Genomic DNA, 50,889 nt, shown 5'->3' with positions numbered 1-50,889 from the left:
CCCCCCCCCCCCCCCCCCCCCCCCGCGCCCGCCCCCCCCCCCCCCCCCCCCCCCCCCCCCCCCCCCCCCCCCCCCCCGCCGCCCCCCCCCCCCCCCCCCCCCCCCCCCCCCCCCCCCCCCCGGGGCCGGGACGCCGTGCGGGGCCGGGACGCCGCGGGCCCGGTGGCTCGTCCCGCTGCTGGTGGCCCTGGCCGTCGTCGCGGTGACGGCCGGGGTGCTGGCGGCCCGCGTCCCGGGTGGCGCCGATGCCGCCGGCATCGGCGTGCCAGCCGGACCCACCCCGGCCGCGGAGCCGACCGGGCCGACCCCGGCACCCGGCGCGCCGGAGGTGCCGCAGCCGGTGACGCCGACCTGCTCGCCGCTGGGCCTGCTCGTCACCGCCGGCCCGGTCGACGCCGGGCTCGGCCACCGCGGCGTCGTCGTCACCGTGACCAACTGCGGGGACGCGCCGCGGGACGTCACCGGCTACGCCGGAGTCGAGGTGCTCGACGGGACCGGCCGGCCGATGCCGTTCACCGTGGCGCACGAGTCGAGCTACATGGTCATCGACCCCGGCCCGTCCCCGCTGGTGCTGCAGCCCGGGCAGAGCGCCGTCACCGGCGTCTCGTGGTCGGCCACGGTCACCGACGGCGGGCTCACCGAGGGGCAGGCGCTGCGCGTCGTCCCGGTGCAGGGTGGCCCGGGTCAGGTCCTGCCGGTGTGGGTCGACGCCGGCACCACCGGGGAGATCGCCGTCGCCGCCTGGGCGACGCAGCTCGCGCGGTAGCGCCTCACTCGCCGGTGACGCCGTCCACCGCCTCGCGCAGCAGGTCGGCGTGGCCGTTGTGCCGGGCGGTCTCCTCGACCAGGTGCAGCAGCATCCAGCGCAGGCTGAACCGGTTGCCGTTGCGCAGCGGCACCACCGACAGCGCGTCCAGCGACCCGGCCGCCGCGACCACCGCGTCGGTGCGCCGGCCGGCCTCCCGGTAGCGCTCGCGCAGCACCTCCGGCTCGAGGTCCACGGCGGCGTCGAACTCCCAGTCGGGGGTCGCGTCCCAGTCCACGCCGTCCCACGGCGTGTGCTCCGGCTCCCCGGCGAACCGCTCCACCGCCCAGGTCTCCTCGACCAGCGCGAGGTGGTACAGCAGCCCGGCCAGGGTGAGCGACGACGGCGGGTGCGCCCGGGCCAGCTGCTCGCGCGTGAGTCCCTCGGTCTTCAGCAGCAGCGTCTCGCGCTGGTAGGCGAGGTAGCCGGTCAGCGTGGTGGTCTCGTCGGCGGTCTCCGGCGGGTCGGTGCGCACCGGAGGACCCTCGCACGCCGGGGCGCGTCAGGCCGGGCCGACCAGCCCCGCGACGATCTCCGCCGACAGGGTGACCAGCGGCAGCCCGCCGCCCGGGTGCGACGAGCCGCCGACCAGGTACAGCCCGCGCACCGGGGCGGCGTTGCCCGGGCGCAGGAACGCCGCGCGGGCGCCGTTGCTCGAGGTGCCGTAGATCGAGCCGCCGACGCTGCCGGTCTCGCGGGCGAGGTCGGCCGGCGTGCGGGTCACCGACCAGCGCAGCCGGGACCGGACGTCGAGCCCGCGCGCGGCCATCACCTCCAGCACCCGGGTGGCGTAGCGGTCGGCGAGGCCCGGGGTGTCCCAGTCGACGCCGCACTCGGGGTCGTGCCGCGGCGCGTTGACCAGGACGAACCACGACTCGCTGTCGTCGTCGGGCCGGGTGGCGGGGTCGTCGGGAGCGCTGACGTAGACCGTCGGGTCGGGCACCGGGCAGGGCAGGCCGCGGTGCCGTCCGGTGCCGAAGACCGCGTCGAACTCGGCGTCGTAGTCGGCGGGGAAGGCGACGGTGTGGTGCGCCAGGCCCGGCGTGCGGCCGCGCAGCGCGAGCAGCAGCACGAAGCCCGACAGCGACGGCGTCGCCCGGGTCAGGCCGCGCCGCACCGCGCGGGTGCGCCGGTCCGGCGGCAGCAGCCCGGCGTACAGGGCGGTGGCGTCGGCGCCGGAGACGACGACGTCGGCGGTCACCTCGCCGCCCTCGGCGAGCTCCACCCCGGCCACCCGGCCGCCGTCGCGCAGCACCCGCCGGACCGGCGTGCCGGTGCGGACGTCGGCGCCGTGCTCGCGGGCCCGCTCGGCCACCGCCTCGGCCAGCCGGTGCAGCCCGCCGCGGACGTACCAGGAGCCGAACGCCTGCTCGACGTAGGGCACGGTGGCCAGCACGGCGGGCGCGCGCCGCGGGTCGGAGCCGGAGTAGGTGGCGTAGCGGTCGAGCAGCACCCGCAGCCGCGGGTCGCGCAGGTAGCGGGCGCCCAGGCCGCGCAGCGTCTGCCAGGGCGCGACGGCGGCGACGTCGGCCGGGTCGCGGGCCAGCCGGACCAGGGTGGCCGCGCCGCGCAGCGGCGAGCGGAGGAACGGCTGCTCGGTGATCGCCCACATCGCGCCGGCGCGCTCGAGCAGCGCCTGCCACTGCGTGCCGGCGTCGTCGCCGAGGGCGGCGTCGAGCGCGCCGGGGACCGCCTCGAGGTGCCCGGGGACGGCCAGCCGGGTGCCGTCGGCGAACCGGTAGTCGACGGCGGGGTCGAGCCGGACGAGGTCGACGGACTCCTCCAGCGGGCCGCCGGTGGCGTCGAACAGGTCGCGCAGCACCTGCGGCAACGTGACCAGGCTCGGGCCGGTGTCGAAGGCGTGGCCGTCGCGGGCGTACCAGCCGAGTTTGCCGCCGACGGCGCCGGACTGCTCCAGCACGGTCACCCGGTGCCCGAGCGCGCCGAGCCGCGCCGCGGCGGCGAGGCCGCCCAGCCCGGCGCCGACGACCACCACCCGTGCCACAGCGTCACCGTAGTGCCGCGGCTCACCGCCCGATCGGGTGATCACCCGGGGTGGCGGGGCCCGGCTCCCCGGCCCACGATCGGCACACCTGCGGAGCCGACGCGGGAGCACGACAGGAGGACGACCCGTGCGGACGGCGGTGTGCTCGACGGCGGTGCTGGTGGTGGTGCTGACCGGGTGCTCGGACGTGCACCTGCCCGACGTCGAGCAGGTGGCCGGGGACTTCGCGGCGGCCGATCCCGCCACCCGCTGCGACCTGCTCACCGACGCGGCGGTGCGGGCGCTGGAGCACGAGGAGCCGACCGGCTGCCCCGCGGCGCTCGAGGAGCTCCCGCTCGGCACCGGCGGCGTCGTCACCGCGCAGGTCTGGGGTCAGGAGGCCCAGGTGCGGCTCACCGACGACACGCTCTTCCTCTCCCGCGCGCCCGACGGCTGGGAGGTGGCCGCGGCCGGCTGCCGGCCCTCCGGCGAGGGGCGCTACGACTGCCTGGTGGAGGGCTCGTGAGATCCGTGCGCGGGGTGTTCCTGGCCTACCTGCTGGTCGTCTTCGGCGGCGTGGCCTACTGCCTGGTCCTCGCCCTGCTCGGGCGGTGAGCGGAGTGCGGCGGTTCGTCCGGGAGAACTCGCTGAGCCTGGGCTTCGGACTGCTGTTCCTGCTCAGCCTGGCCGGGCAGGCGGTGGCCGGGGCGGCCCAGACGAGCGAGGACCGCCAGGCCGAGGGCCTCGCCCCGGTCACCCTGGCGCACTACGTGACCTCGTCGTCGTTCGCCGTCGACGTCATGGAGAACTGGCAGTCGGAGTACCTGCAGTTCTTCCTCTACGTGTTCGCCACCGTCTGGCTGGTGCAGCGGGGGTCGCCGGAGTCCAAGGAGCTGGACGACGCCGGGACCGAGAGCGACGAGGACCAACTGACGGGCGCCCACGCCCGCGACGACTCGCCGGCGTGGGCGCGGCCGGGCGGCTGGCGCGGCGCGCTGTTCTCCCGGTCCCTGGGGCTGCTGTTCGCCGGGATCTTCCTGCTGACCTGGGCGGCGACCTCGGTCGCCGGCTGGGCGGCGTACAACACCGGGCAGCTGCAGTCGCACGCGGACCCGGTGAGCTGGGTGGCCTACCTCGGCCACGCCGACTTCTGGAACCGCAGCTTCCAGAACTGGCAGTCGGAGATGCTGGCAGTCGGCTCGATGGCGGTGTTCGCCGTCTACCTGCGCCAGCGGGGGTCGCCGGAGTCCAAGCCGGTCGGCGCGTCCCACTCCGACACCGGCGCCACGGGGTGAGGACCGCTCAGGCGAGCAGCCCGGCCAGCGCCGCGTCGGAGGCGGCCAGCGCCGTCCGGTCGTGCGTGCTGCCCGCGGCGACGAGCTCGGTCGCGCCCGTGCGCTCGGCCAGCTCCGCCAGCCGCGCGGCCACCTGCGAGGCGGTGCCGGCGACCGCCGTGGCCGCCGTCCGCTCCGCGTGCCGCCGCTGCACGGCCGTCATCGGCGCTGCCTCCACCGCGGCCACCGGCTCCAGCGGCGGGAAGACGCCGGTGGTGCGCGCCTGCGCCATCGCCCACGCCTCGGGCAGCAGCAGGTCGGCGGCCTCGGCCGCGGTGTCGGCGACGAGCACGTCCAGGCTGATCGCGACCTCCGGCTCCGGCGCCTGCTCCGAGGGCCGGTAGGCGCGGCGGTAGCGGGCCAGCGCCTGCAGCCCCGGCTCCGGGTCGCCGGCCACCCCCAGCAGCGGCCCGCCGACGACGACCGGCAGCCCGAGTGCCGCGGCGACCTCCAGGCCGCGCCCGGTGGCCAGGACCACCATGCGCACGTCCCCGGCGGGCTGCGGGTGCAGGGTGATCTCCGCGGTCCCGGTGAGGTGGGCCCGCACCTCGGCGAGGTCGGCGGCGAAGTCGCGCTCGGCCTCCCGCAGCGCCCGGCGCACGGGCGGGGTGAAGCCCGGCGAGCGGCCCAGGCCCAGGTCGACGCGGCCGGGCGCGAAGGCGGTGAGGGTGGCGAACTGCTCGGCGACGACGAGCGGCTGGTGGTGCGGCAGCATGACGCCGGCCGAGCCCAGCCGGATCGTCGTCGTCCGGCCGGCGACCGCGGCCAGCAGCACTGCGGGCGCGGCCCCGGCGATGCCGGGCACGCCGTGGTGCTCGGCGACCCAGACCCGCCCGTAGCCCAGCCGCTCGGCCGCCACGGCCCGCTCGACGGTGCCGCGCAGCGCCGCCGCGTCCGGCTCGCCGGCGCGGGTGCGCGAGCGGTCGAGCAGCGAGAGGCGCATCAGAACGCGTACCGCACGCGCAGCCAGGGCGCGTGGGAGGCGATGAGCTCCCGCAGCCGCTCGACGCCGGCCCGCTTCACGTCGTTGCGGTAGCGCACGTTCCACTGGCCGTTCTGGCTGCGCTTGGGCTGCTGCAGGTCCGGCCGCCACAGCAGGTCCTCGGCCTTCGGGTGCCAGCCGAGGTTGACCTCGTGCAGGTCCCGGTTGTGGGTCAGCATGATCACCTCGGCGGCCGCCTGGGCCTTGGCCGCGGGGGAGAGGGTGTCGTCGAGCTGCCGCAGCAGCTGCGCCCAGTCGGCCTCCCACCCGTCGCGCAGCACCACCGGCGAGAGGTTGAGGTGCACCTCGTACCCCGCCTCGACGAAGTCGTCGACGGCGGCGACGCGCTCGGCGATCCGGCTGGTCCGCACGTCGACGACCCTCGAGTCGGCGTCGGGCATGAGCGAGAAGCGGATGCGGGTGCGGCCCTGCGGGTCGAGGTGGAGCAGCTGCCGGTTGACGTACTTGGTGGCGAAGGACGCCTTGGCGGTGGGCAGCCCGCGGAAGGTGGCGACCAGGTCGGCGACGTTGTCGCTGACCAGCGCGTCGACCGAGCAGTCGCTGTTCTCGCCGATGTCGTAGACCCAGCTGACCGGGTCCACCTGGTCGGGCTCGGTCTTGAGCCCCTGCCGGGCGACGTGCCGGCGCAGGTAGCCGGTGATCTGCTCGATGTTGGTGAAGACGGTGATCGGGTTGGCGTAGCCCTTCTGCCGCGGCACGTAGCAGTAGGCGCAGGCCATCGCGCAGCCGTTCGCCGTCGAGGGGGCGATCCAGTCGGCCGAGCGGCCGTTCGGGCGGGCGGTGAGCGACTTCTTCACGCCGAGCACCAGCGTCTCGGTCTTCACCCGCACCCAGCGGTCCACGTTGCCCTCGTTACCGTGCAGCTCGGGGATGGCCCAGTGCGAGGGCACCTCGACGACCTCCGCGCCGGGGAAGCGGGCGAGCACCTCGCGGCCGCGGGCGGAGTCCAGGGCGGCCGGCTCGGCGTAGACGGTGCGGACGTCGAGCAGGCGGGTGGGGGAGGGGACGGGCGCGGCGGACGGCGGAGGCGCTGCGGGCACGCGGGGTGCAGCGCCCGCGCGCGGGCCCGGATTCCACCCCTGACCTGCGGGGACGGTCACACGGCGCGGATCAGCGGTGCCGGTCCGGGGCGAGCTCGCGGACGTCGAGGCGGCCCTGCTCGATGTCCTCGGCGACGTCCTCCACGGCGCGTCCGCCGGCGTAGGCCTCGGCGCGCAGCAGGTCCAGCGCGGTGGCCGGGTCGGTCTCCAGCGCCATCGCCGCCCGCCCCGCGGCCCGCACCACCGCGGCCCGCCGGCGCGCCTCGGGGCCGTGCAGCCAGTCGGGGCCGCGCTCGGCCGGCCAGTCCGACCAGACGGCGGCGTCGCTGAGCGCCGCGGTGACCAGCTCGCCGACGGCCATCGCCGTGAAGACGTCCAGGCCCGGCACGGCGGCCTCGTCGGTGAAATACAGGTCGAGCGCCCCGGCGCCGGCGAGGTCCTCGCGCAGCGGGAGGGCGACCACCGCGCGGAACGGCGTCTGCGCGGTGAGCAGGTCGGCGAAGGGCGTCCAGCGCCGCCGCAGGTCGGCCAGCAGCGCGAAGACCGGCTGCCGGGTCTCCTGGGCCTCCCAGCAGGGCCCCGCGCCGACGGTGAACTGCAGGCGCTCGGCGCAGGCGGCCTCGGTGGTGCTCGCCCCGATCGGGATGCGCACGCCGGACGCGTCGACGACCGACAGTCCCGCTGCGTCGACCCCGAGGGTGGTGACGCACGCCCGGGAGAGGCGGACCGGCAGCAGCTCGGCCGACTCGGGGCTCCGGGTGGCTTCCGCGTCCAGCGCCGCGGCGAACCGTGTGGCGATGGTCACACGTCATCCTCACCCGCTGCGGCCCCCGCGGCCATCCCGGTCACCCCGTCGCGTCCGGCCGGTGCGTGTACGCCGCCTCGCGGACCGCGTCGTCGTCCTCCAGGCCCGCGCCCAGCGCCCCGCCGACCGTCGCCAGCGAGCTGGTCAGCCAGGCCAGCTCCAGGTAGTCGCCGATCGCGGCCGGGTGGCCCAGCCCCTCGGCGAACAGCGCGGACGGCACCAGCAGCAGCGAGCCGACCAGCGCGAGGGTGAACAGCGCGGCGTAGAGGGTGAGCACCCCGATGACCACGGTCGCGACGGTGGCCAGGTTGAACAGCGCCACCTGCTTGCGCACCCGGCGCGACCGGGCCCGCTCCCACAGCCCCGCCCCGACGACCAGCGTCGCGCAGATGGCCACCACCGACCCCAGCCCGACGGTGGACAGCCGCAGCCAGCCGAACCGGTCGGCCAGCCGCCAGATGTCGGCGGTCACCAGGGCGAAGACGCCGGCCGCGACCGCCGCCGTCAGCGCGCGGGACAGCCGGATGGTCAGCCGCCACGGCCGGTTGGCGCGCACCATGCCGACCAGCAGCCGCAGGTTGCCCGACAGCACCCGGGCGGTGAACCGGACGCCCTCGGCGGTGTCGGCCGGGTCGGTGGCCAGCTCGCGCACCCGGCGGCGCAGCGCGGCCGGGTCGTCGTCGCCCTCGGCGTCACCGAGCAGCGTGCGGACCAGCCCGACCGTCGTCTGCAGCGCGCGGCGGCGCCGGCCGACCGCGCCCAGGGCCGGCAGGGAGAGCACCGCGACGCCGTGCACCGGGCTCGCGTGCGCGACGACGGTGCGCCGGTCGACCGCCAGCGGCAGGTCGGTGACGACGACGGCGAGGTCCCACTCCTCCGACAGGAGCCGGTCGCGCGCCGCGGCGACGATCTCCGCGTCGTCGGCCGGTGGCTGGACCAGCCCGTCCTCGACCACGCGGACGTCCCACGCGACGTCGGGGTGCCGCTCGCGCAGCGCGCCGGCCAGGTCGCCGGCCAGCTCGCCGGCCACCTCCACCGGCGCGCCGGGCGCGGCGACCAGCCCCACGACGACGTCGGCCGGGCCCGCCGCCTCGCCGGTCAGCGGGCCCTCCGGAGCCGTGCTCACAGCCTCAACTGCTCCTCACGTCCGGTCTGCCACTCGACCATGACGATGCTCGCGTCGTCCTGCAGCCGGCCGTCCTGGTGCTGCATGACGCTGCCCATGAGCCGGCGCATCGTCTCCGGCGGCGGGTCGCCGGCCAGCTCGGCGCGCACCACCAGGTCCGCGAGCCGGTCCTCGCCGAAGAACGCGCCCTCGGGCGAGCGCGCCTCGACGACCCCGTCGGTGTAGAGCAGGACGCGGTCCCCGGGGCGCAGCTGCATCCGGCACACCGCGGGCGCCGCCGCCAGCAGCCCCAGCGGGCGCGCCGGCGGGCAGGCCGGCGGCCGGATCAGGGCGCCGTCGCGCACGACGATCGGGTCGGGGTGCCCGCAGTTCACCCAGGTCACCAGTCCGGTGTCGAGGTCGAGCCGGGCGACGGCCGCGGTGGCGAACCGGCTGCCGGCGAACTGGCCGGCGACGACGGCGTCCATCGCGGCCGCGATCGCCGGGAGGTCGAGGCCCGTGCGCCGGGCGTGCCGGTAGGCACCGACGGCCGCGGTGGCCAGGAGGGCGGCGGGCAGGCCGTGGCCGACGGCGTCGAGCACGGCCAGGTCCACCAGCGCGCCGTTGACCGCGTAGTCGAAGGTGTCCCCGCCGATCTCGTAGCTGGGCTCGAGCGCGCCGGTGATGACGACGCGGTCGCTGGCGTAGGTCAGCGGCGGCAGGAGCTCCCACTGGATCTCCGCGGCCAGCGTGAGCTCCCGCCGCCGCCGCAGCCGGGCGAACAGGTCGCTGTAGGCGTCGCGCGTGACGACCAGCTCGGCGACCAGCGAGGCGAAGGACCGCGCGTCGTCCTCGAGCTCCGGCGTGGGGTCGCCGTCGAGGACGTACTCGACCACGCCGATCCGCTCGGCGCCGTCGAGCAGCGGCACCCACAGGCCGGCCGGGCCGTCGCCGGACGGCGCGTGGACCGGCTCGACCCGCCGGAACGCGCGCCCGGCCACCGACCCGTCGATGGTCAGCTCGTGCCGGAGGGGCACGCCCTCGCCGCCCAGCGGCAGCAGGACGTGCTGGGCGTAGTCGGCGAGGTAGACGACCGCCCCGCGGACGCCCAGCCGCCGCGCCTGCTCCGCGACCACGGCGCCGAGGTCGTCGGCGGACAGGTGGTGCGACGCACGGACGAGCGCCCGGACGGGGTCCCGGTCGGACGGGCGCGGATCGGTGGCCACGACGGGTCAGGATCGCATCCCGGCCCGCGGCGGGCGCGGGGAGCGGGTCGCGGGGATCAGCCCCGGGCGTCGAGGACGGCCCGGTAGACGCCGACCGTCTGCTGCGCGATCGCCGGCCAGCCGAACTCCGACAGCACCCGCTCCCGGCCCGCGGCGCCCATCGCCGCGGCCCGGGTCGGGTCGGCGAGCAGCTCGGCGATGCGCGCGGCCAGCCCGGCCTCGAAGGCGGCGACGTCGTCGGGGTCGTAGGGGACCAGCAGCCCGGTGACGCCGTCGGCCACGACCTCGGGGATCCCGCCGACGGCGCTGGCGACCACGGCCGTGCCGCAGGCGGCGGCCTCGAGGTTGACGATGCCCAGCGGCTCGTAGACCGAGGGGACGACGAACACCGTCGCCCCGGTGATCAGCGGCACCAGCTGCTCGCGCGGCAGCATCGCCTCGATCCAGACGACGCCCGGCCGGCGGGCCTGCAGCTCGGCCACGGCGTCGGCGACCTGCTGCCGCTCGGCCGGGGTGTCGGCGGCGCCGGCACACAGCACCAGGCCGGCGTCGGCCGGCAGCTGCTCGGCCGCCCGCAGCAGGTGGACGACGCCCTTCTGCCGGGTGATCCGGCCGACGAACAGCGCGTAGGGCCGGTCGAGGTCGACCCCGAGCGAGCGGACGACGTCGGGCGCGGGGGTGGGCCGGTAGGCCTCGGCGTCCACACCGTTGCCGACGACGTGCACCCGGGCCGGGTCGAGGTCGGGATAGGCGTCGAGGACGTCGGCGCGCATGCCGTGGCTCACCGCGATGACGGCGTCCGCGGCGAGGTAGGCGGTGCGCTCCACCCACGACGACAGCCGGTAGCCGCCGCCGAGCTGGTCGGCCTTCCACGGCCGCCGCGGCTCCAGCGAGTGCGCGGTCACCACGTGCGGCACCCCGTGCACCAGCCCGGCGAGCAGCCCGGCGCCGTTGGCGTACCAGGTGTGGCTGTGCACGAGGTCCACCCCGGCCAGGGCCGCGGCGATCTCGACGTCGGTGCCCAGCGCCTGCAGCGCGCCGTTGGCCTCGGCCAGGCCCGGCGGCACCGCCCAGCCGCGGGCGTCGGTCCGGGGGCCGCCGAAGGCGTGCACCTCCAGGTCCGGGCCCACGGGCAGCGAGCGCAGGGCCGCGACGAGGTGCTCGACGTGCACGCCGGCCCCGCCGTAGACGTCTGGGGGCCACTCACGGGTGACGATGCCGATCCGCACGGCGGTCACCCTAGGGGGCGGGGAGTGCGGAGGCGGGGCGACGGCGGACGCGTGGAGCGGCTAGGTTCCCTCCATGCGTGGCGGTCCTCGAGTTCTCGGCATCGTCCTGGCCGGTGGCGAGGGCAAGCGGCTCGCGCCCCTGACCCAGGACCGCGCCAAGCCGGCGGTGCCGTTCGGCGGCAACTACCGGCTCATCGACTTCGTGCTGTCCAACCTGGTGAACGCCGACATCCGGCAGATCGCCGTCCTCACCCAGTACAAGAGCCACAGCCTCGACCGGCACATCACCACGACGTGGCGGCTGTCGCAGATGCTCGGCAACTTCATCACCCCGGTGCCGGCGCAGCAGCGGCTCGGGCCGCGCTGGTACACCGGCAGCGCCGACGCGATCTTCCAGAGCCTCAACCTCATCTACGACGCGCGCCCCGACGTCGTCGTGGTGTTCGGCGCCGACCACGTCTACCGCATGGACCCGGCGCAGATGATCGACCAGCACGTGAGGACCGGCGCGGGGGTCACCATCGCGGGGCTGCGCGTGCCGCGGCGCGAGGCCACCGGGTTCGGCGTCATCGACGCCGGCGCCGACGGCAAGGTCCGCGGCTTCCTCGAGAAGCCGGCCGACCCGCCGGGCCTGCCCGACAGCCCGGAGGAGTCCTTCGCCTCCATGGGCAACTACGTCTTCACCACCGACGCGCTGCTCGAGGCGCTGCGCGCGGACGCCGAGGACGCCGACTCGGCGCACGACATGGGCGGCTCGATCATGCCGATGCTCGCCGAGACCGGGGACGCGTACGTCTACGACTTCTCCACCAACATCGTCCCCGGGGCCACCGAGCGCGACCACGGCTACTGGCGCGACGTCGGGACGATCGACTCGTACTTCGACGCCCACATGGACCTGGTGTCGGTCACCCCGGTCTTCAACCTGTACAACGACCGCTGGCCGATCCTCACCCTGCCCCCGCAGCAGCCGCCGGCGAAGTTCGTGCTCGGCGGGCGGGCCGAGGAGTCGATGGTCAGCGCCGGCGCGATCATCGGCGGCGGGTCGGTGCACAGCTCGGTCGTCTCGCCCGGCGTGCGGGTCGAGCGCGGCGCGCGGGTCGAGGACAGCGTGCTCATGGACGGCGTCCAGATCGGCGAGGGCGCCTACGTCCGGCGGGCGATCCTCGACAAGAACGTCGTCGTCCCGGCCTGGGCGCGGATCGGGGTGGACTCCGACGCCGACCGCGAGCACTACCACGTGAGTGCCGGCGGCGTGACCGTCCTCGGCAAGGGCGCCCGGGCGATCGTCTGACCCTCGTGCCCCCCACCCCTCGCTCCGCTCGGGTCGGGCCCCTGCACGAGGGCGGTTCCAGCACCTCACCACTGGTCGTCACGCTGCTGCTGGGGGCGGAGGCGCAGGCGCGGTTCGACCGGCTGCGCGCCGAGCACTTCCCGGCCGACCGCAACCACCTGGCCGCGCACGTCACGCTGTTCCACGCCCTCCCGGGCGACCGGCGCGACGACGTCGACGCCGCCCTGGCCGCGGCCGCCGCCCGGCCGCCGTTCGCCGTCGCGGTGACCGGGCTGCAGCTGCTCGGCCGCGGGGTCGCCTACCGGCTGGCGGCGCCGGAGCTGTCGGCCCTGCACGCGGGGCTGGCCGCGGAGTTCGACCCCTGGCTCACCCGGCAGGACCGCCAGCGGCTGTCGGCGCACGTCACCGTGCAGAACAAGGTGGAGCCCGCCGTCGCCCGGGCGCTGCGCGACCGGCTGGCCGCGGAGTTCGTCCCCGAGGAGGTGCCCGCCCGCGGGCTGGGGCTGTGGCGCTACCTCGGCGGCCCGTGGGAGCCGCTCGTGGAGCACCTCTTCCGCTGACCGGCCTCCCTGCAGGGGCCCGCCGCGAGCGTGCGAGCGGTGGGGGCAGGGAGGTCCTTCCCCTAGGGCCGGCGGGTCGCCACCAGCAGGCCCGCGCCGATCGGCAGGACGGCGGAGGTCAGCCCCTCGTCCTCGCGGACGTTGCGGGCGAGGTCGCGCCAGGCGACGGTGTCGGGGTCGCGGGCGGCGCGGTCGCCGATGCGGTCCCCCTCGAGCAGGCCGTGGCAGGCCAGCGTCCCGCCGGTGCGCACCAGCCCGAGCAGCGCGGCCAGGTGCGGGGCGTACTCGGTCGGCGGGCCGGCGCAGACCACCAGGTCGTAGGCCCCGGGGGACAGGCGGGGCAGCACCTCGGCCGGGGTGCCGAAGATCAGCCGGGTCCGGGACTGCGGCACGCCGGCCTCGGCGAACGCCCGCCGCGCGCCGCGCAGCTGCTCGGGGTCGGCGTCCAGGGCGGTGAGGACGCCGTCGGGCCGCATGCCGCGCAGCAGCCACAGGCCGACCACCCCGCCGCCGCTGCCGATCGACACGACCGCACGGGCGCCGGCCCCCGCCGCCAGCACGGCGAGCGTGGCGCCGGCGGCCGGGCCCGGCGGGGGCGGGCCGCCGAGCGCCACGGCCCGGGCGTGCGCCGCGGCCACGACGGGGTCCTCGGCGGCATAGCGGTCGGACCAGGCGGCAGCGCCGGTCCCGCCGGCGCGCGACGGTCCCTCGGCGCTCATCACCGGACGAGGGTAAGGGGACCGCGGCCCGCGTTCCGGGAGGCGTTCCTGTGAGGAACCTGGCAAGAACTGACGACGGGAACACGGAATGGCGTCAGGGCCGTTGGTCCGGACGTGACACCCGAGCGTGCCGCCGTCCCCGTCCATCCCGCGGGGGAGGTCGGCAGCGTGCGCGTCCGCGATACTGAGGACGTGCCCGAGGCCGCCGTCCCCCCTGCCGCCGACCAGCAGTCGGCCGCGTCCGGCGCCGGCGAGGTGTGGGTGGCGCCGACCTGGGATCAGGTCGTGCGGGACCACTCGGCGCGCGTCTACCGGCTGGCCTACCGCCTGTCGGGCAACGCCCAGGACGCCGAGGACCTCACCCAGGAGACGTTCGTCCGGGTCTTCCGCTCGCTGGCCGACTTCTCGCCGGGCACCTTCGAGGGCTGGCTGCACCGCATCACCACGAACCTGTTCCTCGACATGGTCCGCCGCCGCCAGCGGATCCGGTTCGACGCGCTGCCCGAGGACACCGAGCGGCTGCCCGGCACCGCGCCGAGCCCCGAGCAGGTCTACGCCGACACCCACCTCGACCCGCAGGTGCAGGCGGCGCTGGACGCGCTGCCGCCGGAGTTCCGCGTGGCCGTCGTCCTCTGCGACATCGAGGGCCTGACCTACGAGGAGATCGCGGCGACCCTCGGCATCAAGCTCGGCACCGTGCGCAGCCGCATCCACCGCGGCCGCGTGCAGCTGCGCCAGGCCCTCGCGCACCTCGCCCCGCGCAGCGTCCCGGCCCCGGGGGCTCCCGCATGAGCCTGCCGGAGAGCCACCTGGCGCAGGAGGCGATCGCCGCGCTGGTCGACGGCGAGCTGGCCAGCGTCCCGGCCGCGCGCGCCGCCCGGCACCTGGCCGGCTGCTCCGAGTGCCGGATGCTCGTGCAGGCCCAGCGGGAGGCGAAGGACGCGCTGCACGCCGCCGCCGACGTCGCCGTCCCCGGCGACCTGCTCTCCCGGCTGTGCGCCATCCCGTTCACCGCCGACGTCCCCGGCGGCGGCGGGCTCGGCACCGTCACCGCGTCGGCGGGGGAGCTGACCGTCACCGGGTCCTCCGGCCGCTGGACCGTGTCGCTCGACGACCCGCCGGCCCGTCCCGCGTCGCCGCACCACGCGCGCTGGCTGCGCCGCAGCGTCGCCGGCACGCTGGCCGGCCTGGGCCTCGGCGTCGCCGTCCTGGCGCTCAACCTGCCGGACCCGGAGGAGCGGGTGACCCGGACGCCGTCGTCGGTGGCCGGCCCCTCCTCGCCCGACGAGCGCACCGAGGTCGTGCCGCCGGTGGTCCGCACGCTGAGCGGCCCGTCGCCCGCGCCGGGCGCCACGCCGTGACGACCGGGCCCTGATCCCGGGGCCGTGACTCCGGGGGCCTGACCCCGGACCCCCGCGCCCGCGGGCGGGTACCGTCGCGCCGGCACCCGTAGTCCACGTCCGCCGCCAGGTCCGGGAGGACCCTGAACCCGTGACCGCACCCGACGACGCCCGCGAGACCGGTCCCTCGGAGCCCGCTCCCGGCGGTGCTCCCCGCGACGGCGAGCGCACGGTGGAGGCGGTCGTCCGCCCGCCGGTCGCCGCCGGCACGGGGGGCGACGACGCGGTCTTCGCCCGTCCCGCCGGGGCGACCGGCTCCTTCGCGCCGCCGGAGCGGCCACGCCCCGCCGCGGTGCCGGCGCAGCCGCCGACCAGTCCCGCCCAGGCCGCCGCGTTCGGCCGCCCGCCGGCCGTCCCGGGCAGCTTCGCCGGCGACCGCCCGACCCCGTCGCCGCGGCCGGTGGCCCCGCCGCCGCCGGAGGCCGTGCTGCGCGCCTTCCGCGCCCCGGCCGGGCAGGCCGGGCTGCAGGAGCCGCCCGGCGGCCGCCCCGGGCGCCGCCGCACCTCGGCCGGGCCGTGGTGGAAGCCCGACGCGAAGAGCGACCCCTGGCGCGACCCGCACGCCCCGGCCGGCCTCACCGGCCCGGCGGTGTTCGAGGAGGAGTCCGAGCAGGAGGGCCCGGTCGTCGTCGACCGGAAGGGCCGGAAGAAGCTGCGGCTGCGCGACCTGTCGGTGCGGGTGGCGTTCCTGGTCGTCCTCGTCGTGCTGCTCGCCGGCGCGCTCGGCGGCGGCGTGGGCTACCTGCTGACCCGCGAGGCCAGCGAGACCCCGCTGCTGGCGCCGGGCACCACGCTGTCGGAGACCGACGAGGGCATCAGCCGCGAGCCGGGGTCGGTGTCGGACATCGCCGGCCGGGTGGCGCCGGCGGTCGTGTCGATCGAGGTGCGCATCGGCGACGCCGGCGCGACCGGCTCCGGCGTCGTCATCGACGGCGAGGGCGGCTACATCGTCACCAACAACCACGTCATCTCCGGCGCCGACGGCGTGGACGGCGCGGAGATCCGGGCGGTGTTCAGCGACGGCAGCGGCTCGGCCGCGCGCATCGTCGGCCGCGACCCGGCGAGCGACATCGCCGTCGTCAAGGTGGAGAGGCCGGGGCTGGTCACCGCCTCGCTGGGCAACTCCGACGACGTCGTGGTCGGCGACCCGGTGGTGGCGATCGGCTCGCCGCTGGGCCTGGCCGGCACGGTCACCAGCGGCATCGTCTCCGCCCTCGACCGGCCGGTGCGGCTGGCGGGGGAGGGCAGCGACACCAACGCCGTGATCAGCGCGGTGCAGACCGACGCGCCGATCAACCCGGGCAACTCCGGCGGCGCGCTGGTCGACGCCACCGGCGCGGTCATCGGCATCAACACCGCGATCGCCTCGCTGGGCGGCGGCAGCGTGGGCCTGGGCTTCGCCATCCCCATCGACACCGCCCGCGACGTCGCCGAGCAGCTGATCGCCACCGGCAACGCGGTGCACGCGACCCTCGGGGTGAACACCCGGTCGGTCACCGACGGCACCCGCGACGGCGCGCTGGTCCTCAACGTGGAGCCGGGCAGCCCCGCGGCCCAAGCCGGGATCCGCGAGCAGGACGTCGTCATCGCCGTCGACGACCAGGCCGTGGGCAGCTCCGAGGAGCTCGTCGTCGCCGTCGACGCCCACGACCCCGGGGACGTGGTGACCATCGAGCTGGTCCGCAACGGGTCGTCGACGACGGTCCAGGCCACCCTCGCCGAGGCCTGACCCGGCCCGGGCACCGCATACCCTGGGACCCGCGGAGGAGGGAGCGGCGCGTGTTCGACTCGATCGGCTGGGGCGAGATCGTCGTCCTGGCGCTGGCCGCGCTGTTCATCTTCGGGCCCGAGCGACTGCCGACCCTGGCGCGGGACGCCGCGGCCGGGCTGAAGAAGGTCAAGCAGGCGATCACCGGGGTGCGCGCCCAGGTCGACGAGTCCCTCGGTGAGGACCTCACCGGCCTGCGTGACCTGGACCTGCGCAAGTACCACCCGAAGACGTTCATCCGCGCCCAGCTGTTCGAGGACGACGACGCCCCGCCGGTGCGCCGCGGCGCCGCCGCCGCGGGTGCGACCGCGGCGAGCCTGGTGAAACCCGCCAGGCGCCCGGCCGTCGTCGAGCACGACCGGAGCACCCCGCCGCCGTTCGACGTCGACGCGACCTAGCGGGTCCCGCCGCGGCGGCCGGTCGCGGCAGGACCCGCGGGGTGACCCGCGCCCCGGTCGCGCTCCACCGGGCCCACGGCGAGGCCGTGCACGGGCGCGGCGAGTGGCCGGACACGCGGGACCTGCTGCGCGCGGTCGGCCCGCCGGAGGCCCTGGCCGGGGCCGCGCACACGTCCGCCCACGACGACCTGGTGCGGGCCTCGCGTCGGCTGGGCGTCGAGCCGGTGGGCCCGCACGTCGGCACCCCGATCGTGGCCACGGGGTCCGCGACGCCGTCGGCCTGGTGGGGTCCCGTGCTCTCCCGCGTGCCCGTCGGCGAGGAGACGGGCCGGCTGTGGGACGGCGTCGTGCTCGTCGCCGGGACCGGCGGCTTCCACGAGCTCGAGGGGCGCCCGCACGAGCCGCCGCGCGGCTGAGACGCGCCGAGGCCCGGCCCCCGCGCGGGGGGGGTTCCACGTGGTCGTGGGGTGCCCGCCGGCGCCGCGGCGCGCCTGAGCCCCGCCCCGCCCCCCCCCCCGCGCGGGGCCCGGCCCTCGGTCCGAGCGGGTCCTAGCGGCGGACGGGGGTGAGCCCCAGCGACATGCCCGACAGCCCGCGCTGGCGGACGGCGAGGGAGTCGGCGACCTTCGTCAGCGCCTTGGCGGCCGGGGTCTCGGGGTCGGCGAGCACGATCGGCGCACCGGCGTCCCCGGCCTCCCGCAGCCGGGTGTCGAGCGGGACCTGGCCGAGCAGCGGCACGGTGGCGCCGAGCAGCCGGGTGAGCGCGTCGGAGACCGCCTGGCCGCCGCCGGAGCCGAAGACCTCCATGCGGGAGCCGTCGGGCAGCTCGAGCCACGACATGTTCTCGATGACGCCGACGACCTGCTGGTGGGTCTGGGTGGCGATCGCGCCGGCCCGCTCGGCCACCTCGGCGGCGGCCTGCTGCGGCGTGGTCACCACGAGGATCTCGGCGTTGGGCAGCAGCTGGGCGATGGAGATCGCGACGTCGCCGGTGCCGGGCGGCAGGTCGAGCAGCAGGACGTCGAGGTCGCCCCACCACACGTCGGCGAGGAACTGCTGCAGCGCGCGGTGCAGCATCGGGCCGCGCCACACGACCGGGGTGTTGCCCGGGGTGAACATGCCGATCGAGATGACCTTCACGCCCATGGACTGCGGCGGCATGATCATGTTGTCGACCTGGGTCGGCTTGTCGTCGACGCCCAGCATGCGCGGCACCGAGTGGCCGTAGATGTCGGCGTCCACGACGCCGACCGACAGGCCCCGCTTGGCCAGCGCCGCGGCGAGGTTGACGGTGACGCTGGACTTCCCGACGCCGCCCTTGCCGGACGCGACCGCGTAGACGCGGGTCAGCGAGCCCGGCTGGGCGAAGGGGATGACGGGGTCGGCCGCGTCGGTGCCGCGGACGGTGCGGCGCAGCTCGGCGCGCTGCTCGTCGCTCATCACGTCCAGGCCGACCTGCACCGACGTCACGCCGGGGACGGCGGAGACGGCGGCGGTCACCCGGTTGGTGATCGTCTCGCGCATCGGGCAGCCGGCCACGGTGAGGTAGACCTCGACGCGCACGGCGCCCGGGTCGCCGCCGACGCCGATCTGCACGTCCTTGACCATCCCGAGGTCGGTCAGCGGACGGTTGATCTCCGGGTCCTGGACGGTGGCCAGAGCGGCGTTGACGGCGTCGAGCGCCGGCGAGCCGGTCAGCGTGTCGGACATGGGGGGATGTGTCTCCTTCGACGGGGGACCCGGTCCGCGGCACCACACGTCGGCGACCTGCACTCCGGTCCACCTGCCACTGTACGGCGGCGGGCACCGGGTGCCGCCGGCTGCGGAGGTGATGTGCTGCGCACCCGGCCGGTGCCGTACCGGGCGGTCAGCCGCCCACGCGGACCCAGCGGCGGTGCTCCACGCCGGCGTCCCGCAGGAGCCGGTCCAGCCCGCGGCCGCCACCCCGCGAGTACGCGACGAGCGCGTCGAGGACGTCGGCGTCCGCGGCTCCGGTCACGCGCCCGGCCGTACGCAGCCGGGCCGTAGGCTGCGGCGACGTGTCCGCTCCCGCGCGTGCCGCCGTCCTCCGCGACGCGATCGGGCTCGGGGTGGCCGTCGGCCTCTACGGCGTCGCCTTCGGCGCGGCCGCCGACGCCGCCGGCCTGGACCCCTGGCAGGCGCTGACCATGTCGCTGCTGATGTTCACCGGCGCCTCGCAGTTCGCGCTGGTCGGCGTCCTCGGAGCCGGCGGCGGGGGCGCGGCCGCGATCGGCAGCGCGCTGCTGCTGGGCACCCGCAACACCGTCTACGGCGTCCGCCTGGCGCCGCTGCTGGCCCCGCGCGGGCTGCTGCGCCGGCTGGGCCTGGCGCACTGGGTGATCGACGAGACGACGGCGCTGGCCGTGGCCGCCCCCGACCGCGACCTGTCCCGGCTGGCCTTCCTCGCCGGCGGGGCGTCGATCTTCACGGTGTGGAACGCCACCACCCTGGCCGGCGCGCTCGGTGCCGGGGCGCTGGGGGAGACCGCCGAGGCGGCGCTGGACGCCGTCGTCCCGGCCGCCTTCCTGGCGCTGCTGTGGCCGCGGCTGCGCGCCGGCGCCGAGGAACCGGCCGTCGCCCGCCGGGTGGCGCTGGGCGGCGCGGCCGTGGCGCTGGCGCTGACCCCGTTCGTGCCGCCGGGCGTGCAGGTGGTCGCCGCCGTCGTCGCGGTGGTGCTGGCCGGCCGGCCGCGGGAGGAGGCGGCGTGAGCAGCGGGACGCTGTGGACGGTGGTCGTCGTCGGGTCGCTGGGCTGCTACCTGCTGAAGCTGGCCGGGCTGTCGGTGCCCGCGGCCTGGGTCGAGCGGCCGTGGGTGACCCGGCTGGTCACCTTCGTGCCCGCGGCGCTGCTGGCCGCCCTGGTCGCGGTGCAGGCGCTGACCTCCGGACAGGACCTCGTGGTGGACGGCCGGCTGGCCGGGGTCGCGGTCGCGGCGGTCGCCCTCGCGCTGCGCGCGCCGTTCATCGTGGTGCTCGTGCTGGCCGGCGCCACCGGTGCGCTGGTGCACGTCCTGACCGCGTGACGCCGCTGCGGGCCGCGCTGCTGGGGCTGCTGGCCGGGGTCGCCGCCAAGGCCGCCGACGAGTCGGGGGTCGCCTGGGCCGCCGCGCTGGGCAGCCAGCCGGCCGCGTGGGTGCTGGCCGTCGCCGCGCTCGGCCGCTGGGCGCCGTCGGCCCGGGCCGCCGCGGTCCGCGCGGCCGCGTTCTTCGCCGCCATGACGGTCGCCTACTACACCTGGGCCGCGGTCGTGCTCGGGTTCGCCTGGACGCCGGGGCTCCTCGCCGCCTGGCTGGTCCTGTCCGCCACCGCCGTCCCGGCGACCGCGGCCGCCGCGTGGCTGGGCACCCGCGCGGGCGGGCCGCTGCCCGGGGCGCTGGTGGCGGGGCTCGCGGGGATCGCGCTGGCCGGTGGGGACGCGCCCGCGCTGTGGCCGGGCGGGACGGACCCGCGCCCCGTGCAGGCGGCCGCCGACGTCGTCGCCGCGGTGCTGCTCACCGCCGTGCTGCCGCGCTGCCGGGGCACGCGGGCCTGGGCGCTCGCGCTGGTCGTCCCGGCGACGGCGGCGGCCGCCGCCGGGCTGCACGTGCTGCGCGCGGTGCTGGGCTGAGCCCCCGGCCGCCGGGCCCTCCGGCGCAGGCTCAGAACAGCCGGGCGTCCCGCTGCTCCAGGTCGAGCAGGAAGCGCTTGCGGGACAGCCCGCCGCCGAAACCGACCAGGCTGCCGTCGGCGCCGACCACCCGGTGGCACGGGACGACGATCGCCAGCGGGTTCCTCCCGCACGCCAGGCCGACGGCCTGCGCGCCGCCCGGCTCGCCGACGGCTCTCGCCACCGCCCCGTAGGTGGTCGTCCGGCCGTAGGGGATGCGGGTGAGCTGCTCCCAGACGGCCAGCTCGAAGTCGCTGCCGCGCGGGCGCAGCGGCAGGTCGAACGCCTCCCGCTCCCCGGCGAGGTACTCGCCGAGCTGGCCCGCCACGTCGGCGAGCGCGGCGTCGTCCCGCGCGCCCAGATCGGCCTGCGGGTCCGGTGGTGAGAGGTACAGCCGGACGAGCACGCCGTCGTCGGCGACGACGGTCAGCGGCCCGATGGGTGAGGCCACCACTGCGTGCGTGCGCATGCCCGGCAGTGTGCCGCGGGGGGACGACAGCCCGGGCGGCCCGGCGCGCTACGCCGTCGGGTCCGCGAGCGCCGGCTGGACGGGGTCCTTCTGCTTCTTCTTGACCTTCTTCTCCCGCTCCTCGGGCGAGCGGCTCTCGGCGAGGCGGCCCAGCTCGCCGCGGATGAAGTCGCGGGTGGCGAGCTCGCCGATGGCCACCCGCAGCGCGGCGAGCTCGCGGGCCAGGTACTCGGTGTCCGCGCGGGTCTGCGCGGCGCGGGCGCGGTCCTCCTCGGCCTGCACGCGGTCGCGGTCGGCCTGCCGGTTCTGCGCCAGCAGGATCAGCGGCGCGGCGTAGGCGGCCTGGGTGGAGAAGGCCAGGTTGAGCAGGATGAAGGGATAGGGGTCCCAGCGCAGCCGGACGGCGAAGACGTTGAGGGCGATCCAGAGCACCACGATCACCGTCTGGACGGCGAGGAAGCGCCCCGTGCCGAGGAAGCGGGCGATCCCCTCGGCGAACCGGCCGACCGCGTCGGGGTCCAGCCGCAGGTAGCCGGTGATCCCGCGGGACGAGCCGCGGGGGACGTCGAGCCGGCGGCCGTCAGCCACGGCGGGCCCGTTCGCGCCAGTCCTCCGGCAGCAGGTGGTCGAGGACGTCGTCGACGCTCACCGCGCCCACCAGCCGGCCCTGCTCGTCGACCACCGGCGCGGCCACCAGGTTGTAGGTGGCGAAGTACCGGGTGACCTCGGCCAGCGGCGCCTCCGGGCGCAGCGGGTCCAGGTCGTCGAGCACCCCGCTCACCAGGCCGGACGGCGGCTCGCGCAGCAGCCGCTGGATGTGCGCCAGGCCCAGGTAGCGCCCGGTCGGGGTGGCCGACGGCGGCCGGCAGACGTACACCTGGCTGGCCAGCGCCGGCGTCAGCTCGGGCTCGCGCACCCGGGCCAGCGCCTCGGCGATGGTCGCGTCCGGCGCGAGGATCACCGGCTCGCTGGTCATGATCCCGCCGGCGGTGTCCTCGGAGTACTGCAGGAGCTGGCGCACCGGCTCGGCCTCGTCGGGCTCCATCAGCTCGAGCAGCCGGTTGCGGTCGACGTTGGACAGCTCGGCGAGCACGTCGGCGGCGTCGTCGGGGTCCATGACCTCGAGCACGTCGGCGGCCCGGGACTCGTCCAGCGTGCCGAGGATGGTGACCTGCTCGGCCTCGGGCAGCTCGCCGAGCACGTCGGCCAGCCGCTCGTCGTCGAGGGCCTCGGCGACCTCGTGCCGCCGCTTGATCGGCAGGTCCTGCAGGGCGTGGGCGAGGTCGGCGGCGTTGAGCTCGCGGTAGGTGGCGATCAGCGTCTCGGCGCCCTGCCCGCTCTCCGGCAGCGCGAGCCCGGCGACCTCGTCCCACGCCAGCTGGTGCAGCTGCCCGCGGCGGCCGAGCCGGCCGGGCTCCTGCACGGCCAGGCGGGTGACCTGCCACTCGCCGGTGCGGGTCTGCTCGATCCCGGCGTCGACGACGGTGGCCCGCCGGCCCGACTCGCGGACGGTCACGGTCCGGTCCAGCAGCTCGCCGAGGACCAGCGTCTCGCCGCGCCGCTGCTCGAAGCGCTTGAGGTTGAGCGTGCCCGAGGCGAGCACGACCGCGCCCGGGTCGATGCTGGTCACCCGGCCCATCGGCACGAAGATGCGGCGGCGGGCCACGACCTCCACGACCAGGCCCAGCACCCGCGGGGAGGCGGTGTCCACGCGCAGCGCCACGACGACGTCGCGCAGCCGCCCGACCCGGTCCCCGTTGGGGTCGAAGACGGGCAGGCCGGCGAGCCGCGAGACGTACGCCCTGGTCACCGTGCTCACACTCGGTGAGGCTACCGTCGGGGTCGTGGCGAGCCCTGTGTCCGTCGGATCGGCGTCCGTCGAGTACGAGGTCGTCGACGTGTTCGCCCCCCGGGCGTTCGCGGGCAACCCGCTCGCGGTGGTGTTCGACGCCGACGCGCTGACCACCGGGCAGTGCCAGGCGCTGGCCAACGAGTTCGCGCTGTCGGAGACCTCGTTCCTCTGCGCGCCGACCGAGCCGGGCGCCTCCTACCGGGTGCGGATCTTCACCCCCTTCGCCGAGCTGCCGTTCGCCGGGCACCCGAGCGTCGGTGCCGCGCACACGCTGGTGCGCACCGGCCGGCTGGCCGCGGGCACGCTGCACCAGGAGTGCGGCGCCGGCGTCCTGCCGGTCGAGGTGACCGGCGACGGGGCGACGCTCACCGGCGGGCGGCCGACGCTGGAGGACGGCCCCGACCCGGCGGCGCTGGCCGCGGCGCTGGGACTGTCGGCGGCCGACGTCGTCGGGCTGCCCGCGCACGTCGCCGGCTGCGGCCTGCCCTTCGCCCTCCTCGCCGTGCACCCGGACGTCGTCGACCGCGCCGCCCCCGACCCCGCCGCGCTGGCCGCCTTCGGGGTGGGGGAGGGCGTCGCGGTGCTGTCGTGGGACGGCTCCACCGCGTACGCCCGCGTGTTCGCGAACGACCTGCGCTGGGGCGAGGACCCGGCCACCGGCTCGGCGGCGCTGGGCGCCGGCGTCTGGCTGGTCGCCACCGGACTGGTCGCCCCGGACGGGACGTCGTCGTACACGGTGCGGCAGGGTGAGGCGATGGGCCGGCCGTCGGTGCTGTCGTGCACGGTCACCGCCGACGGCGGCCGGGCGACGGCGGCCACGGTGTCCGGAGCGGTGGTGCCGGTGGCCTCCGGGCGCATGCGCGTGCCGTGAGCGCCGGCTCGACGGCGGCCGTCTCCCCGTGGGCGGTCCACCGGCCCGGCTCCCGCGACGTCGCGCTCATGGCGGTCGCCGTCGTCGGGGTCTCCTTCTCCGGCCCGCTGACCGCGCTGGTCGGCGCCTCGTTCCTGGCGCTGGCGTTCTGGCGCAACGCCGCCGGTGCCGCACTGCTGGTGCCGGTGCTGCTGGGCCGCGAGCGCGCCACCCTCACCGGGCTGCGGCCGCGGGACCTGGGCAGCTCGGTCGTGGCCGGGCTGTTCCTCGCCGCGCACTTCGCCGCGTGGCTGCCCAGCCTGTCGATGACCACGGTCGCCGCGTCGACGGCGCTGGTCACCACCACGCCGATCTGGACCGCGCTGGCCGCGCGGGTGTCCGGCGTGCGGCTGCCCGCGCAGGTGTGGACCGGGCTCGCGCTGGCCGTCGTCGGCGCCGCGCTGATCGCCGGGGTCGACGTGGCGGTCAGCCTCGAGGCGCTGGCCGGGGACGGGCTGGCGCTGCTCGGGGCGGTCTGCGCCGGCGGCTACATGCTCGCCGGGGCCCGCGCCCGCGCCCGCCTGGCGACGTCGGCGTACTCGGTCGTCTGCTACTCCACCTGCGCGGCCGTGCTCGCCGTCGCCGCGCTGGTCACCACCACCCCGCTCGCCGGGTTCCCCGCCCGCGACTGGTGGCTGATCCTGGCGATCACCGTGTGCGCGCAGATCCTCGGGCACACGCTGCTCAACCTGGTGCTGTCCAGCGTGGGGCCCACCGTCGTCGGGCTGGCGGTGCTGCTGGAGGTGCCCGGCGCGCTGCTGGTCGCGCTGGTGCTGCTCGGCCAGACCCCGCCGCTGCTCGCGCTGCCGGGGATGGTCGCCGTGGTCGCGGGGGTGGCGCTGGTGGTCCGGGCCGGCCGGCCGCAGGTGCCGGTCGAGCCGGTCACCTGACCGTCGTTACCCTCCGGTAGCCGAAGATCCCGATCACCAGCGGAGGCACCGTGGCCGAGCTCCGATCCCGTCGTTCCAACCTCGCCGTGCCGGGCAGCAACCCGCGCTTCCTGGAGAAGGCCAAGGGCCTGCCGGCCGACCAGGTGTTCCTGGACCTCGAGGACGCCTGCGCGCCGCTGGCCAAGCCGGGTGCCCGCAAGAACATCGTCGCGGCGCTCAACGAGGGCGGCTGGGGCGAGAAGATCCGCACGGTCCGGGTCAACGACTGGACGACGGAGTGGACCTACCGCGACGTCATCGAGGTGGTCGAGGGCGCCGGCGCGAACCTCGACTGCATCATGCTGCCGAAGGTCGTCGACGCCTCCCAGGTCGCGGCGCTGGACTTCCTGCTGACCCAGATCGAGAAGGCCAACGGCCTGGAGGTCGGGCGGATCGGCATCGAGGCGCAGATCGAGACCGCGCAGGGCCTGATCAACGTCAACGACATCGCGTTCGCCAGCCCGCGGATCGAGACGATCATCTTCGGCCCGGCCGACTTCATGGCCAGCATCAACATGAAGTCGCTGGTGGTGGGCGCCCTGCACCCCGACTACCCGGGCGACCCGTTCCACTACATCCTCATGCAGATCCTCATGGCCGCCCGCGCCCGCGGCGTGCAGGCCATCGACGGCCCCTTCCTGCAGGTCCGCGACGTCGACGCCTTCCGCGAGGTCGCCAAGCGCTCGGCCGTGCTCGGCTTCGACGGCAAGTGGGTGCTGCACCCCGGCCAGATCGACGCCGCCAATGAGATCTACGCGCCGTCGCAGGAGGACTACGACCACGCCGAGCTCATCCTCGACGCCTACGACTGGTACACCTCCGAGGCCGGCGGCAAGAAGGGCTCGGCGATGCTCGGCGACGAGATGATCGACGAGGCCAGCCGCAAGATGGCGCTGGTCATCGCGGGCAAGGGCCGCGCCGCGGGGATGTCCCGGACGTCGTCGTTCACCCCGCCCGACGCCTGATCCACCCCGACCCACAGGCGGCCCGTCCGGGACTCCCGGGCGGGCCGTCGTCGTTCCCGGGGCGACCGGGCCGGAGTGACCGGGGACACGGCGACCGGTGCGGGGAGGTCGCCCATACTCCCCGGTAGCAGACGGACACCGGAGTCCCGGAGGAGTGAGCGTGGCCCGACTGGCGCAGACCGCCGACCTGACCGACATCCAGCAGGAGATCCTGTCGACGGTCAGGAGCTTCGTGGACAAGGAGATCATCCCGCACGCGCAGGAGCTCGAGCACGCCGACGAGTACCCGCAGGAGATCGTCGACGGGCTCAAGGAGCTCGGCATCTTCGGGCTGATGATCCCCGAGGAGTACGGCGGCCTCGGGGAGTCGCTGCTGACCTACGCGCTGGTGGTCGAGGAGATCGCCCGCGGCTGGATGAGCGTCTCCGGCGTCATCAACACCCACTTCATCGTCGCCTACATGATCCGCCAGCACGGCACGCAGGAGCAGAAGGACCACTTCCTCCCGCGCATGGCCACCGGCGAGGTCCGCGGCGCCTTCTCGATGTCCGAGCCGGGCCTGGGCTCCGACGTCGCCGGCATCCGCACCAAGGCCGTCAGGGACGGCGACGAGTACGTCATCGACGGCCAGAAGATGTGGCTGACCAACGGCGGCTCGTCGACGCTGGTGGCGGCGCTGGTGCGCACCGACCTGGGGGCGGACAAGCCGCACCAGAACCTGACGACGTTCCTGGTCGAGAAGCCGGCCGGCTTCGGCACCGTGGCCCCGGGCCTGACCATCCCCGGCAAGATCGACAAGATGGGCTACAAGGGCGTCGACACCACCGAGCTGGTGTTCGACGGCTACCGCATCGGCGCGGACATGATCCTGGGCGGGGAGCCCGGCCGGGGCTTCGCGCAGATGATGGACGGCGTCGAGGTGGGCCGGGTGAACGTCGCCGCCCGCGCCTGCGGCATCTCCATCCGCGCGTTCGAGCTGGCCGTGGAGTACGCCCAGCAGCGGGAGACCTTCGGCAAGCCGATCGTGCAGCACCAGGCGATCGCGTTCCAGCTCGCCGAGATGGCCACCAAGGTCGAGGCCGCGCACCTGATGATGGTCAACGCCGCCCGGCTCAAGGACGCCGGCAAGCGCAACGACGTCGAGGCCGGCATGGCCAAGCTGATCGCCAGCGAGTACTGCGCCGAGGTGACCACGCAGTCCTTCCGCATCCACGGCGGCTACGGCTACTCCAAGGAGTACGAGATCGAGCGGCTCATGCGCGAGGCGCCGTTCCTGCTCATCGGCGAGGGCACCAGCGAGATCCAGAAGACGATCATCAGCCGCGGCCTGCTCAAGGAGTACGGCCTCAAGCGCTGACGGACCGCACGCGAGCGGCCCGGGACCGGCACGGGTCCCGGGCCGCTCGTGCGTTCAGCGGGCCGGGCGGCGTTCGTAGTTGCGCCGCGCCCAGAGGTACCCGGCCAGCGCGATCGCCGCGCACCACGCCGTCGCCACCCAGGCACTCGAGCCGATCGCGGTGCCGGTGAGCAGGCCGCGCAGCGTCTCGGTCAGCGGGGTGAACGGCTGGTGCTCGGCGAACTCCCGCAGCCCGGCCGGCATCGACCCCACCGGCACGAAGCTGCTGGCGAGGAAGGGCAGCAGCACCAGCGGCATCGGCAGGTTGCTCGCCCCCTCGACGGTCTTCGTCGCCAGGCCCATCGCGACCGCCAGCCAGGCCAGCGCGAACGCCGTCATGGCCAGGACGCCGACCGCGGCGAGCCACTCGGGCACGCCGGCGTCGGGCCGGAAGCCGACGAGCAGGGCGACCCCGACGACGACGGCCAGGCCCACCAGCGTCTGGACGACGGCGCCGAGGACGTGCCCGGTGAGCACCGACGCGCGGGCGATCGACATGGTCCGGAAGCGGGCGACGATGCCCTCGGTCACGTCCATGGCCATCGCGATCGCGGTGCCCTGCGCGCTGCCGGTGACCGCCAGGAGCAGGACGCCGGGCACCACGTAGGTGACGTACTCGGCGCGCCCGCCGGCCGGCCCGCCCAGCCCGGCGCCGAGCGTGCCGCCGAAGACGTAGACGAACAGCAGCAGGAACACGATCGGGACCGCGGCCACGATCAGGGTCAGCGACGGGTAGCGCACCGCGTGCCGCAGGTCGCGGCGCAGCATCGTGCGGCTGTCGGTCAGGGTGGTGGCGAGGCTCACGCCGGCACCTCCTCGGGGGTCGGGCGGCCGGTGAGGGCCAGGAAGACGTCGTCGAGACCGGGCGTCTCGACGGTCAGCCCGGCGACGTCGACGCGGGCGTCGTCGAGGCGGGCGAGCACCGACCGCAGCGCCGCGACGCTGCCGTCGGAGGGCACCTCCAGCTGCAGCCCCGCCGGGTCGGCCGTCCCGGCGCCCAGGGCGCGGGCGGCCCGGTCGAGCGCGGCGGCGTCGGCGAACCGCAGCCGCACCGACCCGCCCGGGACCAGCCGCTTGAGCTCGTCGGCGGTGCCCTCGGCGACCAGCCGGCCGCGGTCGAGCAAGCCGATCCGGTCGGCCAGCTGGTCGGCCTCCTCCAGGTACTGCGTGGTGAGCAGGACGGTGACGCCCTCGGCGACCAGCCCGCGGACGACGTCCCACGTCGCGCGGCGGCTGCGCGGGTCCAGGCCGGTGGTGGGCTCGTCGAGGAAGACCACCCGCGGGTCGCCCATCAGCCCCATCGCCAGGTCCAGCCGGCGGCGCATGCCGCCGGAGTACGTGGCCGGCAGCCGGTCGGCCGCCTCGACGAGGCCGAAGCGCTCGAGCAGGCCCGCGGCGCGGCGCTGCCCCTCGCGGCGGCCGAGGTGGTGCAGGTCGGCCATGAGCCGGAGGTTCTCCCGGCCGGTCAGCAGGCCGTCGACGGCGGAGAACTGGCCGGTCACCGCGATCGCGGCACGCACCCCGGCGGGGTCGGTGGCGAGGTCGCGCCCGGCGACGGTGACCTGCCCGGCGTCGGCGGGGGTCAGCGTGGACAGGACGTCGACGGTGGTCGTCTTGCCGGCCCCGTTCGGGCCGAGCAGCGCGTAGACGGTGCCCTCGGGCACGGTGAGGTCCAGGCCGTCGAGGACGACGGTGGCGCCGAAGGCCTTGCGCAGGCCGGCGACGGAGACGGCGGCGGTCACGGTCGGCTCCCCTCAGGCCCGGCGGACGAGGACGTCGCCGTACGCGGTGCGGGCGTGGATCTCCACGGTCTCCTCCGCGTCGCCGGGCCCCTCGGCCTCGCCGAGCAGGTTGCGGACGCGGCCGGAGCCCGACTGCACGTCGAGCCAGGCCGCCGTCCCCGCGCGCACCCCGGCCTCGACCTCGCCGTAGGCGGTCTCGAGCACCAGCGAGCCGCGCACCGCCTGGCCGACACGCACCCGTCCGTACCTGGTGGTGCCGGTGACCGAGCCGAGCGCGCGGTCGACGACGACGTCCCCGCACGCGGTCTCCAGCCGCGCCGTCCCGGTGACCGCGCCGACCCGGACGTCGCCGTAGGCGGTGTGCACCTCGGCCTCGCCGTCGAGGGCGGCGGCGGTGACGTCGCCGCTGGAGGTGCGGGCGCGCACGCTGCCGGCGCGGTCGAGCTCGAGGTCGCCGTGGCGGCTCTCGACGTCGACGGTCCCCAGCCGCCCGGTGCAGGTGATCGACCCGGCGGCGGCCCGGGCGACGAGGGAGGAGCCCTCGGGCAGGGCGACGTCGACGTCGACCTCCGGGCCGGAGCCGAAGAACAGCAGCCGGGACCGGCCGGTCGAGCGGACCAGCAGCTCGCCGGCGGTGAACTCGACGACGCAGTGCTCGGCGGCCGCGACGTCGGCGGAGCCGCGCGGCCGGACGGTGACCACCGTGTCGGGCCGCTCGGCGGCCCGGACGCGGACGGTGCCCGCCGCGATCTCGACGCGGGCGCTGATCGGGTGGGGTGTGTCGAACGTGGGCATGGTCTGCGCCCTCCTCGGGGCAGGGGGAATCGCCCCCGGACCGGTCGGCCGGGGTCGCGGTGCCGTGTCCAGGTGCGGGCGGTACCGGACAGGACGGGCTAGCGCGCCCAGCCCGTGTAGGAGGAGCCGCCGGTCCACCGGGACCGGCGGCCGTCGTCGGCGGGCCGGGGACGGTCGGCGCGCGCCACCGCGTCGCTGACGACCCGGACCAGCCACGTGTTGACCGACGAGCCGAGGCGGGCGGCCGCCTCCTCGACGCGGACCTTGAGCTGCTCGGGCAGCCGCAGGGTGATGCGGATGGTGCTGCCGTCGTCGCCGTCGGGGAGCGCGGCCTCCGGCGAGGGGGCGTCGTGCGGCTCGGCGGGGGCCGGCGGCGGGGTGACGACGAGACCGAGCTCGCTGCCGCGCAGCCGCACGTCGACGGCGCCGGGCGCGAGCTGGCCGGTGAGCTCCTCGGCCGCGGCCGACAGGGCGGACAGCAGGGCCAGTCGGACCGAGGCCTCCAGCGGCGCGGTGAGGCGCTCGGCCAGCTCCCGCGCCTCCTCGCCCCCGGGAGCGGCGGCGAGCACGAGCTCCCGGCGGAGCTGCTCGACGAACGGGGTCAGGTCCATGACGTCACGATGACACCACAGTGGTGTCACGTGCAACCCCCGTGGTGTCAGCGTGGTGTCGCGCGGGTCCCGACGAGCAGGAGCAGGAGGGCTGCGATGAGCAGCGCGGGCTCCAGCAGGAAGGCGGCGGTGAGCCCGTGCGCGTCGGCCAGGGCGCCGAGCAGGAAGGGGGCGGCGGCGGTGACCAGGCCGCCCAGCAGCTGGGTGCGGGCGTTGGCCCGGTCCTCGTGCCCCCGGGCGGTGCCCAGGGTGAGCGCCAGCGCGAGGGGGTAGAGGTTGGCGATGCCGACCCCGCAGACGAACAGGCCGAGGACGGCGACGACCGGGTCGCCGGTCAGCCAGAACGGCACGAAGCCGGCCGCGGTCACCGCCAGGGAGGCGTGCAGCAGCGGGACGGTGCGGCCGGGGCGCCGGGTGAGCGCCGCGCCGCCGAGGCGGCCGACGAGCAGGCCCAGGTAGTTGCTGCCGAGCGCCGTCGCGGCGGTGGTGGTCGACAGTCCCGTGCCGACGAGCACCTCGGTGCCGAAGTAGACCAGGCAGAACTCCACGGCCGTGGCGACGGCGGTCAGGGCGGCGAACAGCCAGGCGGCCGGCGGCAGCGGCCCGGGCCGCCCGGCGACCCGGCGGTCGGCCGGTGCGGGCAGCGGGCGGTGCCGGGACCACAGCCACAGCCCGGCGAGGACGAGCGCGGGGAGGGCGAACGCCGCCCGCCAGCCGGCCGGCCCGGCGGCGAGCGCACCGAGCACGAGGGGGGCGAGGACCGCGCACGCCCCGGCGCCGACGTTGGCCTCGGTGAGCGCCCGGTCGCGCCGGGCGCCGTGCCGGTCGGAGAGGACGGCCTGCGTCGCCGTCAGCAGCACCGTGCCGGCCGTGCCCATGACCGCGGCCCCGAGCAGGGTCGGCGCCAGGCCGCGGCCGAGGGTGAACAGCGCGGCGCCGGCGGCGGTGCCCAGGGCCGAGGACCACAGCAGCGCCGACCGCGACAGCCGGCGGGCCACGACCGCGAAGCCCGCGCCGGCCAGGGCCGCACCGCCCGACCACAGCACGGAGTAGACGCCCAGCAGCGTGTACGAGAAGTGCAGCTCCTCGCGCAGCAGGGACAGCGCCGGGCCGAAGGCGTAGAGCCAGCCGGTGAAGCACCCGAGCACCGCGTACGCCAGGACGGTCGGCGCGTCGCGGACGAAGCCGTCGTCCCTCCCCGCCCCGAGGGGGGTGCCGGCCTGCTCCCCGGCGTCTGTGTATCGATACACACCTAGACTGTACGGGTGGCCAGTCCCCCGGACCACCGGTCGCGCCGGCCGACGATGCGCGAGGTGGCCCGCGCCGCCGGCGTCTCGCCGATGACGGTGTCCTACGTCTACTCGCGGCCCGGCCGGGTCTCGGCCGAGGCGGCGGCGCGGGTGCGGGCGGCGGCCCGGGACCTCGGCTACCCCGGGCCGCACCCGGCCGCCCGGTCACTGCGGCGGGGGCGGGTCGGCAGCCTCGGCGTGGTGCTGGGCGAGCGGCTGGGCTACGCCTTCGACGACCCGCAGGCCGCGCGCTTCCTCGCCGGGGTCGCGGACGTCTGCGCGGCCGAGGGGGTCGGCCTCACGCTGGTCCCGACGACCGGGGCGCCCAGCGATCCCGAGCGGGTCGCGCGGGCGGTCGTCGACGGCTTCGTCGTCTGGACGACCAGCGACGACGACCCGGTGCTCGACGCGGTGGCCGACACCGGCCTGCCCGCCGTCGTCCACGCCGGGCCGCACCACCGGGGCCTGCCGGTGGTCGGCATCGACGACCGGGCCGCCGCCGCGGCGATCGGGCGGGTGGCGTTCGCCGGAGCCCGGCGCCCGGCGGTCCTCGGCTTCCCGCTCGACCGCGACCGCGCCCGCCGGCTGCTGCCCGCCCCGGAGGTGGGGGCGGTCCGGTTCCCGGTGACGCGGAACCGGTGGGAGGGCCTGCTCGGCGCCTGGACCGGGGCCGGGCACCCCGCGGCGGAGCTGCGGCTGGCGGTGTGCCCGGTCAACGACGCCGAGGAGGGGGAGGCGTTCGCCGCCGAGCTGCTCGCCGGCCCGGACCGGCCGGACGCAATCGCCGCGATGAGCGACGAACTCGCGCTCGGGGCGCTGCGGGCGGTGGCGGCCGCGGGCCTGGCGGTGCCCGGCGACGTGGCGGTCACCGGCTGGGACGACAGCGACGCCGCGGAGCCGGCCGGGCTGACCACCGTCGCCCAGTCGCTGCGCCGGCAGGGGGCCACCTGCGCCCTCGTCGCGCTCGGGCGCGCCCCGGAGGCCCCCCCGCCGGACGGGTGGCGCGTGGTGGAGCGGGCGAGCACCCGCTGAGCGCGCCCGAGGGCCCCAGGGGAGTCCCGGGGCCCTCGGGCACGGTCAGCCCGCCGGCCGGCTCAGGTCGTGGACGGTCACGCCGTCGACGGTCCGGGCGGTGTAGTTCTCCGCCACCCAGGCCGCGATCTCCGCCGACGCCGAGCTGCCGCCGTCGCCGGCCATCCCCGTCCCGCCGCCGATGAACCAGTGGACCTCGCCGTCGGCGACGTACTGCTGGAACTGCTCGAGGGTGGGCGAGGGGTCGCTGCCGTTGAACCCGCCGATCGCCATGACGGGCAGCCCGGTGGCCAGCTGGTAGCCGGCGGCGCTGTTGGAGCCGACCGTGGCCGCCGCCCAGGTGTAGCCGGCGGCGTCCTCGGTCAGCGCGGCGACCATCTCCTCGCCGACGTCGGCCGTGCCCAGCAGGCCGCCCGTTCCACCGCCCGCACCGCGGGTGACGTTGCCGGGGGTGGTGGCGCCGCCGGGAGCGGGCAGCGTGCCGGCCGCGGGTCCGCCCGCCGGCGGCCGGCCGCCGGGGAACCCGCCCCGGCCGCCGTCCCCGCCCGGGCCGCCGAAGCCGGCGCCGGTGACCGTCGGGCCGGCGCTCGGGATCGACCCGGTGTGCGCGGTGCCCGCGGTCTGCACCGCGTACGCGGCGGGCCCCGCGACGCCGGCCAGCAGGCCGACGGCGAGGACGGCGGCGGCCACGGCGCGGCCGAGCCGGCCGACGGCGAGCAGGGCGACCGCGGCGGCCAGGCCGGCGACCAGCACGACCCACCGCAGCCAGGGGAGGAACTCCGCCGAGCGGCCCAGCAGCACCCACGCCCACAGCACGGTGCCGGCGAGCGTCCCCGCGAGCACCAGCCGCGCCCACGCCCGGCCGCGCCGCTGCCACAGCAGCGCGCCGCCGATCGCGACCAGCGCGGCGACCGCCGGGGCCAGCGCCACCGTGTAGTACGCGTGGAAGATGCCGGCCATCAGGCTGAAGGTCAGCCCGGTGACGCCCAGCCAGGTGCCCCAGGTCAGCAGCGCGGCGCGGCGCGGGTCGGTGCGCGGTGCCCGGCCGACGGCGACCAGCCCGGCGACCAGCAGCGCCAGTGCCGCGGGCAGCAGCCAGGCGATCTGACCGCCGATCCCGGAGTCGAACAGCCTGGTCAGGCCGGTCTCACCCCAGCCGCCGCCGGCGCCGCCGCCGACGCTGCCGGTCTCCTCGCCGGTGAGCCGGCCCAGGCCGTTGTAGCCCCAGATCAGCTCCCAGACGGAGTTCGTCTGGGAGCCGCCGACGTAGGGCCGCCAGGACTCCGGCACCAGCTCCACGACGGCGACCCACCAGCCGCCCGCCACGACCATCGCGGCGCCGGCGCCGAGCAGCTGCAGGACCCGGCGGCGCAGCGTCGTGGGCGCGGCCACCAGCCACACGAGCGCGAAGCCGGGGACCACCAGCACCGCCTGCAGCGTCTTGGTGAGGAACGCGAACCCGACGAGCACGCCGACACCGACCAGGCCGCGGGTGGAGGCCCGCTCCAGCGACCGGGTGAGCACGTACGCGGCCGCGGTCATCAGCAGCACGAGCAGCGCGTCGGGGTTGTCGAAGCGGAACATCAGCGCCGCGACGGGGGTGAGCGCGAGCGCCGCGCCGGCGACCAGCCCGGCACCCGGGCCGCTCACCCGGCGCACCGCCAGGTACAGCAGCCCGACGGTGGCCACGCCCATGAGCGCCTGCGGCACCAGCAGCGACCACGGGTCCAGCCCGAACAGCCGCACCGACAGCGCCATCACCCACAGCGAGGCCGGCGGCTTGTCCACGGTGATCGAGTTGGCGGCGTCGGAGGAGCCGTAGAAGAACGCCTCCCAGCTCTGCGAGCCCGCCTGCGCGGCCGCGGCGTAGAAGGCGTTGGCCCAGCCCGACGCCGAGAGGTCCCACAGGTACAGCACGCCGGTGACGGCGAGCAGCCCGAGCAGCGCGGGGCGGACCCAGCGCGGGTCGGCGGGGCGGCCCCGCAGCAGGCGCGCGGCCCGCCCGGACCGGGCCGGGGCGGGGAGTGCGGCCCCGGGCGCGGCGGGCGCCGCCGGGGGCGTCGCGGTGGCGGTCATCGGGCGGTCTCCGTCTCGGGGGCGGTCACGGCCTCGGGAGCCGGCCGGGCAGGGGTGGGGGAGGTGCGGAAGACCCAGCCGCGCAGCAGCACGAAGCGCAGCAGCGTGGCGACGGCGTTGGCGCCGACCAGCACGGTGAGCTCGAGGCCGCGGGCCGGGGTGGGGTCGGCGAGGTGCAGCAGGCCCAGCGACCCGCTGGTCAGCGCCAGGGCGAGGCCGAACACGACCAGGCCCTGCAGCTGGTGGCGGCCGGCGCCCGGACCGCCGCGGATGCCGAAGGTGACCCGCCGGTTGGCCGCGGTGTTGGCCACCGCGGTCACCAGCAGGGCGAGCAGGTTCGCCGGCTGGGCGGCCACGACGCCGCGCAGCAGGACGAACAGCAGCAGGTACGCCAGCGTCGACAGCACGCCGACGACGGCGAAGCGCACGAGCTGGCCGGCCAGCGACGACGAGACACCGGGCAGCGGGTCGGGCAGCGGCTGCCGGCCGATGGTGGCGCGCAGCTGCGCCAGCGGCAGCCGCCCGGTGGCCAGCGCGCGCAGCATCCGCACGATGCCGGCGACGTCGGCGCGCGCCGTCCTCACGACGTCGACGCGGCTGTCGGGGTCGTCGACCCAGTCGACGGGCACCTCGTGGATGCGCAGCCCGGCGCGCTCGGCGAGCACCAGCAGCTCGGTGTCGAAGAACCAACCGGTGTCCTCGACCAGCGGGAGCAGCTGCGCGGCGACGTCGGCCCGGACGGCCTTGAAGCCGCACTGGGCGTCGGACAGCGAGGTGGCCAGCGTGCGGCGCAGCAGCAGGTTGTAGCCGCGGGAGACGACCTCGCGCTTGAGGCCGCGCACCACCCGCGAGGAGCGGGAGAGCCGGGTGCCGACGGCGAGGTCGGAGTGGCCGCTGATCAGCGGGGCGACCAGGGGCAGCAGGGCGTTGAGGTCGGTGGAGAGGTCGACGTCCGTGTAGACGAGGACCGGCGCGTCCGACCCCAGCCAGGCGGTGCGCAGCGCCCCGCCGCGGCCGGGCTCGGGGATCTGCAGCACCGTCACCCCGGGCAGCTCGGCGGCGACCCGGTGCGCGACCTCCAGGGTGCGGTCGGTGCTGGCGTTCTCCGCGACCGTGATGCGGAACGGGTAGGGCAGGGACTCGGTCAGGTGGGCGTGCAGACGGCGCAGGCACGGCTCGAGGTCGGTCTCCTCGTCGTGCACCGGGACGACCACGTCGAGGACGGGGTGCCCGCGGCCGGCGGCACCGGCGCGGTCGTGCGCGCCGAGCAGGAGCGGTGGCATGGGGAGGACGGTCCGGCCCGCTCCTGGGGTGCTCCGGTGCGGGCGCTGGAGACCGACTGTGAGTGGCAGGTCACTACATTCGGTCGCGTGCGAGCCGTGGGAGTGACCGAGTTCGGCGGGCCCGAGGCCCTCACCGTCGTCGACGTGCCCGACGAGCCGCTCGGGCCGGGGCAGGTGCGGCTGCGGGTGCGGGCCGCGGCGGTGAGCCCGACCGACACCCACCTGCGCGAGGGCGCCTACGCCGGCCGCGACCCGGTGAAGACCCCGCCGTGGGTGCCCGGCATGGACGCCGCCGGCGAGGTCGTCGAGGTGGGCGAGGGCGTCGACCGGGTGGCCGCCGGCGACGCGGTCATGGCGGTCGTCGTCCCCACCGGCGCGCACGGCGGCTACCGCGAGGACCTCGTGCTGCCCGCCGGATCGGTGGCCCCGGTGCCCGCGGGCGCCGACGCCGTCGCCGCCTGCACCCTGCCGATGAACGCGCTCACCGCCCGGCTGGCGCTGGACCAGATGGCCCTGCCGCCCGGCTCCGTGGTCGCGGTGACCGGCGCGGCCGGTGCCTTCGGCGGCTACGTCGTCCAGCTCGCGAAGGCCGACGGGCACACCGTCGTCGCCGACGCCTCCGAGGCCGACGAGCAGCTGGTGCGCGACCTCGGCGCCGACGTCGTCGTGCGGCGGGGCGACGACGTCGCCGAGCGGATCCGCGCGGAGTTCCCCGACGGCACCGACGGGCTGGCCGACGGCGCGGTGCAGGACGCGCTGGTGCTGCCCGCGGTCCGCGACGGCGGGAAGGTGGCCACCGTGCGCGGCTACCGCGGCGACGGGACCGGCCGGGTCGAGGTGCTGCCCACGATGGTGCGCCGCTACGCCGAGAACGGCGCCGCGCTCGACCGGCTGCGCGAGCAGGTGGAGTCGGGTGCGGCGACGCTGCGGGTGGCCCGCACCTTCGCGCCGGAGGAGGCGCCCGAGGCGCACCGGGTGCTGGCCGCCGGCGGCGTCCGCGGCCGGCTGGTGATCACCTTCTGAGGTCGCGCGCCCGGGCCCGTGTGCCAGGGTGGGGGAGCCCCCGGCAACGGTGCCCGGGGAGGAGCGCGGAGGAGCCGCAGATGGTGCACAGGCTGGTGGTCAGCTACGGGCAGCCGGAGGACCCGGCGGCGTTCGACGCCCACTACCGCGACACGCACGTCCCGCTGACCGTGCGGATGCCCGGCCTGGTCCGGTTCACCACCGGCAGCCCGCAGGCGCTCGACCCGCGCCAGCCCGCGCCGTACCTGGTCGCCCACCTCGACTTCGACTCCGAGCAGGCGATGGGGGCCGCGTTCGCCTCCGAGGCGGGCAGGGCCGGCGCCGCCGACCTCCGCAACTTCGCCAGCGGCGGCGTGACCATGGCCCACTACGAGGTGAACGAGGTGCACGTCTCCCGGTGAACGGCGCCCAGGCACTGATCCGCACGCTCGTCGACGCCGGGGTCGACGTCTGCTTCGCCAACCCCGGCACGTCCGAGATGCACTTCGTCGCCGCCCTCGACGACGTCCCCGAGATGCGCGGCGTCCTCACCCTGTTCGAGGGGGTGGCCACCGGCGCGGCGGACGGCTGGGCGCGGATGACCGGCCGGCCCGCCGCCACGCTGCTGCACCTCGGCCCGGGCCTGGGCAACGGGCTGGCCAACCTGCACAACGCCCGCCGCGGCCGGACGCCGCTGGTCAACGTCGTCGGCGACCACGGCCGCTCGCACAAGCGACTGGACGCGCCGCTGGAGTCCGACATCGACGCCCTCGCCGGCACGGTGTCCGGCTGGGTGCGCCGGTCGCTGGCCCCCGAGGACGTCGCCGCCGACGCCGCGGACGCCGTCGCGGCCGCCGCGCGGGGACAGGTCACCACGCTGGTGCTGCCGGCCGACGTGTCCTGGTCCGAGGGCGCGGCCGTCGCCGAGCCCCGGCCGGTGCGGCCGCGGCCGCAGGTGCCGCCGGCGGTGGTGGACGACACCGCCGCGGTGGTGCAGGCCGGGGAGGCCACCGTGCTGCTGCTCGGCGACGACGTCGTCGCCTCGGAGGCGGGGCTCGTGGCCGCGGCGCGGGTGGCCGCCGGCACCGGCGTCCGGCTGATGGCCGAGACGTTCCCGGCGCGGATGGTGCGCGGCGCAGGGCTGCCCGCCGTCGGCAAGCTGCCCTACCCGCCGGAGGTGGCGATCAAGGCGCTGGCCGGCACCCGGCACCTGGTGCTGGCCGGGGCGACCTCGCCGGTGCACTTCTTCGCCTACCCCGGCACGCCGGGCACGCCGGTGCCCGAGGACTGCACCGTGCACGTGCTGTCCGCGCCCGGTGAGGACGGCGTCGCGGCGCTCGAGGAGCTGGCCGCGAAGGTGGCCGCCGGCGCCGAGCCGGAGCTGCGCGAGGCCTCCCGCCCGGAGCTGCCGACCGGGCGCCTGACGCCGCGCGGGATCTCGGCGGTGGTCGGCGCGCTGCTGCCCGAGCGGGCGATCGTGGTCGACGAGGCGATCACCTCCGGGATCGGCGTCGTCGAGCAGACCGCCGGCGCACCGAAGCACGACTGGCTGGCCCTGACCGGCGGCGCGATCGGCGACGGCCTGCCGATGGCGGTCGGCGCGGCGGTGGCCTGCCCCGACCGGCCGGTCGTCGTCCTCCAGGCCGACGGCAGCGCGATGTACACGCTGCAGGCGCTGTGGACGATGGCCCGCGAGCAGCTCGACGTCACCGTCGTCCTGTACGACAACGCGTCCTACGCGATCCTCCAGGGGGAGCTGGCGCGGGTGGGGGCCGCCGGCGGCGGGGAGCGGGCCGGGCAGCTGCTCGACCTGGGCGGCCCCGCGCTGGACTTCGTCGCGCTGGCCACCGGGACGGGCGTGCCGGCCACCCGGGCCGAGACAGCGGAGGAGCTGGCCGAGCAGCTGGGCACGGCGCTGCGCGAGCCGGGTCCGCACCTGGTGCAGGCGGTGCTGCGGACCGGGGAGTAGGCGCGGGCTCACCCCTGCGGGGGAACGCCCTCCGGATCCGTTCCAGACAGTTCCGTTCCGGGTCGATGCAGGGCGCGTGAACTCGACCAGCGTGCGCACCGGCGCCGTCGGCGTGCCCCGGGCGGTCCTCCGCCGGGCCGCCGTCGCCGGAGCCGTCGGGCTGGTCGCGGTGCTGTTGTGGGCACAGGCCGCCCTGTCGGGCACCGTCGCCGGCACCGCCGTCTACTTCTCGGTCACCGGCCTGGCCGTCGTCGCCGCCTGGGAGGGCGTGCGGCGCGGGAGCCGCCGTGCCGCCGTCGTCTGGATCGCCGTCGGCGTCTCCCTGTCCGCGGTCGGCGACGTGCTGTGGCAGCTGCAGGTCGCCCTGACCGGGTCGGGCGCGGACGTCGGCCCGGCCGATGGCGTCTACCTCGCGAGCTACGTGGTGCTGGGCGTCGGGCTCTCGCTGCTGGCGCGCGTCCCCGGGCACGGCGAGGACCAGCGGCTGTCCGGCTGGATCGACGCGCTCGTCGTCTTCGTGGCCGCGCTGCTGGTGGTCTGGCAGGTGTCGATCGCCGCGACCGTGCACGACGAGGCACTCGGCCTGCCCACCCGGATCGTCCTCGCGCTCTACCCGGCCTTCGACGCCGCGCTGATCGCCCTCGTCGTGCGCCTGCTGGCCACCCGTGGGCAGGGGGAGTGGACCTCGCCGGTCGTGGCCGCCGCGTGCGCGTTCTGGCTGTTCTCCGACGTGGCCTACCTGCTCGACGCCGACGCCGACAGCTTCGGCTCGCTGCTGGACTCCGGCTGGCTGCTGGGCAGCCTGCTGCTCGCCCTCGCCACGTGGCCGCAGGGCGGGACGCCGGAGGGTTCCCCGGCCGTGCCGCAGCGGTCCGCGCCGGCGCGCCTGGCCGTCTGCCTGGGCGCGCTCCTCGTGCCGCCCACCACGGACCTGGTCCTCCACGTGAGCGGTGGCGCGGAGGGGTCGGCCGCGGTGTTGGTCAGCATGGTGGTGCTCACCGCGCTGTTGTTCGTGCGCTGCTCGCTGATGCTCCGCGGGGAGGCCGCGGCCCGGGCGCTGGTGCGCTCGCGGGAGCGGTTCGCCGCCAAGCTCACCGCGCACTCCTCCGACGCGGTCCTCGTCGTCTCCCGCGACGGGCGGCTGCTCAACGATCCGGCGCCGCTGGCCGCGCTGCTCGGGACCGTGGCCGGCGGTGTCACCTCCGCCGCGGACGCGGTCCGCCTGGCCGGGGTGGACCCCGAGCTGACCGGCGAGCTGTTCGCGAGGGCGCTGGCCGGCGGCGGTGTCGTCGACGCCGAGCTGCCCGCGCGCCACCGCGGCGGGGACCGCTGGATCGGCATCCGGCTGGTCGACCTCGGGGACGACCCCGACGTCGGCGGCGTCGTCGTCCACGTGACCGACGTGACCGGACGCCGCCGCGCCGAGGAGGCGCTGGCCCACTCGACGCTGCACGACGGGCTGACCGGCCTGGCCAACCGCGCGCTGTTCAGCGACCGCGTGGGGCAGGCGCTGCGCCGCACCGTGCGCGGCGGCGGCTCGGCCGCGGTGCTCTCCCTCGACCTCGACGGCTTCAAGGCCGTCAACGACTCCCTCGGCCACGCCGCCGGCGACGCGCTGCTGCGCGAGGTGGCGGCGCGGCTGCGCGGCGCCGTCCGCGCCGACGACACCGTGGCCCGCCTGGGCGGCGACGAGTTCGCCGTGCTGGTCGAGCAGGCCGGCGTCGGCGACGACGAGGCCCTGGTGACCGCCTCCCGCGTGCTCGAGGTGCTCTGCCGGCCGGTGGCGCTGCCCGGCGGCACGGTGACCGTGTCGGCCAGCATCGGCGTGGCCGTCGGCCGCGGGGCCGTGGCCGGTGACGCGCTGATCCGCGACGCCGACCTCGCGCTGTACGCGGCCGAGCTCGACGGGCGCAACCGCGTGCGGCGGTTCGAGCCCGGCATGCGCGCGGCGGCCCAGGCCGCCCGCGAGCTGGAGCAGGAGCTGCACGGCGCGGTGGCGCGCGGCGAGTTCCGGCTGGTCTACCAGCCGGTGGTCGCCCTGGCCGACCGCCGGGTGACCGGCTTCGAGGCCCTGCTGCGCTGGGACAGCCCGCGGCTGGGCCCGGTGGGCCCCGACCGGTTCGTGCCGGTGGCCGAGGCGGCGGGACTCATCGACGAGATCACCGGCTGGGTGCTGCGCGAGGCGTGCGCGACCGCGGCGGCCTGGCGGCGCCTCGGCGACACCACGATGGCGGTCAACGTGTCGGCCTTGCAGCTGACCTCGCCGGACCTGGTCGGCTGCGTCGCCGCGGCGCTGGCCGGGAGCGGGCTGCCGGCCGGTGCGCTGGTGCTCGAGGTGACCGAGACGGCGCTGGTGGGCGACCCGGAGCGGGCGGCCGCGTGCCTCGGCGCGCTGCGGGCGCTGGGTGTGCGGCTGGCGCTGGACGACTTCGGCACCGGCTACTCGTCGCTGGCCCACCTGCGGCAGTTCACCGTGGACGTGCTCAAGGTCGACCGCTCGTTCGTCGGCGCGATCGCCGAGGGCGAGCCGCTGCCGGCGATCGTGCGCGGCACCATCGACCTGGGCCGCACGCTGGGCCTGGAGGTCCTCGCCGAGGGCGTCGAGCACGAGCACCAGGCGCGGCTGCTGGCCGAGGGCCGCTGCGACACCGCGCAGGGCTACCTGTTCGCGAGGCCGCTGGAGCGCTGCGACGCCGAGGCGCTGCTCCTCGAGCGGGCCACGGCCCGCGGCGGGGTGCCCGCGATCGTGCCGCTGCCCCGCGCGCCGCGGGCGCTCACGTCCCCGGTCTGACGCCGGGGGAGGTCAGCCGGCCGCCCCGGGCGCGGGCTCGAAGGTGACCGTGACGTCGTCGACGCCGAGGGACCGGGCCAGCGTGGTGAGCATGTCGCGGGTGCCGTCCTCGGCGCGGTCGAGCAGATCGCTGTCCGCGGCGGCGGACTCCAGCCGGCGCTCGGCGAGCGCGAACAGCTCGCTCTCGTCGGTCGGGTCGTCGGCGAACGCGTCGCCCAGCCGCTCCACGAGGCCGCGGTCGCGGTCGAGCACCCGGCTCTCGTCCGGGTCGATCCGCGCCTCGCCCAACTGCGGGGCGGGGAGGGTGATGGTGGCCGCCGTGCCGTCGGGGGAGAGGTCGACGTTCTCCTCCCCGAGGGCGCCGAAGTCCACGTAGGCGTCGACGTCGCCGGTGGCGAGGAACTGCACCCGCTCGCCGCTGATCGCCGACGGCACCCAGGCGGTGTCGGTCTCCTGGTCGACGACGACCTGGAAGGTGCCGGTGGCGGCGTGGTACTCGTCGAGGTCGGCCATGGCCAGCAGCAGCGGCCTCGTGCTGCGGTCGACGGTCTCCTGCTCGAACGGCGCCGTCCAGTCACCCACCCTGTCGGCCACGACCACCCCGACCGGGACGACGACGGCGGCGGCGATGCCCGCCCTGAGCCATCCGCGGCGACGTCGGCGCACCGGCGCGGCGGAGGGAGCGGGGACACGGGACTGGAGCAGGACCGGCATGCGCGCGATCTCCTCGCGGTCGTGGGGGATGTGCCGTACAGCACCCCGTGCGCCGGTTCTGTTCCCGCCGAGCGGGTGCGCTCGCGCCGCACCCGGGGCGCCGGGACGCTGCGTCGGCGCACCCGCTCGCCGCGCGGCCGCCCGCGAGCCGACGGCGACGGTCCTCGGCGCCGGCGAGCCGGCCGACCCGGTCGAGCGGGTGCTGCGGCCGCGGTCCACCTGGACCGTCGTCACCGTGAACGGCCACCTGCCGGTTGTGACGACCGGCGGGTCGACGGCGACGCTTCCCTGGGTGTTCGCTGCGACGACGCTGGACACCTGCTGTGACACGGGTCACAGTCCTCGCGGGGTCAGGGGGAGGCTCTACAGGGCCCTGCGACGGTCACAAGATCAACCGTGAGGTTGACACCGCTCAGCGAGGAGCCCTCATGAACCGTTCAGCACGTCTCGGCCTCGTCGTGGTCGCCAGCGGGACGATGGCGCTCGTCGCGTCGCCGGCAGGGGCCCACTCCGGTGGACCGGCGCCGGACGACGGCGCCGGCTGGGTGCCGATCGAGGAGCTGCGCCCCGGCTACTACGACCCGGTCGACATCTCGGCCTGCGGAACGACGGTCACCATGGCCACCGGCGACCTCGCCGACGTGGAGGGCCGCGAGACCACGCTCCCGAACGGAGACCTGCTCTTCGAGACGCGGGGCGCGTGGACCGTCGACCTCACACGCCAGGACACGGGCGAGGTGATCGACGAGCTCGACGTCTCCGGCCCCGGGATCGAGGTGATCTCCGCCGACGGGACGCACATCACCGATCACGTGTACGGCCCCTCGATCCTCTTCCCCATCCCGGAGTACGGGCCGGTCGACGCCGCCGCCTTCGAGGCGGCCGGCCTGCCGGACCTGACGTACTACCGCGAGGGCGTCGTCACGTTCTCCGTCGTCCTCGACCCGGGGACCGGCGAGTTCATCTCCGAAGAGGCCGACGTCGACGCACGCGTCCACGACCTGTGCACGTGGTTCGACGGCGACCGCGGGCACGCCCACGCCCCCGCCCACGCACACCACGGGTAGGCCGCACCACCGGACCGACCGGCGCGCCGGCGGCCGGGGTCCCGCCGGCTCACCCGCCCGGGTGGGGGATCGCCTCACCCGGGCGGGTGGCCGGTGTCCGCGGCCGGGTCACGGGTTGTCCACAGATCGGCTGACCGGGCTCCCGTCCCGGGCCGGGGCCGACCTACGGTCGCTGCCGTTCTGCAACGGGATGTGACGGGGGTGCGGTGCCGACCGCGACGAGTGCCCTGGACGTCGTCGACGGCGAGGTGCGCGAGCTCATCCGGCGCCGTGGGCTCGACCCGTTCACCGATCCGGCGCCGGTCCGCGTGCTGGTGCGCGACGTCGTCGCGGACTACTCCGAGCGGTCGCTGACCTCGGCGCTGCCGCCGATCGGCGACCCCGAGTCGGTGGTCCGCGACGTGCTCGACCGGGTGGCCGGCTTCGGTCCCCTGCAGCGGCACCTGGACGACCCCGAGGTCGAGGAGATCTGGGTCAACGAGCCGGGCCGGGTGTTCGTCGCCCGCCGCGGCCGCAGCGAGCTGACGACGACCATCCTCGGCGCCGGCGAGCTGGCCGACCTGGTCGAGCGGATGCTGCGCAGCTCCGGGCGGCGCATCGACATGAGCCAGCCCTTCGTCGACGCGGTGCTGCCCGACGGCTCGCGGCTGCACGTGGTCATCCCGGACATCACCCGGCGGCACATGGCGGTCAACATCCGCAAGTTCGTGCTGCGCGCGCACGGCCTCGACGAGCTGGTCGCCACCGGGACGGTGACGACGCAGGCCGCCCGCTTCCTCGAGGCCGCCGTCGCCGCGGGCCTGAACGTCCTGGTCTCCGGCGGCACCCAGGCCGGCAAGACCACCCTGCTCAACTGCCTGTGCGCCGCGATCCCGGCGAGGGAACGGGTGATCACCTGCGAGGAGGTCTTCGAGCTCCGCGTGCCGCTGCCCGACGTCGTCGCGATGCAGACCCGCCAGCCCAACCTCGAGGGCGCCGGGGAGATCCCGCTGCGCCGGCTGGTCAAGGAGGCGCTGCGGATGCGGCCCTCGCGGATCGTCGTCGGCGAGGTGCGGCAGGAGGAGTGCCTGGACCTGCTCATCGCGCTGAACAGCGGGTTGCCCGGGATGTGCACGCTGCACGCCAACAGCGCCCGCGAGGCCGTGGTGAAGATGTGCACGCTGCCGCTGCTGGCCGGCGACAACATCGGGCACGCCTTCGTCGTCCCGACGGTCGCGGCCAGCGTCGACCTGGTGGTGCACGTGGCCACCGAGGCCTCCGGCCAGCGCCGGGTGCGGGAGGTCGTGGCGGTGCCCGGCCGCGCGGAGGACGGCGTCATCGAGCTGGCCGACGTCTTCACCACCCGGGACGGGCGGCTGGTCCGCGCCGAGGGCTTCCCGCCGCACGCCGAGCGCTTCGCCGCCGCCGGGTACGACCTGGCCACGCTCCTCGGGACGCCGGCGTGGAGCTGACCGGCGCGCTGCTCGGGCTGCTGCTCGGCGTCGGCCTGCTGCTCGTCTGGCGCAGCGGGCCGCGGGCGCCGCAGCGGCGCGCCGTCCCGCGCCGGCCCGGCCGCCGGACGCGGCTGCTGGCCGAGGCGGGCCTGACCGGGATCAACCCGGCGCAGCTGGTCGCGCTGCAGGCCGGCCTCGGGCTGCTGGCCCTCGTCGTCGTCCTGCTGACCACCGGCACGGTGACGGTCAGCCTCGCCTTCGGCGTGTTCGCCGCCGCCCTGCCGCCCGTGCAGGTGCGCCGGCTGGCCGCCCGTCGCCGGGCCGACCTGCGCGAGGTGTGGCCCGAGGTGGTCGACAACCTCGCCTCGGCCGTCCGCGCGGGGCTGTCGCTGCCGGAGTCGCTGGCCGCGCTGGCCACCCGCGGGCCGGAGGTGCTGCGCCCGCCGTTCGCCCGGTTCGCCGCCGACCACCGCTCCACCGGCCGCTTCGGCGAGAGCCTCGACCGGCTCAAGGCCGACCTCGCCGACCCGGTGGGGGACCGGATCGTCGAGACGCTGCGGGTGGCCCGGGAGGTCGGCGGCAGCGACCTCGGCCGGGTCCTGCGCACACTGGCCGGCTTCCTCCGCGAGGACGCCCGCGCCCGCGCCGAGCTGGAGACGCGGCAGGGCTGGGTCGTGCAGGCCGCGCGGCTCGCCGTCGCCGCGCCGTGGGCGGTGCTCCTGCTGCTGGCCACCCAGTCGACGACACTGGCCGCCTACGACTCGCCGCTGGGCACCGCGCTGCTCCTCGGCGGAGGCGTGGTCTGTCTCGTGGCCTACCGGCTGATGGTGCGGATCGGGCGGCTGCCGCAGGACGTGCGGGTGCTCCAGTGAGCGAGCACCACGGCGAGCGCCGGCGAGCGAGGAGCGGAGCGGACGGGCCGCGGAGCGGCGGGGTGTCGCGGTGATGCTGCTCGGGATGCTGCTGGGCGGTGCGGCCGCGGCCGGTCTGCTGCTCGTCGTCGCGTTCGCGCCGCCGTTCCGCTCGGTGCGGCTGGTCGACCGGCTGGCGCCCTACGTGCACGACACCCCGCCGCCGTCGCGGCTGCTCGGGACGGCGACCGAGCCGGGCCTGCTCACCGCCGCGCGCCGGGTGTTCGGCCCGGTCGTGACCGACGGCGCCCGCTTCGTCGACCGCGTGCTCGGGGGGCGCTCCGCCGTCCGGCGCCGGCTCGACGCGCTCGGCAGCGACCAGACGGTGGAGGACCTGCGCGTCGAGCAGGTCGTCTGGGGCGGGCTCGGCCTGCTCGGTGCGGCGCTGCTCGCGGCACTCGGTGCGCTGCTGGCCGGCAGCGTCAACGTGCTGTCGGTGGCGCTGCTGTGCCTGGCCGGCCTGCTGGGCGGGGTGCTCGGCCGCGACTGGTGGCTGACCCAGCAGGTGCGCCGCCGCGAGGACCTGCTGCTCGCGGAGTTCCCCGTCGTCGCCGAGCTGCTCGCGCTGGCCGTGACGGCGGGGGAGGGGCCCGCCGCGGCGATCGCCCGGGTCACCCGGCTCTCGGGCGGCGAGCTGGCCCGCGAGCTCGGCGGCGCGCTCGGGCGGGCGCGGGCCGGCGTCCCGCTGACGGCGGCGCTGCAGCAGGTGGCCGACCGGACCTCGGTGGACGCGCTCGCCCGCTTCGTCGACGGCCTGCTGGTGGCCATCGAGCGCGGCACCCCGCTCGCCGAGGTGTTGCGCGCGCAGGCGGCCGACGTCCGCGAGGCCGGCAAGCGCCGGCTGCTCGAGGCCGGCGGCCGCAAGGAGATCGCCATGATGGTGCCGGTCGTCTTCCTGGTGCTTCCGGTCACCGTCCTGTTCGCCCTGTTCCCGGGGCTGATCAGCATCGTCTCGCTGGCGCGGTGAGCGCCGGTGCACAACGGAGGAGGACGACGGATGCGGGCGCTGGCCTGGCTGCTCACCCTGACCACGGCCCTGAGCAGGGCGGCTGCCGCGCGGTTGCGGGACGAGGATCCCGAGCGGGGCGACGTCCCCGGCTGGGTGATGATCACCGTGATGACGGCGGCCCTCGTGCTGGCGATCCTCGTGCCGTTCCGCGAGGCGATCGTGTCGGCGGTGCAGAACGCGCTGGCCTCCGTCACGAATGGCGGCTGAACCGGTCGACGGGGAGCGGGGCAGCGCCGTCGTCGACTTCGTGCTGGTGTCGGTGCTCGTCGTCGTGCTGCTGCTGGCGGTGCTGCAGGTGGCCGTCTACGTGCACGTCCGCAACGTGGTGACGGCGAGCGCGCAGGAGGGCGCCCGGTACGCGGCCAACGCCGACGTGCCCGCCGACGCGGCGACCGGCCGGGCGCTGGAGGCGGTGGCGCGGGCGACGACGGCCGGCACCGCCGAGGGGCTGGTGTGCACCGCGGCCGAGGAGGTCGACGACACCGGGCTGGCGCTGGTGAGCGTGCGCTGCAGCGGCGCGGTGCCGACGCTGCTGGCCGGTCTCGGCGACCTGCTGCCGCTGGACGTCACCGGCCGCGCGGTGGAGGAGGCCGCGTGAGGTGGCTGCGCGCCCGGCTGGGGTCGGGGGAGCGCGGGTCGGCGGTCGTGGAGTTCGTCTTCGTCGCGCTGGTGGTGTTCGTGCCGCTGGTCTACGTCGTCGCCGGGTTCTCCGCCGTGCAGCGCGGGGTGTTCGCCGCGACCGCCGCCGCGCGGGAGGCCGGCCGCGCGCTGGCCACCGCTCCCGATGTCGGCACCGGGCTGGCGCGGGCGGAGCGGGCGGCGCGGCTGGCGGTGGAGGACCAGTCGGTCGACGCCACCGACGTGCGGCTGTCCTTCGCCCCCGCGGGCGCCGAGTGCGGGACGGCGGCGTACGCGCCCACCCTCGCGCCGGGGGAGGAGTTCTCCGTCTGCGCCACGGTGACCGTGCGGATCCCGCTGCTGCCGGAGTTCGTCGACGCCAACACCGCCACCGGCCGGTTCGTCGTCGAGACCGACCGCTACGTCGACCGCTGAGGACCGGCCCCGGTCGTCCCGACGGCGGGCAGGTCAGCCGATCGCCTTCCGGCCGTCGATCGACTCCCGCAGGACGTCGGCGTGGCCGGCGTGCTGTGCGGTCCCGCACCTCCTCGTGACCCGCCGGCACGCTCCCCGCGGTCGGGGTGCGGTGGGTCGGCCCGCTCGTGCGTGAGGGTGGTCGGTCACGGGACCGCCGTCCGTCGTCCTCCGGTGGGTCGGTGGCGACGCCGGTGAGGAAGGGGTGCCGGACGGGACGGATCGGCATCCGCCGGCGTCCTCTGGGCAACGGAACCGTCACACCCGCGGCCTAACGTGCAGCTCACAGGCACGGATCGCGGAGGTCGTGATGAGCCCGTCCATCACCAGCATCGACCAACTCGACTACGACATCTCGGTCGCCTACATCGCGCTCGGCGTCGCCCGCACCTCGTGGGACCGGTGCCCCAGCGGGGAGAACGCCCGCGCCGTCGACGAGGCGGAGGCCTGCGTGAACCGTCTGCTGGAGGAGCGGTTCGCGGCCCAGCAGTGACCCGCCGCGAGGGGCGCCTCGCCCGACGAGGGCGGCGCGGGCCCCGCGGACCGAGACCTCCGGCTCGCCGTCGGGTGTCCACTCGTGCGCAGGGACTGCCGTCCGGCCGAGGGGGGCCCGTGGCGATCGTCCGGTCCACGGATCGGGACCGTCAGGACACGGCCGGCGCCCGCGAGGAGCGCCGCGTGCTGGACGAGCTGACCGGGAAGCACACGGTGTACCGAGAGGCCGACCGAGACCGGGAGCCGTCGACGGAGGGACGACTGCGGATCCTCGACGGCGAGCTCAGGATCGACCCGTCACGCCGCACGAGGGCGGAGGGCGAGGAGCGGTGACCACGACGCGCGGCGCCGTCCGCCTGGGCGCCGTCGCCCTCGGCGCCGTCCTCCTCTACGTCCTCGGCGTCGTCGTCCCGTACGTCGCCAACGGCCTGCACCACCTGCCGCTCGCCGAGGTGGCCTCCGGATCCCACGACCCGGAGGACCTGTGGCCGGCGACGATCCCGCACCTCGGCGGGTGGCTCCGCCTGGCCGCGGTGCTGTCCATCGCCCTCGCGCCGCTGACGCTGGTGTTCGTGCTCGTGGCGTGTGGCTTCAGCGTCGGGCGGACGCTCCGCCCGGCTCCGCGCGCGGCGCTCGCGTACGCCGCCGTCGCCGTGGCGTGCGTCCTGGTCCTGGCGTGGTTCCTCGGACCGACGTCCCAGGCGCTGATCGGCTGGCAGATGGACTGACCGGCCTAGGGCAGGGGCTCGTAGCAGTCGAAGGTCTCGTGGTCGACGACGCGGCCGTCCCGGACGGTGAGCAGCGCAGCGACGTGCGCGAGGAGCTCCTGGCCGGCGCGGTAGAGGCCGGCGTCGACGCCGACGGTGCCGCGCCAGGTGGCCCGGACGGCGGCGCGGTCGCCGGAGGTGAGCACCTCGTGGACCTCGAACGACTGCTCGCCCAGCAGTGCCTTCCCGGCGCGGAACCCGGCGAGCGTCCCCGGGAGGTCGCGGGTGGCGCCGCGCGGCGTCACGGCGTTGGGGTGCTCCACCACCCGCAGCCGCGCGTCGAGCAGCGGGCGCAGGTCGTCCTCGCTCGCGGCGAGGTCGGCGACGGTGGCGTAGTAGCGGCGGACGACCGTGGCGACGTCCGTGTCCGGTGTCGTGGTTGTCATGGATGCAAAGTTGCACAACCATGGTTGTGTGTCCAGGCCTCCGGAGCTCGACCTCGCCTCCGTCCTCTCGCTGCTCGGCACGGCCGTCGACGACGCCGTCCTGCAGGCGCTCGACGGCACCGGGCTGCGCCGCGGGCACGGCTACCTCGTGCAGCGCCTGCTGGCCGGGCCGGCCACCGCGACGGCGATCGCCGTCGAGCTCGGCGTCAGCCAGCAGGCGGTGTCGAAGGCGCTCGGGGAGCTGGCCGACCTCGGCTACGTCGGGCCGGCCGGCGACGCCGACGACCGGCGGCGGCGCCCGGTGGCGCTCACGGCGGCCGGGCGGCGGGTGGTGCAGGTGGCCCGGGACGCCCGCGCCGACGTCGACGCGCGGGTGCGCGCCGCGGTCGGCGACGAGCGGTTCGAGGCGTGCCGGGACGTGCTGCTCGACGCGCTCGAGGTCCTCGGCCTGGGCGAGCAGGTGCGCCGGCGGGCGGTGCGGCCGCCCGACGGCGCGCTGTCGGGGTGAGGGCGGTCAGCCGTTCCAGGGCACGTAGGTCGTGCCGCCACCCAGCGCGGTGAGCACGATCATCCCGGCGAAGGCGAGCAGGATGAAGGTGACCACGATCGCGAACAGCAGCCAGCCGCGTTCCTCGATGCCGCGCTTCTCCGGGGTGAGCGGGGTGGCCGCGTCGTCGGCGGGCCGCTGGGACTGCTCGGCCGCGGCCGGCGGTCCGGCGACGGCGGGCTGCTCGACCGCGGTGGGCGGCCGTTCGGTGGAGGTGGTCATGGCGACTCCCCGGGGTGGCGCCTCGGGCGCCGCGTGATCGGCGTCCGGGGCCGACGCTAGGACCGCCGCGCGACGCCGCGGAGGGTCGAAGGGCCCTGCCGGGCCGGGGCTCCCGGCGAGGGCGTCGTCGCTCCGCGCCGGTGACGGAGCGCCCCCGAGGCGGCCGCGAGGGTCACGCCACGCACGGGCCCGCCCCGGCCGCGCGGAGCCGGCGGGAACGGGTCCCGGCCGCGGCGGCGGGCGGGCCTACGGTCCGCCTCCTCGGGTCGCCTCCGAGGCGGACGGCGGGCACCGGGGCCGGGCGACGGGGGGCGGGGATGGAACTCGCGCCAGGGGACGTCTTCGCGGGGTACCGCGTCATCCGGCCGCTCGGGTCGGGCGGCATGGGGTCGGTCCTGCTCGTGCAGCACCCACGGCTGCCGCGGCAGGACGCCATGAAGGTCATCCACGCCCACCTCTCCGCCGACCCGTCCTTCGCCGCGCGCTTCGAGCGCGAGGCCGAGCTGGCCTGCCGGCTCGACCACCCGGCGCTCGTGCGGGTCCACGACCGCGGCTGCGACGAGGGCCGGCTGTGGCTGACCATGCAGTTCGTCGACGGCCCCGACCTCGACGCGGTGCTGCGGCAGGAGGGCCCGCTGGCGCCGCAACGCGTGGTCCGGGTCCTCGAGGCCGTGGGCAGCGGCCTGGACCACGCCCACGAGATGGGGCTGGTGCACCGGGACGTCAAGCCCGCCAACATCCTGCTGGCCCAGGGCGGCACCGGCGGGGAGCGGGCGATCCTCACCGACTTCGGCATCGC

58 protein-coding genes (1 of these 58 running past the window's edge) are annotated in these 50,889 nt (G+C 76.6%); 34 read left to right on the top strand and 24 right to left on the bottom strand.

All coding sequences use genetic code 11. From position 1 onward, the window contains the following. The first annotated feature begins 181 nt into the window (after positions 1 to 181). Positions 182 to 766, top strand: a complete 585-nt coding sequence (locus ACI8AB_RS16690) for a DUF4232 domain-containing protein (protein WP_456951024.1) — start codon at positions 182 to 184, stop codon at positions 764 to 766. Positions 767 to 770: 4 nt separating this feature from the next. Here ACI8AB_RS16690 and ACI8AB_RS16685 read toward each other — a convergent pair whose 3' ends face one another. Next, on the bottom strand, positions 771 to 1,280 hold the full coding sequence (locus ACI8AB_RS16685; RefSeq protein WP_456951023.1) for a DinB family protein: 510 nt from the start codon (positions 1,278 to 1,280) through the stop codon (positions 771 to 773). 27 nt (positions 1,281 to 1,307) lie between these two features. Continuing rightward, positions 1,308 to 2,810 (bottom strand): phytoene desaturase family protein, encoded by a 1,503-nt coding sequence (locus tag ACI8AB_RS16680; protein ID WP_456951022.1) that lies wholly within the window; start codon positions 2,808 to 2,810, stop codon positions 1,308 to 1,310. Positions 2,811 to 2,937: 127 nt separating this feature from the next. Here ACI8AB_RS16680 and ACI8AB_RS16675 point away from each other — a divergent pair, with 127 nt between their 5' ends. Together ACI8AB_RS16675 and ACI8AB_RS16670 are read left to right on the top strand one after the other, a co-directional pair. Further along, positions 2,938 to 3,315, top strand: coding sequence for a hypothetical protein (locus ACI8AB_RS16675; protein WP_456951021.1), 378 nt, complete (start codon positions 2,938 to 2,940; stop codon positions 3,313 to 3,315). Positions 3,316 to 3,400: 85 nt separating this feature from the next. Continuing rightward, a complete protein-coding gene (locus ACI8AB_RS16670) occupies positions 3,401 to 4,084 on the top strand; it encodes a DUF6766 family protein (RefSeq protein ID WP_456902325.1) in 684 nt (227 codons plus the stop codon). 7 nt (positions 4,085 to 4,091) lie between these two features. On the opposite strand, the gene ACI8AB_RS16665 is transcribed toward ACI8AB_RS16670, so the two are convergent. The 6 genes from ACI8AB_RS16665 to glgA form a co-directional block, all read right to left on the bottom strand. Continuing rightward, positions 4,092 to 5,066, bottom strand: coding sequence for an MsnO8 family LLM class oxidoreductase (locus ACI8AB_RS16665; protein WP_456951020.1), 975 nt, complete (start codon positions 5,064 to 5,066; stop codon positions 4,092 to 4,094). Next, the gene (locus ACI8AB_RS16660; protein WP_456951019.1) at positions 5,066 to 6,166 is read right to left on the bottom strand and encodes a spore photoproduct lyase family protein; all 1,101 of its coding nucleotides are present in this window, start codon (positions 6,164 to 6,166) and stop codon (positions 5,066 to 5,068) included. Before ACI8AB_RS16660 ends, ACI8AB_RS16665 begins: the two co-directional genes overlap by 1 nt. 70 nt (positions 6,167 to 6,236) lie before the next feature. Then, entirely contained in the window at positions 6,237 to 6,971 is a 735-nt protein-coding gene (locus tag ACI8AB_RS16655) for a GAF domain-containing protein (protein WP_456951018.1), read from the bottom strand. A 40-nt stretch (positions 6,972 to 7,011) separates the two neighbouring features. Continuing rightward, on the bottom strand, positions 7,012 to 8,097 hold the full coding sequence (locus tag ACI8AB_RS16650; protein WP_456951017.1) for a hypothetical protein: 1,086 nt from the start codon (positions 8,095 to 8,097) through the stop codon (positions 7,012 to 7,014). Beyond that, the gene (locus ACI8AB_RS16645; protein ID WP_456951016.1) at positions 8,094 to 9,302 is read right to left on the bottom strand and encodes a PP2C family protein-serine/threonine phosphatase; all 1,209 of its coding nucleotides are present in this window, start codon (positions 9,300 to 9,302) and stop codon (positions 8,094 to 8,096) included. Before ACI8AB_RS16645 ends, ACI8AB_RS16650 begins: the two co-directional genes overlap by 4 nt. Positions 9,303 to 9,358: 56 nt before the next feature. Next, positions 9,359 to 10,531, bottom strand: coding sequence for a glycogen synthase (gene glgA / locus ACI8AB_RS16640; protein WP_456951015.1), 1,173 nt, complete (start codon positions 10,529 to 10,531; stop codon positions 9,359 to 9,361). A 73-nt stretch (positions 10,532 to 10,604) separates the two neighbouring features. Between glgA and glgC the strand changes: the two genes are divergently transcribed. Beyond that, positions 10,605 to 11,825, top strand: a complete 1,221-nt coding sequence (glgC, locus tag ACI8AB_RS16635) for a glucose-1-phosphate adenylyltransferase (RefSeq protein ID WP_456951014.1) — start codon at positions 10,605 to 10,607, stop codon at positions 11,823 to 11,825. 5 nt (positions 11,826 to 11,830) lie between these two features. Further along, entirely contained in the window at positions 11,831 to 12,385 is a 555-nt protein-coding gene (locus tag ACI8AB_RS16630) for a 2'-5' RNA ligase family protein (RefSeq protein ID WP_456951013.1), read from the top strand. 62 nt (positions 12,386 to 12,447) lie between these two features. On the opposite strand, the gene ACI8AB_RS16625 is transcribed toward ACI8AB_RS16630, so the two are convergent. After that, positions 12,448 to 13,104 (bottom strand): O-methyltransferase, encoded by a 657-nt coding sequence (locus ACI8AB_RS16625; RefSeq protein WP_456951012.1) that lies wholly within the window; start codon positions 13,102 to 13,104, stop codon positions 12,448 to 12,450. Positions 13,105 to 13,296: 192 nt separating this feature from the next. On the opposite strand from ACI8AB_RS16625, the gene sigE reads away from it, so the two are divergent. From sigE to ACI8AB_RS16600, 5 genes are all read left to right on the top strand, one after another. Next, positions 13,297 to 13,896, top strand: a complete 600-nt coding sequence (gene sigE, locus ACI8AB_RS16620) for an RNA polymerase sigma factor SigE (RefSeq protein ID WP_456951011.1) — start codon at positions 13,297 to 13,299, stop codon at positions 13,894 to 13,896. Continuing rightward, complete coding sequence (locus ACI8AB_RS16615) at positions 13,893 to 14,465, top strand: zf-HC2 domain-containing protein (protein WP_456951010.1); 573 nt, start codon at positions 13,893 to 13,895, stop codon at positions 14,463 to 14,465. Before sigE ends, ACI8AB_RS16615 begins: the two co-directional genes overlap by 4 nt. Positions 14,466 to 14,595: 130 nt before the next feature. Next, a complete protein-coding gene (locus ACI8AB_RS16610; protein WP_456951009.1) occupies positions 14,596 to 16,233 on the top strand; it encodes a trypsin-like peptidase domain-containing protein in 1,638 nt (545 codons plus the stop codon). Between the two features lie 50 nt (positions 16,234 to 16,283). Beyond that, complete coding sequence (locus tag ACI8AB_RS16605; RefSeq protein ID WP_456951008.1) at positions 16,284 to 16,670, top strand: twin-arginine translocase TatA/TatE family subunit; 387 nt, start codon at positions 16,284 to 16,286, stop codon at positions 16,668 to 16,670. Between the two features lie 41 nt (positions 16,671 to 16,711). Continuing rightward, positions 16,712 to 17,086, top strand: coding sequence for a mycothiol-dependent nitroreductase Rv2466c family protein (locus ACI8AB_RS16600; RefSeq protein ID WP_456951007.1), 375 nt, complete (start codon positions 16,712 to 16,714; stop codon positions 17,084 to 17,086). 133 nt (positions 17,087 to 17,219) lie between these two features. Here ACI8AB_RS16600 and ACI8AB_RS16595 read toward each other — a convergent pair whose 3' ends face one another. Further along, complete coding sequence (locus ACI8AB_RS16595) at positions 17,220 to 18,380, bottom strand: Mrp/NBP35 family ATP-binding protein (RefSeq protein ID WP_387986181.1); 1,161 nt, start codon at positions 18,378 to 18,380, stop codon at positions 17,220 to 17,222. Between the two features lie 157 nt (positions 18,381 to 18,537). After that, entirely contained in the window at positions 18,538 to 18,669 is a 132-nt protein-coding gene (locus ACI8AB_RS16590; RefSeq protein WP_456951006.1) for a hypothetical protein, read from the bottom strand. A 40-nt stretch (positions 18,670 to 18,709) separates the two neighbouring features. Between ACI8AB_RS16590 and ACI8AB_RS16585 the strand changes: the two genes are divergently transcribed. Genes ACI8AB_RS16585 through ACI8AB_RS16575 form a run of 3 tightly spaced genes read left to right on the top strand, consistent with a single transcriptional unit; the run spans position 18,710 to position 20,297 of the window. After that, entirely contained in the window at positions 18,710 to 19,399 is a 690-nt protein-coding gene (locus ACI8AB_RS16585) for an AzlC family ABC transporter permease (protein WP_456951005.1), read from the top strand. After that, positions 19,396 to 19,713, top strand: coding sequence for an AzlD domain-containing protein (locus ACI8AB_RS16580; protein ID WP_456951004.1), 318 nt, complete (start codon positions 19,396 to 19,398; stop codon positions 19,711 to 19,713). The genes ACI8AB_RS16585 and ACI8AB_RS16580 overlap by 4 nt, the downstream gene beginning before the upstream one ends. Further along, a complete protein-coding gene (locus ACI8AB_RS16575; protein WP_456951003.1) occupies positions 19,710 to 20,297 on the top strand; it encodes a hypothetical protein in 588 nt (195 codons plus the stop codon). The genes ACI8AB_RS16580 and ACI8AB_RS16575 overlap by 4 nt, the downstream gene beginning before the upstream one ends. A gap of 31 nt (positions 20,298 to 20,328) precedes the next feature. Here the strand turns inward: ACI8AB_RS16575 and ACI8AB_RS16570 are convergent, their stop codons facing one another. From ACI8AB_RS16570 to ACI8AB_RS16560, 3 genes are read right to left on the bottom strand one after another with little or no spacing between them, the layout of a single operon-like run. Further along, positions 20,329 to 20,805 (bottom strand): methylated-DNA--[protein]-cysteine S-methyltransferase, encoded by a 477-nt coding sequence (locus ACI8AB_RS16570; RefSeq protein ID WP_456951002.1) that lies wholly within the window; start codon positions 20,803 to 20,805, stop codon positions 20,329 to 20,331. 48 nt (positions 20,806 to 20,853) lie between these two features. Then, on the bottom strand, positions 20,854 to 21,393 hold the full coding sequence (locus tag ACI8AB_RS16565) for a DUF1003 domain-containing protein (protein WP_456951001.1): 540 nt from the start codon (positions 21,391 to 21,393) through the stop codon (positions 20,854 to 20,856). Then, positions 21,386 to 22,624: a magnesium transporter MgtE N-terminal domain-containing protein gene (locus ACI8AB_RS16560; RefSeq protein WP_456951000.1), complete on the bottom strand. Its 1,239-nt coding sequence runs from the start codon at positions 22,622 to 22,624 to the stop codon at positions 21,386 to 21,388. The genes ACI8AB_RS16565 and ACI8AB_RS16560 overlap by 8 nt, the downstream gene beginning before the upstream one ends. Positions 22,625 to 22,649: 25 nt before the next feature. Between ACI8AB_RS16560 and ACI8AB_RS16555 the strand changes: the two genes are divergently transcribed. From ACI8AB_RS16555 to ACI8AB_RS16540, 4 genes are all read left to right on the top strand, one after another. After that, a complete protein-coding gene (locus ACI8AB_RS16555; RefSeq protein ID WP_456950999.1) occupies positions 22,650 to 23,528 on the top strand; it encodes a PhzF family phenazine biosynthesis protein in 879 nt (292 codons plus the stop codon). Beyond that, positions 23,525 to 24,457 (top strand): DMT family transporter, encoded by a 933-nt coding sequence (locus ACI8AB_RS16550; RefSeq protein WP_456950998.1) that lies wholly within the window; start codon positions 23,525 to 23,527, stop codon positions 24,455 to 24,457. The genes ACI8AB_RS16555 and ACI8AB_RS16550 overlap by 4 nt, the downstream gene beginning before the upstream one ends. A 50-nt stretch (positions 24,458 to 24,507) precedes the next feature. Further along, positions 24,508 to 25,461 carry an HpcH/HpaI aldolase/citrate lyase family protein gene (locus ACI8AB_RS16545; protein WP_387986164.1) on the top strand — a complete coding sequence of 318 codons (954 nt, stop codon included), beginning with the start codon at positions 24,508 to 24,510 and terminating at the stop codon, positions 25,459 to 25,461. A 160-nt stretch (positions 25,462 to 25,621) separates the two neighbouring features. After that, the gene (locus tag ACI8AB_RS16540) at positions 25,622 to 26,818 is read left to right on the top strand and encodes an acyl-CoA dehydrogenase family protein (RefSeq protein ID WP_387986161.1); all 1,197 of its coding nucleotides are present in this window, start codon (positions 25,622 to 25,624) and stop codon (positions 26,816 to 26,818) included. 54 nt (positions 26,819 to 26,872) lie between these two features. Here the strand turns inward: ACI8AB_RS16540 and ACI8AB_RS16535 are convergent, their stop codons facing one another. The 5 genes from ACI8AB_RS16535 to ACI8AB_RS16515 all read right to left on the bottom strand — a co-directional run bounded on the left by ACI8AB_RS16535 (position 26,873) and on the right by ACI8AB_RS16515 (position 31,255). After that, a complete protein-coding gene (locus ACI8AB_RS16535; protein WP_456950997.1) occupies positions 26,873 to 27,661 on the bottom strand; it encodes an ABC transporter permease in 789 nt (262 codons plus the stop codon). Further along, entirely contained in the window at positions 27,658 to 28,599 is a 942-nt protein-coding gene (locus tag ACI8AB_RS16530) for an ATP-binding cassette domain-containing protein (RefSeq protein WP_456950996.1), read from the bottom strand. Before ACI8AB_RS16530 ends, ACI8AB_RS16535 begins: the two co-directional genes overlap by 4 nt. A 12-nt stretch (positions 28,600 to 28,611) precedes the next feature. Continuing rightward, positions 28,612 to 29,394 (bottom strand): DUF4097 family beta strand repeat-containing protein, encoded by a 783-nt coding sequence (locus ACI8AB_RS16525; RefSeq protein ID WP_456950995.1) that lies wholly within the window; start codon positions 29,392 to 29,394, stop codon positions 28,612 to 28,614. Positions 29,395 to 29,492: 98 nt separating this feature from the next. Then, positions 29,493 to 30,005 carry a hypothetical protein gene (locus ACI8AB_RS16520; protein ID WP_456950994.1) on the bottom strand — a complete coding sequence of 171 codons (513 nt, stop codon included), beginning with the start codon at positions 30,003 to 30,005 and terminating at the stop codon, positions 29,493 to 29,495. A gap of 47 nt (positions 30,006 to 30,052) precedes the next feature. Then, on the bottom strand, positions 30,053 to 31,255 hold the full coding sequence (locus ACI8AB_RS16515; RefSeq protein WP_456950993.1) for an MFS transporter: 1,203 nt from the start codon (positions 31,253 to 31,255) through the stop codon (positions 30,053 to 30,055). A 15-nt stretch (positions 31,256 to 31,270) separates the two neighbouring features. On the opposite strand from ACI8AB_RS16515, the gene ACI8AB_RS16510 reads away from it, so the two are divergent. Next, positions 31,271 to 32,326 carry a LacI family DNA-binding transcriptional regulator gene (locus ACI8AB_RS16510; protein ID WP_456950992.1) on the top strand — a complete coding sequence of 352 codons (1,056 nt, stop codon included), beginning with the start codon at positions 31,271 to 31,273 and terminating at the stop codon, positions 32,324 to 32,326. 45 nt (positions 32,327 to 32,371) lie between these two features. On the opposite strand, the gene ACI8AB_RS16505 is transcribed toward ACI8AB_RS16510, so the two are convergent. Then, positions 32,372 to 34,402, bottom strand: coding sequence for an ArnT family glycosyltransferase (locus tag ACI8AB_RS16505; protein ID WP_456950991.1), 2,031 nt, complete (start codon positions 34,400 to 34,402; stop codon positions 32,372 to 32,374). Continuing rightward, positions 34,399 to 35,685: a glycosyltransferase gene (locus tag ACI8AB_RS16500; RefSeq protein ID WP_456950990.1), complete on the bottom strand. Its 1,287-nt coding sequence runs from the start codon at positions 35,683 to 35,685 to the stop codon at positions 34,399 to 34,401. Before ACI8AB_RS16500 ends, ACI8AB_RS16505 begins: the two co-directional genes overlap by 4 nt. An 87-nt stretch (positions 35,686 to 35,772) precedes the next feature. Here ACI8AB_RS16500 and ACI8AB_RS16495 point away from each other — a divergent pair, with 87 nt between their 5' ends. The 4 genes from ACI8AB_RS16495 (at position 35,773) to ACI8AB_RS16480 (ending at position 41,447) form a co-directional block, all read left to right on the top strand. Beyond that, a complete protein-coding gene (locus ACI8AB_RS16495; RefSeq protein ID WP_456950989.1) occupies positions 35,773 to 36,708 on the top strand; it encodes an NADP-dependent oxidoreductase in 936 nt (311 codons plus the stop codon). Between the two features lie 80 nt (positions 36,709 to 36,788). Continuing rightward, entirely contained in the window at positions 36,789 to 37,109 is a 321-nt protein-coding gene (locus ACI8AB_RS16490; protein ID WP_456950988.1) for an EthD family reductase, read from the top strand. After that, a complete protein-coding gene (locus tag ACI8AB_RS16485) occupies positions 37,106 to 38,656 on the top strand; it encodes an acetolactate synthase large subunit (protein WP_456950987.1) in 1,551 nt (516 codons plus the stop codon). The genes ACI8AB_RS16490 and ACI8AB_RS16485 overlap by 4 nt, the downstream gene beginning before the upstream one ends. A gap of 76 nt (positions 38,657 to 38,732) precedes the next feature. Further along, entirely contained in the window at positions 38,733 to 41,447 is a 2,715-nt protein-coding gene (locus tag ACI8AB_RS16480; RefSeq protein WP_456950986.1) for a putative bifunctional diguanylate cyclase/phosphodiesterase, read from the top strand. Positions 41,448 to 41,459: 12 nt separating this feature from the next. On the opposite strand, the gene ACI8AB_RS16475 is transcribed toward ACI8AB_RS16480, so the two are convergent. Beyond that, the gene (locus ACI8AB_RS16475) at positions 41,460 to 42,161 is read right to left on the bottom strand and encodes a DUF4230 domain-containing protein (protein WP_456950985.1); all 702 of its coding nucleotides are present in this window, start codon (positions 42,159 to 42,161) and stop codon (positions 41,460 to 41,462) included. Positions 42,162 to 42,589: 428 nt separating this feature from the next. Between ACI8AB_RS16475 and ACI8AB_RS16470 the strand changes: the two genes are divergently transcribed. The 10 genes from ACI8AB_RS16470 to ACI8AB_RS16425 all read left to right on the top strand — a co-directional run bounded on the left by ACI8AB_RS16470 (position 42,590) and on the right by ACI8AB_RS16425 (position 48,896). Beyond that, positions 42,590 to 43,228: a hypothetical protein gene (locus tag ACI8AB_RS16470; RefSeq protein ID WP_456950984.1), complete on the top strand. Its 639-nt coding sequence runs from the start codon at positions 42,590 to 42,592 to the stop codon at positions 43,226 to 43,228. Positions 43,229 to 43,434: 206 nt separating this feature from the next. After that, positions 43,435 to 44,679, top strand: coding sequence for a CpaF family protein (locus ACI8AB_RS16465; protein ID WP_456950983.1), 1,245 nt, complete (start codon positions 43,435 to 43,437; stop codon positions 44,677 to 44,679). After that, positions 44,670 to 45,533, top strand: coding sequence for a type II secretion system F family protein (locus ACI8AB_RS16460; RefSeq protein ID WP_456950982.1), 864 nt, complete (start codon positions 44,670 to 44,672; stop codon positions 45,531 to 45,533). Before ACI8AB_RS16465 ends, ACI8AB_RS16460 begins: the two co-directional genes overlap by 10 nt. 73 nt (positions 45,534 to 45,606) lie before the next feature. Beyond that, on the top strand, positions 45,607 to 46,539 hold the full coding sequence (locus ACI8AB_RS16455; RefSeq protein ID WP_456951026.1) for a type II secretion system F family protein: 933 nt from the start codon (positions 45,607 to 45,609) through the stop codon (positions 46,537 to 46,539). A 30-nt stretch (positions 46,540 to 46,569) separates the two neighbouring features. Continuing rightward, positions 46,570 to 46,788 carry a hypothetical protein gene (locus tag ACI8AB_RS16450; RefSeq protein WP_456950981.1) on the top strand — a complete coding sequence of 73 codons (219 nt, stop codon included), beginning with the start codon at positions 46,570 to 46,572 and terminating at the stop codon, positions 46,786 to 46,788. Then, the gene (locus ACI8AB_RS16445; RefSeq protein WP_387986134.1) at positions 46,778 to 47,179 is read left to right on the top strand and encodes a TadE/TadG family type IV pilus assembly protein; all 402 of its coding nucleotides are present in this window, start codon (positions 46,778 to 46,780) and stop codon (positions 47,177 to 47,179) included. Before ACI8AB_RS16450 ends, ACI8AB_RS16445 begins: the two co-directional genes overlap by 11 nt. Further along, on the top strand, positions 47,176 to 47,634 hold the full coding sequence (locus tag ACI8AB_RS16440) for a hypothetical protein (protein ID WP_456950980.1): 459 nt from the start codon (positions 47,176 to 47,178) through the stop codon (positions 47,632 to 47,634). The genes ACI8AB_RS16445 and ACI8AB_RS16440 overlap by 4 nt, the downstream gene beginning before the upstream one ends. 349 nt (positions 47,635 to 47,983) lie before the next feature. Beyond that, complete coding sequence (locus ACI8AB_RS16435) at positions 47,984 to 48,166, top strand: hypothetical protein (RefSeq protein WP_387986130.1); 183 nt, start codon at positions 47,984 to 47,986, stop codon at positions 48,164 to 48,166. A 185-nt stretch (positions 48,167 to 48,351) separates the two neighbouring features. Next, on the top strand, positions 48,352 to 48,501 hold the full coding sequence (locus ACI8AB_RS16430) for a hypothetical protein (RefSeq protein WP_456950979.1): 150 nt from the start codon (positions 48,352 to 48,354) through the stop codon (positions 48,499 to 48,501). Then, the gene (locus ACI8AB_RS16425) at positions 48,498 to 48,896 is read left to right on the top strand and encodes a hypothetical protein (protein ID WP_456950978.1); all 399 of its coding nucleotides are present in this window, start codon (positions 48,498 to 48,500) and stop codon (positions 48,894 to 48,896) included. The genes ACI8AB_RS16430 and ACI8AB_RS16425 overlap by 4 nt, the downstream gene beginning before the upstream one ends. A gap of 5 nt (positions 48,897 to 48,901) precedes the next feature. On the opposite strand, the gene ACI8AB_RS16420 is transcribed toward ACI8AB_RS16425, so the two are convergent. After that, positions 48,902 to 49,321, bottom strand: coding sequence for a nuclear transport factor 2 family protein (locus ACI8AB_RS16420; RefSeq protein WP_456950977.1), 420 nt, complete (start codon positions 49,319 to 49,321; stop codon positions 48,902 to 48,904). Positions 49,322 to 49,349: 28 nt separating this feature from the next. Here ACI8AB_RS16420 and ACI8AB_RS16415 point away from each other — a divergent pair, with 28 nt between their 5' ends. After that, positions 49,350 to 49,829 (top strand): MarR family winged helix-turn-helix transcriptional regulator, encoded by a 480-nt coding sequence (locus ACI8AB_RS16415; RefSeq protein ID WP_456950976.1) that lies wholly within the window; start codon positions 49,350 to 49,352, stop codon positions 49,827 to 49,829. 6 nt (positions 49,830 to 49,835) lie between these two features. Here ACI8AB_RS16415 and ACI8AB_RS16410 read toward each other — a convergent pair whose 3' ends face one another. After that, positions 49,836 to 50,090 carry a hypothetical protein gene (locus ACI8AB_RS16410; RefSeq protein WP_456950975.1) on the bottom strand — a complete coding sequence of 85 codons (255 nt, stop codon included), beginning with the start codon at positions 50,088 to 50,090 and terminating at the stop codon, positions 49,836 to 49,838. Positions 50,091 to 50,407: 317 nt separating this feature from the next. Here ACI8AB_RS16410 and ACI8AB_RS16405 point away from each other — a divergent pair, with 317 nt between their 5' ends. Further along, positions 50,408 to 50,889, top strand: the start of a protein-coding gene (locus ACI8AB_RS16405; RefSeq protein WP_456950974.1) for a protein kinase domain-containing protein. It continues 1,678 nt past the right edge of the window; 482 of the gene's 2,160 nt are visible here — the first part of the coding sequence; the start codon lies at positions 50,408 to 50,410; the stop codon falls past the right edge of the window.

The sequence above is a fragment of the Geodermatophilus sp. SYSU D00698 genome, assembly GCF_054050335.1.
Note: the sequence above shows the minus strand (reverse complement) of the source record. Positions and strands in the feature narration are given on the sequence as shown.

Coding starts and splice junctions, on each gene's coding strand:
- ACI8AB_RS16665 (WP_456951020.1), bottom strand. CDS start 5,066: ATGCGCCTCTCGCTGCTCGACCGCTCGCGCACCCGCGCCGGCGAGCCG.
- glgC (WP_456951014.1), top strand. CDS start 10,605: ATGCGTGGCGGTCCTCGAGTTCTCGGCATCGTCCTGGCCGGTGGCGAG.
- ACI8AB_RS16625 (WP_456951012.1), bottom strand. CDS start 13,104: ATGAGCGCCGAGGGACCGTCGCGCGCCGGCGGGACCGGCGCTGCCGCC.
- ACI8AB_RS16615 (WP_456951010.1), top strand. CDS start 13,893: ATGAGCCTGCCGGAGAGCCACCTGGCGCAGGAGGCGATCGCCGCGCTG.
- ACI8AB_RS16595 (WP_387986181.1), bottom strand. CDS start 18,380: ATGTCCGACACGCTGACCGGCTCGCCGGCGCTCGACGCCGTCAACGCC.
- ACI8AB_RS16570 (WP_456951002.1), bottom strand. CDS start 20,805: ATGCGCACGCACGCAGTGGTGGCCTCACCCATCGGGCCGCTGACCGTC.
- ACI8AB_RS16525 (WP_456950995.1), bottom strand. CDS start 29,394: ATGCCCACGTTCGACACACCCCACCCGATCAGCGCCCGCGTCGAGATC.
- ACI8AB_RS16520 (WP_456950994.1), bottom strand. CDS start 30,005: ATGGACCTGACCCCGTTCGTCGAGCAGCTCCGCCGGGAGCTCGTGCTC.
- ACI8AB_RS16505 (WP_456950991.1), bottom strand. CDS start 34,402: ATGACCGCCACCGCGACGCCCCCGGCGGCGCCCGCCGCGCCCGGGGCC.
- ACI8AB_RS16500 (WP_456950990.1), bottom strand. CDS start 35,685: ATGCCACCGCTCCTGCTCGGCGCGCACGACCGCGCCGGTGCCGCCGGC.
- ACI8AB_RS16490 (WP_456950988.1), top strand. CDS start 36,789: ATGGTGCACAGGCTGGTGGTCAGCTACGGGCAGCCGGAGGACCCGGCG.
- ACI8AB_RS16475 (WP_456950985.1), bottom strand. CDS start 42,161: ATGCCGGTCCTGCTCCAGTCCCGTGTCCCCGCTCCCTCCGCCGCGCCG.
- ACI8AB_RS16470 (WP_456950984.1), top strand. CDS start 42,590: ATGAACCGTTCAGCACGTCTCGGCCTCGTCGTGGTCGCCAGCGGGACG.
- ACI8AB_RS16455 (WP_456951026.1), top strand. CDS start 45,607: ATGCTGCTCGGGATGCTGCTGGGCGGTGCGGCCGCGGCCGGTCTGCTG.
- ACI8AB_RS16450 (WP_456950981.1), top strand. CDS start 46,570: ATGCGGGCGCTGGCCTGGCTGCTCACCCTGACCACGGCCCTGAGCAGG.
- ACI8AB_RS16445 (WP_387986134.1), top strand. CDS start 46,778: ATGGCGGCTGAACCGGTCGACGGGGAGCGGGGCAGCGCCGTCGTCGAC.
- ACI8AB_RS16435 (WP_387986130.1), top strand. CDS start 47,984: ATGAGCCCGTCCATCACCAGCATCGACCAACTCGACTACGACATCTCG.
- ACI8AB_RS16420 (WP_456950977.1), bottom strand. CDS start 49,321: ATGACAACCACGACACCGGACACGGACGTCGCCACGGTCGTCCGCCGC.
- ACI8AB_RS16410 (WP_456950975.1), bottom strand. CDS start 50,090: ATGACCACCTCCACCGAACGGCCGCCCACCGCGGTCGAGCAGCCCGCC.